The organism is Anaerotruncus sp. 80, assembly GCF_009936115.1.
Taxonomy (GTDB): Bacteria; Bacillota; Clostridia; order Peptostreptococcales; family Anaerovoracaceae; genus Senimuribacter; species Senimuribacter intestinalis.
Genome location: NZ_QWES01000001.1, coordinates 173015 through 230685 on the forward strand (window position 1 = coordinate 173015; position 57671 = coordinate 230685).

Genomic DNA, 57671 nt, shown 5'->3' on the forward strand with positions numbered 1-57671 from the left:
AATCAGGATCGAAGCCTTGCCGCAGACCGTGGTTTCAGCTACAGACAAAGCCCCTGCACGGCTTATGATAAGGTCTGACGCACCCAGATAAGTTTCCATGTCATTGATATAGGACTTCACCCGAATGTTGGGCTGTATCTCGATTTTCTTTTCTTCAGCCTTTTTCAGAATTTCATCATAGTACTGACTGCCTGTTCCAAAGATAAAGGTCACACCTTTATGACCGTTTACCGCTTCCATCAAATCAAAAGCTACTTCGTTGATTTTTTCAGCACCTTGGCTCCCGCCAAAGGAAAATATTACAAAATCATTGCTTCCAATATCAAGTTTTTCTCTTGCAGCCCGCTGATCCACATCATAAAACCGCTGACGTACCGGATTTCCTACATTCACATGTTTTTCCGGCTGATGAAAATAATGACTTGCCTCCGGAAATCCCAGGAAAATTTTATCCGCAAATTTTTCCAGCGTCTTATTTGCTACACCCGGATAAGCATTCTGCTCGTGAAGATAGCACTTTGCACCGTATTTATGCGCTGCATACATGACTGGCACGCAGACAAAGCCGCCGGTTCCTACCACAGCATCAGGCTTAAACTTCTTCATAATCCTAAGCGCCTGACCAATCCCGCGCATCGTAGAAAGTCCAGTGTCGAAAATCTTAAAAATGTTACGCCGATCAAGCCACTTTGCTGATACCAGCTCCATCGGATAGCCCGTACCCGGCACGATGTCCTTTTCAAGTCCGATGTCATTTCCAATATAGAGAATTTCTGAATCCGGTTCTTTTTCTTTTATTTTATCTGCAATGGCAATGGCAGGATAAATATGTCCGCCGGAGCCGCCGCCTGTTACAATCACTCTCATTTTTTCTCTCCTCAATCTGCCTTAACCTGTCTTAATGCATTTTTGTCTTGCCGCTCTCTTCACTGCCGCCGCTCTGTCTGGAAATGTTCAGTATAATCCCCGAGCATCCCATGAAAATCCAGAGGGCATTACCGCCGTAACTGATAAACGGCAGGGCGATACCTGTTGCCGGCATAGATGAAGTCACAACCGCAATATTTAAAACAACCTGCAGACCAATCATGATGGTGATTCCGCCCGCAAGAAGCATACCGAAACGGTCTGGCGCATTGAGGCATACGTGGAAGCACCTCCAAATCAGCACCGCATAAACAGCCAGTAAAATCAGAAGCCCTATGAGCCCCAGTTCTTCGCCGATGATAGCAATGATGAAGTCATTCTGCGGTTCAGGCAGGTACAAATTCTTTTGGATGCTCTTGCCAAGTCCCAGACCAAATAATCCGCCGGAACCGAGAGCAAGCAGAGACTGTACTACCTGAAAGCCATCGCCGAGAGCGTCTGCAAAAGGATCTGTAAAAGCTACAATTCTCTTCTTCCAATGCCGCATACCGATGTCGTCTCCGATAGCAATCAGTCCGACCACAGCCGCGCTTCCGGCGACTGCTGCACCAATCACGTATCTCCACTGCAGTCCTGCAAGAAACATGATTCCCGCAATAATACCGCACACCGTGATAGCCGTAGAAAGGTTCGGCTGCTTGATAATCAGACCGCCAAAGACCCCCATTAGTATCAGCAGCGGTAAAACACCTTTACTAAAAGACAATATCAGCTTTGTATCGCTTGCCAGAAATGACGCCGTAAAAATAATCACGGCAACCTTTGCAATTTCTCCCGGCATAATGGTGAAGCCGATGTAAAGGGCTCTCGTCGCACCGCCTTCCTCTCTGCCCAGTGGAGTCAATACCAGAAGCAGAAGGATAAAGCTGGCAAGAAGAATCAGGATAGAAAGCCGCCTGAAAAGGTGGTAATCCAAATAGGAGCAGACCGCCATAATCACAAATCCACTGAGGGCAAAGATACCCTGCCTGATCAGGTAATCATAAGGAGAGCCTGACTCGTTGATAGATTTATAATAGCTGGCGCTGAAAACCATAACTACCCCAAAGATGACTAAAATTGTCACCATAGCAATAATTACAAAATCGCTCGCTCTTAAGTTTTTCCTGCTCCATAAGTTTAATTTCATTATCTGTCTAACCCGCTGACACACTGCTTAAAGTGGTCTCCCCTTTGTTCAAAATTATCATACATATCCCAGCTTGCACAAGCAGGGGAAAGCAGCACCGTATCTCCCGGCTCTGCCATCTGCGCCGCCATGCGCACACATTCGTCCATATTCTTGCAGCTTACAAAGTCGGTAAATCCCGCCTTTTCCGCCGCTTCTTTAATCATATGTGCATCTCTACCAAGAAGAATTAACTGTTTTATGCTGCCGTCAAATTCCTTCACCAGTTCTGTAAAATCCTGTCCCTTGGCATCGCCGCCTGCAATGAGCAGGATATCCTTTTTGATAGCCCTGATTGCTGTCACTGCCGCATCCACATTGGTTCCCTTGGAATCGTTATAGTATTTTACGCCGTCTACCTCACCGCAGTATTCCAGTCTGTGGGCAACACCGCCAAAGCTTTTGATAGTATCTGCAATCACCTTAGGTTCAATCCCCGCAAAATAGCAAATCGCTGCTGCCGCCAGCGCATTTTCCAAATTGTGACTGCCGATGATTAAAAGATCATCAACTGCGCATATTTCTATTATATCTCCATTTTTCGTTTTCATGACAATCTGCCCGTCTTTGACAAATGCGCCAAAAGGCAGTTCTTCTTTTCTGCTGAAAGGCACGATATTTGCCTTGCAGTCCTTTGCCAACGCATAACAGGCTTTGTCATCGTAATTGATGACCAGATAACCGTCTTCTCTCTGGTTTTCAAAGATCTTCGCTTTCGCTTTTCCATAAGCTTCCATGGTATGATGACGATTTAAATGATCCGGGGTCAGATTCAAAATTGCCGACACCACTGGCTTAAAGTACCTGGTGGTTTCCAGTTGAAAACTGCTGGTTTCCGTTACCAGCCATGCGTCCTCCTCTGCGTCCATAGAAGCAGAAATCACAGCCACACCGATATTGCCGACCACGTAGGTTTTTCTCTTCGCCGCCTTGAAAATTTCGCCAACTAGCGTGGTTGTGGTAGTCTTCCCATTGGTTCCTGTGATCGCAGCATACCGACCGTGTCCGATTCGATAAGCAATTTCAAGTTCTCCTATGATTTCCACACCGGCTTCCTGTGCTTCCTTGATAAAAGCAAGCTCAGGGCTCACACCCGGGCTTAAAATCAGCATATCGAACTGCCCCATGTCAGCCGGCACCCTGTCAAAGTAACAGGTTACCCCTCTGCCCCTGAGGAAGGCAAGAAGCTGTCCATCTATCTTTTCTTCCTTTTTTGAATCCTGAATGGAAACTTCTGCGGAAAGGCGAAGCATTGCCTGTGCTGCAGCAATTCCTGATTTTCCCAGACCTACGATTAAAACTTTTTTATTTCGAATGTTGTTTAAATTTCCACTCATCGTCTTACCTCTTACCCTAACATTTTTCTTTCCTGTTTAATCTTTCCATTTTCAAATCATATATACACTGTCAAATACGTGCGATTAGATATTTGCAACAAGATACGCGATGCCGCAGCAAACCAGTGCAATAAACCAGAACATAGCAACTACGTATTTTTCTTTCATGCCGCACATTTCGAAGTGGTGGTGCAGCGGGGCCATTTTGAAAAAGCGTTTGCCGCCGGTCATTTTAAAATATCCCACCTGAATGATAACAGACAGTGCTTCCAGTACATAAATCAATCCTGCAACCGGCAAAAGAAATTCCACTTTCATAATAATCGCTGCAGACGCCAGCGCACCGCCAAGGGCCATAGAACCGGTATCTCCCATGAACAGCTTTGCAGGGTATCTGTTGAACACCAGAAAACCTAAACATGCGCCGGTCAGCGCTGTACAGAAAATCGCTGCGCTATTATGCCCAAACTCCATGCCGACGATGGCAAAGAAGAATGCTACCAGCGCTGTAACGCCAGAAGATAAGCCGTCCAGTCCATCAGTCAGATTCACCGCATTTGCCATAGCAACAACGACAAAGATGACAAAAGGAATGTATAGCGCGCCAAAATCAATATACTTGTCGATGAACGGAATCCATACCTCAGTTCCGTAACCAGAATAATTTGCCATATATACGGCCAGTGCCCCTGCAAAAAGAATTTGCAGCACCAGCTTCTGCCATGCACGAAGTCCCAGATTATGTTTTTTTGCAACCTTGATGTAATCATCAAAGAAGCCGATTAATCCAAAGAGCAGTGTCACCGCTAACATAACGAAAGTGTCCGTGGACACATACCCACCGATAAAAGTCATTAAAACCAGTGCCGCAAAGATAGCGATGCCGCCCATGGTAGGCGTTCCTTCCTTAGAAAGATGAGACTGCGGGCCCTCTTCCCTGATAAACTGCTGAAACTGTTTATGTTTGAGAATAGGAATTTCCAGTGAGGTCAATATCGTGCCCGCAATCATTCCTAAAGCTGCTAAAAATACGAGTTGAAAAATCTGCATGTGTGTTACTCCTGTTCCTTCAAAATTTTATCCACAATCTCCTCCATGCCCATGGCTCTGGAACCTTTTACCAGAACGGTATCTCCCGGTTTAAAGAGTCCCATAGCTTCCTCATAGAATTGATTCTTTGTATTATAGAAATACACCTTCGTATCCATCCCTGCGTGGTTTGCCCCCAAAGCTATATCTCCTGCTTTCTCTCCTACAGCAATCAAAAGATCGATATTTTTTTCTGCGGCGTAAACACCGATTTCCTGATGATAAACAGCAGAGTTTTCTCCCAGTTCATTCATGCCGCCTAAAATAGCGATTTTACGGTTTCCCTTAGCGCTGACTAAAGTGTTCAAGGCTGACTTCATGGAGTCAGGCGCCGCATTGTAGGTGTCATCAATCACCTTAATTCCTCTGGCTTCCCTGATGGAAAGCCTCTTTCCAGTCAGTTCCATAGCTACAAGGCCTCTTGCTGCTTCCTCGATAGAAACACCCAGCTTTCTGCATGCCGCAACGGCAAGGCTTGCGTTAAGCGCATTATGCGCGCCTGGAACCTGCAGAGAAATCCTGTACGTCTGTCCTTCCGCCGCCAAAGTAAAAGCAATGCCCTCCGTCCCGAAATCTTCTATATCCTTTACAGTATAGTCTCCCTGATCTTCTTCCAGAGAAACCTTAATCACATCATAGTCACCCCTAAATTCTGCTTTCTGCAGCATATCGCAGGAGCTGTTTACAACCAGAGTATTTTCTTTCCCGAAGTAATCGGTAATCTCCATCTTGGCGGAGAAAATGCCTTCTCTGCTGCCCAAATTCTCGATGTGAGAAATCCCCACATTGGTAATAATGCCGATGTCAGGTCTAATGATGTCTACAAGGCGATGGATTTCACCAAAGTGATCCATTCCTATTTCCAAAACCGCAGCTTCCATTGTATCATCAAAGGAAAAAATCGTCAGTGGAACGCCGATATCATTATTGAAATTTCCTACTGTGGCACCGGTACAATACTTTTGTTTTAAGATAGCATGCACCATATCTCTGGTACTGGTTTTGCCCACACTGCCAGTAACAGCAACCGTTTTCAGCTGCAATCTCTCAAGATACCAGGCAGCTAGCCGCTGCAATGCTTTTGTGGTATCGGAAACCAGAACTGCGCTGATGCCCTCGGGCACTGCATCTTCTCTTGCAGTAAGCACCGCCGTGCAACCCTTTTCTTTTACCTGTGGTATAAATTTATGAGCATCATGTACCTCTCCCACAATGGGGACGAATAAGTCTCCTGCTTTTGCCGTGCGGGAGTCTGTGCAAACTGCAAAAATCTCTTCTTTGCTCTGTCCAGAAATAATCTTTCCGTCCGTCGCCTTTTCAATTTCTCCTAAAGTTATCGTGTTCATGTTTCACCTTTTCTATTGACGCCAGAACTTCCTCACGATCGTCAAAATGTATTTTATCTTCTCCAATAATCTGATAGTTTTCGTGTCCTTTACCTGCAATGATGGCTATTTCACCATCCTGCAAATGCTCCGCCGCATAACGAATCGCCGCTCTTCTGTCTGCAATCACCGTAAAACAGCTTCTCTGTTCTGCAAGAACTCTGGTAATATCGCTGATAATTACCTCCGGCTCTTCTTTTCTCGGGTTGTCGGAAGTGACCACTGAGAAATCTGCAAGGGCAGCTGCCGCTTTCGCCATGTCTGTTCGTCTGTTTTTGTCTCTCTGCCCACCGCAGCCAAAAACCACAGTCAGACGCTTCGGGTGATAATCCCGCAAAGACTTCAGTAAATTTTCAAGGGCTACGCCGTTATGTGCATAGTCCACCATGATGACTTTACCGGGACCTGCCGCAAACATTTCCTGTCTGCCCGGCACCAAGATTTCACGCAGTGCCGTACGAATGCTTTCCTTGCCTATCTTCATCCTGCTGCAAACCGCCGCTGCTGCCATAGCATTGTAACAAGAAAATTTCCCGGGTAATCCCACAACCAAGTCTATATTATAATCGCCTGTAATCTCAAATTCCACTCCTAATTTTCCGGGAATTTTGACATAATCCAAGTTCTTTGCCTTAAAACCGCAGTGCTTCTCCATTCCATAAGTAACAATCTTGCAAGCACTGTCCTCTACCATTCGCTGTGCATATGGGTTATCTGCATTTATCACCGCTTCCTTACAGGTCTGAAACAACTGCGCCTTGCAACCCGCATATTCAGCAAAATCCCGATGTTCACCGCGCCCGATATGATCTTCTGACAGATTAGTAAACACGGCATAGTCAAAATACAGTCCGTGTACTCTCTTAAGCTTCAGCGCCTGAGACGACACCTCCATCACACAAGCGGTACAGCCACAGTCTGCCATCTTTCTAAGGTACGCCTGCAGCTCCACCGATTCCGGCGTCGTATGGGTGCTTTCAATGATTTCTTCTCCTGTATCCGTATGCACCGTTCCAATCAGCCCGCATTTTTGTCCTGCTCTTTTCAGTATTGCCTGTATCATAAAAGTCGTCGTCGTTTTTCCCTTAGTACCGGTTACCCCGATAAGACAGAGCTTTCGGGCAGGATAGCCATAAAACGCGCCTGCCATTTCCGCCATCAGCTGTCTGCTGTCTGTAGTTCTGACAACCGTAATATCATCTGACAAGCTAAGAGCTTTCTGGCAGACCACTGCCCTCGCCCCTCGCTTAACTGCTTCCTCTGCATAGTCGTGGCCATCATCTTCCGCACCTTCAATGCAGACAAAGACGCAGCCCTCTATGACTTTATCACAATGGTAGAAAATTCCTGTAACTGCAAGTTCCAAAGAACCTTGCATACACTCATAATCTGCATTTTGCAGCAGTTCAAAAAGTTTCAGTTCAAATCTCCCCGATTCTTTGCTTTCAGTCTATTCTCTATATAAGTATACCTTTCCGCCTTTCTTTATCTTCTTACCTGCCTTCGGATACTGCTCTACGACTGTAAAGTCTTCGTTCTCAGATTCCTTCGGTATTGCCTGGTATTCCAAATCATATTTTCCTAAAACGCCGATAGCCGCACTGTAGCTCTTGCCTTTTACATTCGGTACATAGACGTATTCGGACTTAAGCGCTTTTTCTTCTTCCTCGGTGTACTTCGGATTGACGCCTAAATAAGGAAGTGCATTTTCCATGAATTCCTTGGCAATCGGTGCTGCTGTGGTACTTCCGAACTGAATGCCTTTCGGGCTGTCTACAACAACCAGAATGACAAACTGAGGGTCATCCATCGGCGCCATACCAATAAAGGAAGAATAAGTATCTTCTGAATAGCCTCCTGTAGCCGATGGCTTATCTGCTGTACCTGTCTTGCCGCCGATACGATAACCTGCAACTTTTGCCTTACCGCCGCCACCCTCGGATACGACATACTCCATAATTTCCTTCATTTCATCTGCTGTTTTGGAGGAAATAACTTTGCGGACCTCTTTCGTTTCGAAGGTCTTCACCGTATCCCCGTTGGAATCGGTCAATTCTTTTACCACTCTGGGCTGCATGAGCACACCATCGTTTCCGATAGCACAGACCGCCGAAACCAGCTGTATCGGTGTTACCGCAACTCCCTGCCCATAGGAGATGGTTGCAAGTTCAACTGGTCCGATTAAATCTTCCGGCTGTACCTGCGCTGTCGCCTCTCCTGGCAAATCAATATGAGTCAAAGAAACGCTGGTAATTCCAAACATTTCCAAATAATCATAGTACTTCTCTTTGCCCAGCTTCATCGCCATCTGGATCTGTACTGGGTTGCAGGAATTTCCTACAGCCTCTTTCAAAGTTTCAGTTCCATGAGGTACACTGCTCCAGCAGTGGAGCGTAACATGCGTGCCGGGCACTTCGTAACCTACGTTACATTGATACTTAGTGGTAAGCGATGTTACACCTTCTTCCAGTGCAGATGATGTGGTAAGCAGTTTAAAGGTTGAACCCGGCTCATAAGTGTCACTGATGATAGGATTTCTCCACATCTGGTTCAGGTAAGTGCCTTGTTCTTCCGTTGTCATCTTGTCAAATTTTTTCTGTTCGCTTTTCTTAACAGGCGTCAAAGGTTCATTAGGATCAAAGCCTGGATTGGTCGCCATGGCGAGAACGTCGCCAGTTGCAGGATCCATGACAAGACACATAATTCTGCTGGCGTTGGTTTCCTTCATACCGTTTGCCACAGCATTTTCTGCATAGTGCTGCAGCACCTCGTCTATGGTAAGAACCACGTTAAGCCCGTCTTCTGCCTGATAGTATTTTTCTTCTCCATAAGCCAGAGAATTTCCGTTAAGATCAGTATTCTTAATCCATCTGCCAGCTACGCCACTGAGATATTCATCATACTGAAATTCTACGCCGCTGCGGCCTTCGTTATCATCGTTGACACTGCCCAGAAGCTGAGAAGCAAAATCCCCCAGAGGGTAATAGCGTTTTGCGTTTTCAGCAAGTTCAATTCCGTAAATTTCCAGTTCTCTGATTTTATCCGCTGTTTCTTTATCCAAATACTTGGCAATTTTAATCAGCGCCTGTTGTTTCGTGATTTTCTCTTCGACTTCAGCAGCTTCCATATCTAAAACCATGGCAAGCTTACCGCTTATCTCTTTGATTTCTTTGTCAGTAGTGTAGGCTTTTTTCACATCGGAAGGTCTTGCCCAGACAGTATAGCATGCAGCGCTGGTAGCCAGCTTCTCTCCGTTGCGGTCAAGAATAGAGCCGCGTTTGGCTTCAATTGGAATATCGCTGGTCTGCTGATCAATTGCCATACCACTGTATTCTTCCGCCTTTACTACCTGAATCCATGCCAGACGAAAAGACAGCAGCAAGATCAATATACTGATGATGCCAAAGGTGATAATCACTCTCTTTTTATTTTTTCCGCTAACTCTCGCCATATTCCTTTATAACTCCTGTCTGATATTTTCTCCATAGATAGCAAAAAGAGCCAGACGTTCTAGATTATTCAATTGTCCGGCTGCATTCTATGAAATTATTCCCAAAAATAGTATACGGTTTCTCCGTTAGTTGTATGCCTGTTCTTTGATTGCCATAGCAAAATTTTCTGATGGTCTGTCATCCTCCGTCACATAAACACACTCCCCATCTGTCGGATATACCATACCGAGCTTCCCTTTGGCAACTTTTTCTATATGTTCTACATTATTGGCACTTTTAATTTTGATGTTGAGAGTATCAATTTCTCCCTGGATTGCCTCATTGGATGAAACCAGACTGTTGTTCTCTACCTTCAGTTCAGCAGAGTATGCGGTCACTACGACCATCACAATACAAATCAGTCCAATCATCAATGCCCCTGTTAATATTCTTCTTTTGTCTTGATTTCTCATTAGTATTCCCCATCAAATTTTTTCGCAGACCCTAAGCTTTGCGCTTCTGGATCTCGGATTTATCTCTAGTTCTTCCTTGCTGGGAAGAATTGGTTTCTTAGTAATTTTGTCAATATCTGCTTTTTTTCCGCAAACGCATACTGGAAACTCTGCAGGACAAGTGCACGGATTGGCCCTTTGCGCAATAGTTTCTTTGACAATGCGATCCTCCAGCGAATGGAAGGAAATCACACAAAGCCTGCCGCCCGGCGCCAAAACATCACAAAACTCTGAAATTGCGTCCTTTAGCTGTCCCAGTTCATCATTTACCTCAATGCGAATTGCCTGAAAAGTTCTCTTTGCAGGATGAGGACCTTCTCTTCTTGCTTTTGCTGGAATGGCGCTTTTAATCAACTCCACCAACCGACCGGTTGTTTCGATAGGCCCGTCCTTTCTTCCATTTACGATAAAACTCGCAATGCGAGAGGCCCACTTTTCTTCGCCGTATCCGGAAATGATACGTCTCAGTTCTTTCTGATCATAGCTGTTCACTACATCGTAGGCAGTAAAATTATCGTCCTGACTCATCCGCATATCCAGCGGTGCATCATGCATGTAAGAAAAACCTCTTTGGGAATTGTCCAGTTGGAAGGATGATACCCCTAAATCTAACAATGCGCCATCAATGTTAGCAATCCCAAATTCCTGCAATACCTGTCTGATGTCTGAATAGTTGGTTTGCACAAAGAGTTTTTTACACGGATAGCCGGAAAGTCTGAGCTGGGAAGCTGCCAGCGCGTCTCTGTCACGGTCAATCCCGATTAAGAGTCCGTCCTTTGACAGCCTGCGGCAAATTTCGGAGGCATGTCCGCCGCCGCCAAGAGTGCCATCCACGTAAACGCCATCAGGTTTGATATTCAGATTTTCAATACATTCTTCCAACAGAACTGAAGTGTGTTTAAACTCCATCTTATCCCCTAAAATCTATACTGCGCCAAGGACTCTGCAAATTCTTCAGAATCCATTTTGTTTTCGTTATCCGGTGCGTCCCAGACTTCTTTACTCCAGACCTCAATCTTTCGCATAGCGCCCATTGTCACCAGTTCCTTATCGATGCCTGCGTATTCTTTTAGTTCCGCCGGTATAACGATTCTCCCCTGTTTATCAAATTCGCAGTCAACCGCATTTGCACAGAAGTGACGAATAAATGCTCTAACCTTTGGATCCGATTCAGGCAGCGCCTCAATCTTATCCATCTGCTTGTCCCATTCATTCATAGAGTAGATGTAAAGGCACTTGTCCATACCCTTAGTCAGTACGCACCTGCCTCCCAGCTGATCCCTGTGTTTGGAAGGAACAATCATTCTGTTCTTGGCGTCTATTGAGTTGTTAAAAGTCCCCATGAACATGGATTTTCCTCCAGTTTTATACAAATACGATATACTACTACGATTTTACACACCCCATTTTACACCACTTCCCTCCACTTTTCAAGATTTGTTCCCCACTTTTTTGAATTTCTCCCCCATTTTTTTGATTTTTTCACCTTTCAATTCACGAAAAAAAACAGCTTAACTACATCTTGTACTACCCATTTTCTTTGCACCTAAATGTTGCCTTTCGCATAGGATATATTAAACTTACATAGCGACAGCTATGCCTTCGGCGAATCTTCTCCGAAGTCGTTTAAAATATAAAGTGAGGTAATGAAATATGAACAATGAATCTCTGGTATACCTGAACAAGGTTTTCACCGATCTTGAGATAAAATCCTGTCCTTTGATGACTCAGGTTTGCACAACACCTGAAACCTTCGAGCAGCAGCTGTCTGTCTTTGATCCACAGGAAGAAACTTGCGGCTGCAGCGACTGTTCCTGCGGCGACTGCTCCTGCTGCCATAACTGCGGATGTTCTTGCGGATGTTCCTGTGGATGCGCTTCCGATCTTGATTGCTCCGATTTGAATTTTGTTGTTGACAGCACCGAAGTTATCATCAGTGATTTCGACCTATCGTGCCCATCTTCTATTGAACCCTGCAACGTCACAGTAGACGGCATTCCTGTAGATATGCTGGAAGTGTTCAACGAAAGATACATGGCAGCAACCAATGATTTAATGAGCCGAATCGGCGACTGCTCCTGCATGGAAAGCGGAAATTCAACCAAAGGATATCTGCTGATTTCCGGCGTAGGCGGTTTCCACGCAAAGCTTTCCATCATTCTGCGAGGCAGCGTTTTCAGCGGTGGATGCTGCAAAAAGTTTAAATTAGTTTTTACCACAAGAAACAACATTTGCTTCAATATCCCAGGACAGTCAACTTTCGCTACGTCCCAGCTGTGCCTGCCTTGCACAACTGGCGGAATTGCCCCGATTATCAATTTCTCCTTCTCCGCAAACGGCACCCTTTTGAATCCTATGATTACTGCCTGCCAGACAAACGGAAACTGCAACCTGTCTGTCACCGGCTGCCTAGTAACAGAACCTATCGCAAGCGTACAGGTTACAAGACAGACTTTATTCAGACTGGATGCAGAGGCGCTTCCTGTACCTTGTGATGATATCGAAAAATGCAGACAGAGTATAGGCGAATGCGGTCTTGCTGACGATGACAGCAACGCATTTTCTCTGAGACACAGATGTTGTGATGACGGTAGGCGTACAGAGCAGGAAGCCGACAGCTGCAGTTGTGGTTGTGGCTGCACTACTGCTTCCAGAGAAAACCGCACCACTTCTATCGCCTGTCAGTTCAACGGTCGTAACGGCTGTAATTTCTAATTTGCTAATATGAAAACAATTCGCCAGCGCCTTCGCGCTGGCGGTTTTGTGCCGACATTTTGAACCTAGCACTACAGCACCTTTGTACCGGCACTTTTATGTCGGTATTTTGGATATTGAAAATCTATGTATATTCTTTCCAGTTTTCAGTTTTTCAGCAAACGGTTTTCAAAATCATAGACTTTCCATGTAAAAAAGAAGACTCTACCATACATGTTCGGGCAAAATTCCCTTTATGATACAGAGAAATCGGGATATAATAGATATCATAAAGAAAAGCTTGCAAAACGGAGGTAGCCGGCATGAAGAAGAAACTGCTGACAATAGTTGTAAGCCTCGTAGCATTGGCTGTGTTTATTCGGTCGCCTCTGTCAAATTATCCGGTAAGTCTGGCGGTTATGAAAATCTACAGCGAAATCCATGCGCGTGACAGCATCATGGAAGAAAAGGGAATCAAGCTTCATATTCCCGGCGGCAGTGCCGCGAAAGAGAAGAATTGGTATCCCTTTGTGATGACTTTCAATGCCGATGCAGGATTCCAGCGATTTACGGGAGAGTCGAACCTGAAGCTGACCATCCTGTACAACTTTCCGGCTTTTAATCTTTGGAAAGGCTGCAGCATGGTCTATGATTCAGCTTCGCCGTATTACAACGGGTTTTACGGCGCTTATCTGGTTTGCCGCGGAGAAGACGAAACCGTGCCTTACGGCTTCCTGCCTGACGGAAGCCTGGACCCTGAAGCTGCTGCACAAGTGCCCCGGTTTGACTTTCAGAAACTGGTTTTGCAGGATTTTGGCATCAAAACAGATACGCTGGTCTTTGACTGGAAAATAGAAAAAATCCGGACGAAGGTAGCTTATCTTGGAATTGATGGCTGGACGCAGACAGATGCAAGGCTGACGGTCAACGGGATGCAGCACCAAAAAGAAGATTTCCGCAGATCCTATCTGCAGTATGGTCCGCCGGGATACCCTTTGCCGGATATCCCGCCAGAAGCAGACTTTGCGCCGGTGGATATGATAGGCAGATTGTACGGCAGGTACTTTGCAGAATGGGACACGTCAATTTTCTTTTACGTGCTTGCTTCCAATCAAGAAGTACTGGAAAACTGTGACAGGAATATTTTATCCCGCAGCATTCTGCAGTGAATTTATCACACACAACGAGGAGAAACGAAGATGAATACTATAAAAATCAACGGTATATATCGCCACTTCAAAGGCGACTACTATTTACTGGTTGGCACGGCCAACCACTCAGAGACTGGGGAGACCTATGCGGTTTATCGAAAACTATACGAAGACTGCGGGCTCTGGATTCGACCTTTAGACATGTTTCTGGAAGAAGTCGATCATGAAAAATATCCTGATGTGAAGCAGAAATATCGATTTCAGCTTCAGGAGATAAGCAGCGTAAGAGACGAAAATAACCGTTAAAACGCCAGTGCTTTCGCCTGCGCTTTTCCGCAAATACTGTCCCCCAAAAATAATTCCCATATGAAACGCTGGGCTTTCTTTCTATAAAAAAGAGCGTGCCGACGAATTATCGTCAGCACGCTCCTTTTTATCTTCGACTGAACATCATATCTTTCTTTCGAATTGGGTTTTTCCCATATCGAAGTCGCTTAATCAGTTTGACAATCAGCACAAGAATCAGTGCTATAATAGCTATAACCAGTATTGCTGCTGCAATCATCATTCTGAAAAACTTATTAGGCTTCTTGAAAATATCCTCCAGAGTCTTACTGTCCTCAAGCACTTTTCTCCCCTCAGGCGCCCCATACTTTTCAGCAATGTCCTGGGGATCCATAGAGTCCAGATAGGATGCCAACGCATACCACTCTTTCAGCTCACTTCCATTTTTATCGTAAATAATGTGATCTTCAAAATCAGTGATTTCCACTCCATTTTTATCTTTTGGCACAACCGACAAAAGACCGTAAGACATAGAGTTAACCGTGCCCAGCATTTGCGCCGAATAAAGGTCAGCAACCACCCGGTACAACTTGTCGGACTCGGGCTCAGTGGTATTTCCTTCTTCGTCCAGCACTTTAATATCAAAGGCTCTGTTTAAAATCAGTCTATTCGGATTATACGTGTAGGTCAGACCGCTGAAATAAAGTCTTGCAGGACTCATGATTTCAGAAACGGATATATCGATTTCAGCCGCCAGTTTCAGTTCATCCCCTGTCAAATACACGCTGACCAGCGGATAGCCTGCAACACCATCTTTTCCCGTGCCTAAAGACAGCGCGTTGAATGCGTCAGCTACAGTAACTCTTCCTCTCGAAAAAGAGCCTCTGATAACACCAGCCGGTGCCACCGCAACATCTACTGGTACATAATTGTTACCCTCCGTCCTGCGCACACCATACACATAAGAATCGGCAATGAGATTGCCCAAAGCATCCTCTCCCTGCTCCTGTCCAAAAACGTCAATCCCCGTAAAATCTACTGGATTGCTGACTAAAGTTTGATCCCAGCTATAACCGTAGAGGTTGAAATATTTCCTGTCTGCCAGTTTCTTGAATTTGTTTACTGCATCTGCAGTTTTCTTACTATCCTTAATTTTATTATCAAGAGGTATCAGTTCATAGTCATCAAGTTGGTAGTCGTCTCCCTTTTTCACAAAGGTCACGGCACCCAATTTTTCGTTGTACTGTCCGCAGGAAGCGATTACTGTATCACCCTTTATAATTGGCTGCGAAAACTCAGTGTGACTGTGTCCACTGATAATCAAATCAATGCCATCTACTGATTCTGCCAGAATTTCATCCTCGGAAGCTTCCGGATTTGCTGAGGTACCGCTGTGGGAAATGCATACAATCAGATCAGCCTCCTCCTTGCTCTCTATCTGCTCTACGACAGCCCGCGCGGTTTCCACAGGATCCTTAAAATAAGTACCGCTTTCCGGCGCATAGCTTGCCGATTCCTTTCCGAAAATACCGAAAACAGCTACTTTGACACCGCCGCGAACAAAGACCTGATACGTCTGATTGACCCCATATTCATTCATGGCATTTTGAAGATTTTCTCCATCAGCGCGCAAAGCTTCTTCCCCAAGGGTTTTCTCCCAGTCTATGTTAGAAATCACCAGCGCCGGCACTTTATCTTTGGAAGTCTTTGCCGTGCGGAGCATTTTTGCAAGACCTTTTGAACGATAGTCAAACTCATGATTACCAAAGGTGGTCGCATCATATCCCACAGCTCCCATCATCCGAAGTTCACTTGCCTCTTGTTTGAAAATGGTCTGAAAAGGTGTGCCCATAGAAAAATCTCCCGCATCAAAAACGAAAGTCTGGGCATTTTCTTTCTTTTTCCCATCGATAACAGTCTTGATCTTCGCAAATTTTTCAAGATGGGAATGCATGTCGTGGGAAAATACGATGGAAATCGCATCATTTCCCACTGTGTCCGCCAAAGCTGTCGACGGAACAATCATCATCAGGGTCATACAAAGGACCAGTGCTTTTGCCAGTATTTTTTTCATCATATTGCCTCATATTCTCTGTTTACCGGATTTTATCCGATTTTTTGTCTATTTTATCACAGTTTGTCGAATTGTGCCACCAGTAGTTCTTTCTTCTCTTTAGAAAGCTTCTTGATAGCAGCCTCTCTGCGCATAGCCTCTTCCTTGGTTTCAAATTCTTCAAAGTATACCAGGGTCACTGGGCGCCTTCCTCTTGTGTACTTAGCGCCCTTTCCGCTGTTATGAGCTTTTTCTCTGCGTTTAAGATTTGTAGTGTAACCCGTATACAGGCTGCCGTCGCTGCACCGCACCATATAGGTATAATTCATAAATCCACCTCGTACTCTCTACACAGTATATCACAAAATAACAAAAAAGACCTGGTATATTTTCCTCCAACTTTCAGACAATAGAAACAACTAATACGCTATTGAAAATTCTATTGTATAGGAGGATTTATGACTGATTACCCACTTCTGATTGCTCTTTTTTCTGTTCCGTTTCTTCTGGGCAGGCTGCGCACCTTCCGGAAAGGTCTCGTTACAAGCCTGTTTATACTGCTACTCTTTCTGGGAAATGGCAGTCTTTTGACGCTTATCGTTCCTATCAGCAGCGCTGTATTTCTTTTTTTCATGGAAAGAAAAAGGGCAGTCCCTGCAAGAGAGCAATCTGCCTTTGTAAAAAATCCTTTTTCCTTTATGATGACTATATTTCTCATTTCTATGGCAATTTTCTGCGCTTTTGGAGATGCGTTCTATCACTATGGCTTGTTTCTGTCACTAGATGAAAAAATCCTTGCCTTGGGAAAACAGTGTGCAAGCTTTGGTCTTCTGTTAGGTCCTCTTGTTCTTGGAAATCGGTGTGACCGCAAAGGACCTTTCAGCGCCGCAGTTTTTCTCTCCCTGTCGGCAGAGCTTTCCATCCTTTTCGCCGGAACCGCTCAAAGCAGCGCTTTGCTCTTTGTCATCGGAAATTTTCTTCTATCTTTTTCTATTTCCGGCTTTTTCGTGCTCATGCCTTTGCTTTTTTCTGCATTCTACGGACAAGAGAATTTTCTTCGCATGTATCCCGTCTCAGCGGCAAGCGCCGCCCTTTGCTGGGGAGTTTTTAGATATTTCTACATCAGTGACTGGTCAAAATCAGTAAGTCCGGCGTCCTTCCTTTTGAGTCTTTTGATTCTCATTGTCGTCTCTTCCTTTTGCGTCTTTCACGCCTGGAAAAGAAGACTGGTTTTAGTACAGCCGATTTAGACCTGCCTGTCCTTTTTTATCAGAAGGACCTCTTCAGCAAATTCAGCTTTTTCCTGCCATTTTTCTGGCGATACATTGTTTTCAGCCAGCCTGTTCTTCACGTAAAGTCTAAACAGGGCATACAGCACAGAGCAAATCGGAATGAAGATAATCATGCCGGCAACACCCATCAGGTTTCCACCTACAGTAATAGCAACCAGAACCCAAATCGACGGAAGGCCAATGGAACCGCCTACTACGTGCGGATAAATCAAATTTCCTTCTATTTGCTGCAGCACCAAAAACATAGCTAAAAAAATCAGAGCTTTCAGCGGGCTTACCATGAGAATCAGAAGCACACCGATTGCACAGCCGATAAACGCTCCCACCATAGGAATGAGTGCTGTAAATGCAATCAGTACAGAAATCAGCATAGCATACGGCAGCCCGAAAATTGTCATCGTCACAAAAAACATTAGACCCAAAATGCAGGCTTCCAGGCACTGTCCGGAAATGAATTTTGAAAAAGTCTTACTGGACAGGCCCAGTACATAAAGAACCTTGTCTGCAGTCTGCTCTTTCAAAAACGCATAGAGAATCTGCCTGCCCTGTCCTGCCAGTTTTTCTTTTGCCATAAGAATATATACCGCAAAGACAAAGCCAATGAAAAAGCTAACAAGCGCCCCGATGATATTGCTCACGGTGCTGATTCCGCTGTTTATCATAGTTGTTGCGGCATCTTGAATCAGTACAGAAACCTTTTGCACAATTTCACCCCAGTCAACCGCTAGCTGCTCTGAAATATTCTGTACCACACGAAAGTAGCCCATATTTGCACTAATCCATTCCTGTACTGTATTAAACGCTACTGGCAGCTGCTCTGCAATACTCATCATGGTTTCCGAAAGCTGCGGAATGATGATATACATGGCAACTACAATAATGCCAAGAACCAGCGTCAGCGTCACCAGAAAAGAAACTGCTCTGCTGCCCTTTTTCTTTCTGCTTTCACCACGAAAAAGTCTGTTCTCAATCTTTGTCATAGGCACGTTAAGCACAAATGCAATACAAGCACCCAATATAAACGGAAATGTAACGTCAAGAACACTGCCCAAAGATTCCATTACAAGTCCAATATTTTTCACACCCAAATAAAACAAAATGCACGCAAATGCAATGAGTATGGTCGTTTTTATGTTTTTCTTATTCCAGTCCAAATTTTATTCACCCTCGTTTCGTTCCTGGCTTATTAACCTTGTTCACAGCCTCATACACAATATAATATATTTTAGCACAGAGGCAGGGAATCAGTAAAGGGGTTCTGCGCCAACTTCGATACTATTTTCCCAAGATTTTGAGTTCCTTCTGCTTCAAAGCAGCCCGCAGGGCGCACAAGAAAAAAGCAGCCGTTCTGACAGGCGGTTCTTCCCGTCACCAAAAGGCTGCTTTCTTTCATTTTTCCGCAAGCGGCGCGATGCTATCTTACCAGCTCGTAGCCCGCATCCTTTACCACTGCTTCAAAAGCATCCATGGAAATTTCCTTTTCGCTTTCTACGCTGGCAATACCGGATTCCAGATTAACCTCAGCCGTAACACCTTCCATTGCGTTAAGAGCATCAGCCATGTGTTTCTGGCAATGCTGACACATCATGCCTTTAATCATCAGTTCATATTTCATTTTTTCTTTCCTCCTTATTTCCTCAGCACCTGTGCAAGAAGCAGCCGGTGCGGATAATCGTTTTACTTTAAAATTTCTAAGACGCAGTGCATTGAGCACTACACATACACTGGACAGGCTCATGGCAGCCGCCCCAATCATCGGCGACAGTTTCAGACCGAACATCGGATACCAAATTCCTGCCGCAACAGGAATACCGATAACGTTATAGAAAAATGCCCAGAACAGATTTTCTTTGATGTTTCGAATGACCGCTTTGGAAAGCTTTACGGCAGTCACTGCATCCAAAAGATCATTTCTCATCAGCACAGCGTCCGCACTTTCAATAGCAACGTCGGTTCCCGCACCGATAGCGATACCGATATCTGCTTTGGCAAGCGCTGGTGCATCGTTGATACCGTCACCAATCATGGCAACCTTATGACCTTCAGCCTGCAGTCCTGCAATATGCTTTTCTTTGTCGCTAGGCAAAACCTCTGCAATAACCTTTGGAATCTGCAGCCTTTTTCGTAAGGCTTCCGCCGTCCGTTTATTATCTCCCGTCAGCATGACCACATCAATCTTCATCTCTGCAAAAGCATCTATCGCCGCTTTACTGCTTTCCTTTTCCACATCGGCGACAGCAATGATACCGATTACTTTCTTTTCTTCAGCAAAGATCAGCGGCGTTTTTCCTTGGTCAGAAAGAACGCCCAGTTTGTCTTCAATACCCTCTGTTGAAATTCCAGACTCTTTCATCAGTGCAGCATTTCCCGCAAAGTATTTCTTTCCGTCGATGACAGCCTTTACGCCTCTTCCAAATACCGCCTCAAAGCCTTCGGCCGCTTCCTGCTGCACCTGTCTTTCTTTTGCATACTCCATCACAGCTTCCGCCAGTGGATGTTCGCTTCCTGCCTCTAAAGTCGCTGCAATTTTTGTAAGTTCTTCCTCGCTCATACCAAAGGTAGCAATATCCGTTACCTTTGGTTTTCCCTCTGTAATGGTGCCTGTTTTATCCATAACAACAGTATCAATACTGTGCGCCGTTTCCAGCGCCTGACCGGATTTGATGAGAATGCCGTTTTCGGCGCCTTTTCCAGTTCCAACCATGATGGCAACCGGCGTTGCAAGACCCAGTGCGCACGGGCAGGAAATCACCAGAATAGAAATGCCGATAGATAGCGCAAACTCAAAGCCATACCCTGCAATCATCCATATAACTGCAGCAATGATAGCGATAGCAATAACTGTCGGTACAAAAACTCCTGCGATTTTATCCGCCATTCTGGCGATAGGCGCTTTGCTGGCGCTGGCCTCTTCAACTAAACGAATAATCTGGCTGATGGTGGTATCTTCCCCCACTTTGTCACAGCGCACTTTGATAAAACCGGTTTTGTTGATTGTCGCAGAAACTGCTCTGTCACCAGGCTGCTTTTCTACCGGAATGCTCTCGCCTGTAATAGCAGACTCATCAACACTGGTTGTTCCACTGATAATTTCACCGTCTGCAGCGATGCTTTCGCCCGGTCTTATGACCAGAATATCTCCTTGCATCAGTGCACTGGTTTCAATACTGATTTCTTTTCCGTCCCTCTCTACTGTAGCTGTTTTCGGTGCCAGATTCATCAGCTTTTCGATAGCTTGACTGGTCTTTCCTTTGGAACGGGTTTCCATATATTTCCCTACTGTAATCAAGGTCAGAATCATGGCTGCAGATTCAAAATAAATATCCCCTGCATAGTGATGTACCAGCGCCATATCTGCCGTCTCAAAGCCGTGAACAATACGAAAGATTGCAAAGGTTCCGTAAAGAATCGCTGCCGAAGCCCCCATAGCAATGAGACTGTCCATGTTGGGGCTTCCTCTGAAAAGACTTGGAAATCCCTTGAGAAAGTATTTCCGGTTCAAAAACACGATCGGTATGAGAAACAGCACCTGTGCCAGTATATTGGTCAAAGGATGCTCCATATCCATATGATGACCTGTCAGCATTGGCCCCATGGAAAAACACATCATGGGTATCAGAAGCGCCACCGACCAAATTAATCTTTGCTTCATCTGTTTGGTTTCATCAAGCGCAGCCTTAGATGCACTGCCATTACTGCCCCCGCGGGCTGCGCCGTTTCCTGCACCGCCCTCAGCACTTTTCCCTCCATCGTCAACAAATGCGCCATAGCCGGCTTTTTCAACTGCTGTAATAATTCCTTCCGTATCCAGTTGGTTTTCATCGTATTCGACCTGCATAGTGCCTGTCAAAAGATTAACGCTGACCTCCTGACTGCCCGCAAGCTTCGTCACAGTCTTTTCTACTCTGGATGAGCATGCCGAGCAGGTCATTCCCGTCACTCTAAATTTTTCTTTCATAACTATTACCTCATCAGTTTATGCAGGGTATCGCAAAGCTCGTCGACCATCTTGCTGCCGCCCTGCTTCACATCTTCCACTACACACGATTTAATATGTGCAGAAAGCAAAACTTTATTAAAAGAATTGATTGCAGCGCTGACGGAAGCTACCTGATTGACAATGTCAATACAGTATCTGTCTTCCTCTACCATCTTTCTGATTCCACGAATCTGTCCCTCTATCCGTGCTAATCTATTGATTAAATCCTTTAATTCTGCTTCTTCTCTGTGTTTGACACGCTCAGAGCAAGCAGAGCATGATTTTTCGCTCATAATGCGCCTCCTGTTTTCTCGTGATACATATAGTATACCCCTGTAGGGTATATTAAATCAAGTATTTTTTCTCGCCTGTGCATATATTTCGTAAAAATCCTCTAACTATGCACGCAGGTGTGCATAGAATTAGAAAAAAGCAAAAAAATATGCACTTTTGAGCTGTTTCACGCTGATTCATCTACTGAATCTGCGATATTTCATTCCCAAAAATGCATATATTTCTTGTATAGTCCGAAAATATGCACATTCTCCGAGAAAATTATGCATATTTTTAAAGAAAATGGCGATTCTATGTACACCTTAGAGTCACCCACCGGCAGCAATGCATCGGTTTACTTTCCGAACACCAATCATAGCTTCCACATTGGTTCCCGCCTCTACCTCTGTATAGAAGCAGTAGGTTTCCTCCGCACGGCTGTCTTCTGGCACCGGTGCAGGCAGCTTTGCCATATAAATGGTAATTTCACCTCCAAGGGGTGCTTCCTTCTGGTAACGAAGGTTCACCGATGTAACCTCTTTTTCCTGAATATCAGGAATAAGTCCCCAAAGCATGTCAGGATAGTAAGTGTTGTTCATGTGCAGATTGATATCCACATCGCTGTAAGCCACCTGCTTCGTACCGACTTTTTCAAATTTCAAATCCTTCGGCAGGCGAAACCTGTCTTTCAGCCCCATCTCGTGAGGTTCTTCCATCTCATAATTGCTAAGATCCACCTCAGAGGCTTTGCAAAGCTTTCCAGTCTCATGATTGACAACTGCCCAGACGCTATAGCCCTTTGCCACGATTTCACCTTTGCAGACCATGACAAAACATCTGATAAAGGTTGCACCCTTTTCCGGGCAGCGCCAAGTCTGTACCGTAATCTCATCGTACTTTTCCGTCTGTTTGTAAATTTCAATGGAAATTCGCGTCAGGATAAAAGCCTTGCCGTCCACAAACAGCTCGTAATAAGTCGGTTTGCGGTCGCGCATTTGATGGTCTGCAGTCTCAATCATATACCGCTGTACCAGAGACGGCCGCAGATGATTATTAATATCCACATCATGACTGGTGATTACATAATTGTCCGTGTATCTCATTTCCACCCTTCTTTCTATTCAGTCTGAAAGGTATTATAACATAATTTTTTTTATCCCACAATCTTGTAATATTCTCTCGCCGTCACCATGTACACCAGAGCGTAAATCCCTGCAAAAATCAGGAAAGTCACCAGAGTGCAGATTGCAAAGAGCCCCACATTGGTCATAGCAAATACTAAAAGCAACTTAGTAATCATCTTAAATGCCGCAGCAATATGAATGCCTGCCATGACAAGAGGCACGAAGAACACCATCAGCACCTGTTTACGAATGGTCGCTTTTACTTCCTTCTTGCTCATGCCTACCTTCTGCATAATCTCAAATTTCTCTTTATCATAGTAGCCCTCGGAAATCTGTTTATAGTAGATGATGAGCGCTGCCGCAAATGTGAATACAATCCCCAGGAAGATGCCCAGAAACAGAAAGCCGCCAACCATCTCTACATAATCACCTGTTTCTTCTTCTTGCGTGGCAACCCTAAGCATTTCGTAGTGCAAACCAAGCTCACTGTCATCTTCTCTAAGCGCCTGTGCATAGTTGGCATTCAGCTGTTCATCGCAGTCAGTATAAATGTTCAGGTGGGTATAGAGGTAACAGCTGTTTTCGTATCCACCATTTACCACTGTAAGAAGATTCTGCAGTGCTTCGTCATCTGCCAGAATTAAATAGCTGACATCGGTCATACCATTTTCTATCTCTGCCAGCTCCAGAAAACCGTCTACTTTCTCTTTCAGATGAAACTGTATGTTTCCCACTTTGAAATCCTCAGAAACATCAGACAGAGTTGTATACATAGCAACTTCGTTTCCGGTAAGTCCTAGTTTTTTGCCTGTCAACCTAGTATATGAATCCTCTGTCATAGCTGCAAAGCTTACCATGTCTTTTATATTCTCCTGTGTTCCCCTTTCAAAAATGTAGTTTTCTTCGCTTCTTATTGCAACAAAGGGAAGGAACTGATACGCCCTAATATTTTCGATTTTTACACCCATGCTGTCAGCACGATTTTTTGCGGCATTTTCAAGTTTTCCCATATCATCGTTTATTTTTGCCGTGCACTCCTGAATATTAATATCTCCCGGAGCCATCTTGTCAACAGTATCATTCATACCGAAAAACAGGCTGACCGTGCCAGATACCATGACAAGCACCATAGTAGACAAAATGCAGATGTTTGCAAGTCCCACCGCATTTTGCTTCATTCTGTAAATCAATCCGGAAACTGCCGTAAAATTGCCCGACTTATAGTAAAACTTTTTATTCTTACGCAGTGCCTTTAAAATGACGATACTTCCCGCAGTGAAAAGACAATAGGTGCCGATTACAACAAGCACCACCGCCACAAAGAAAAGCATTAACGCCTTCAGCGGATTTTCTGTAGTAATTGCAATGTAATATCCTGCCCCCAGGCATAAAAATCCTACCAGAGCCAATGCGCCTTTTGCCTTCGGTTCTTTCTCCCCTACATTTCCTCCGTGAAGAAGTTCAATCGGCTTTGCAAGGCGAATACTCATCTGGTTTGCCAGTGTCGTCAGCACAAAAAGCGCACCAAAGAGAATCGCACTGTAGATGATGGCATCTTTAGAAATCTCAATTCCAAAAGGTGGTTCTGCGCCAAAGACCCAGTTTAGAAACAAGTGTACCAGCTTGCTGAACAGAATTCCACTGAACATGCCGCAGATATAGGATGACATCGAAATCAGCATCCCTTCTATCACCAGAATTCTGCCGATGTGTCGCTTTTCCATACCGAGAATATTGTAAAGACCGATTTCCTTTTTTCTCCGTTTCATAAGGAAGCTGTTGGTATAGAACAGGAAGATAAAGGAAAATATTGCCATAACTCCTACGCCCAGTCCCATAATCATGCTGAGACTGGCAGACATAGTCGATATTCCCTCATTCATGGCAAGAAAACAAATGATATAAAACATCCCCGTAATTCCTGCTGAAGCCAAAAAATACGGCAGATAAAACTTTCGATTATTTTTAATATTGGTCAGCGCAAGCTTCCATGAAAAATTTTTAGCCACGTTTACCACCACCTGACTGCAAAACCGTCAGTGTGTCCGAAATCTTTGCGAACATCTCATCTTCGGTCATATTTGCTCTGTAAATCTGATGGAACACTTCACCGTCTTTAATAAAGAGCACTCTGCTGGCGTGACTTGCCGCTTTGGTACTGTGGGTCACCATCAGAATCGTCTGTCCCGCTTCATTGATCTCACCAAAAAGTTTGAGCAGACTGTCGGATGCAGCAGAGTCCAGCGCCCCTGTCGGTTCATCTGCCAAAATCAGCTGCGGACTTGTAATCAACGCTCTTGCAACCGCCGCTCTCTGCTTCTGTCCGCCAGATACTTCATAAGGATATTTCTTCAGGATATCTTTAATTGCCAGATGTTCCGCAATAGGAGCAAGCTTCTTTGCCATTTCTTTATAATTTTTCTTCGCCAGCACCAGAGGCAGGAAAATATTGTCCTGCAGTGAAAAGGTATCCAGCAGATTGAAATCCTGAAACACAAATCCAAGATTATCACGGCGAAATGCGGAAATTTCCCGCTCAGAAATCGTTACGATATTTCTGCCGGCAAGGAGCACCTCGCCGCTGGTCGGCTTATCCAGCGCCGCTAAAATGTTGAGCAACGTGGTTTTACCGGAACCTGATTCCCCCATAATTGCCACATATTCACCCTCTTCAACAGAAAAAGACACATTGGAAAGTGCCTGCACCTGATTTCCTCCAAAGCGGGTCGTATAGATTTTCTTCAAATTTTTAACTTCTAAAATGGTCATTTTTTGAACCCCTTTCTATGAACATGGCTCTATGATAGCAAAAAAGGGAACATAAGTCCTATACATTCCCTTACAATCCTTTATTCAAATCTTACATTTTCGTAAGTCCCAAGCCCCAGCTTCACCTTCGTGCCCTTGCCCACCTGCGATTCGATGGTCATAGTGTGTCCCAGCTTATTCATAATCATCCTGCAAAGATAAAGCCCTATACCCGTTGACTTCTTATCCTTGCGTTCAGTATAGCCAGTATATCCTTTATCAAATATCCGCGGCAGATCTTCCTCCTGGATACCGATTCCCGTATCCTCAATCACAAGCGTACAAGGCAGCACCTTGTCCATATAAATAGAAATTTTTCCGGACGGTGTATATTTCAGCGCATTGGAAAGCACCTGCTCCAGCACAAAGGAAAGCCACTTTTCATCGGAAATCGTCTTTGCATCGACTCCCTGATAATCCAGAGATATCTTTTTCTTAATAAAGATTGTAGAATATTTTTTTACTACTTCACGGATAATCCTGTCAAGATCTTGCCGTTCAATGCGAAAGTCCGTGCTATCCGCACCCAGCCGCAAATACTGCAGCACCATCTCCACGTACTGTTCCACCTTAAACAGTTCCATAACAAGCTGATCTCTGCACACTCCAGGCATTTCACTCTGCAGCAGTAAATCCATAGCAGCAATCGGCGTTTTAATCTGGTGCGCCCACAGCGTATAGTACTCAATCATATCGCTCATAGCCTTGTCTCTTTCCGACACCGCCGCCGAAGTCGTTGCATACAGGGATTTGATAATTTTCAGATATTCTTCTTCAATGGCATTGGCAGGCATTGGCAGCTGCTCCGGTCCAAACTGGATTCTCGCCCTGATATCCTGCAAAACTTCCTGCCTCTGCCGAAATCTTGCATAGCTGTAAATCATGAACACTAAGGCAAAAAACAGGCAAAGCACAATCGCATAGATGAGGGCGTCATACGGCATCCCAAAGAGAAATGCCACCAGACAAAATATCCCCAGATACACCAAAAACAGCAGCGCCGTCTTACATTTGCTTCTAATATATTTTCCAATCATAATTATTCTACCAGATATCCCATACCTTTCTTCGTCTTAATAAAATCATTCAGTCCGCTGGCTTCCAGCTTTCTGCGAAGTCTTGCCACATTGACGGTAAGTGTGTTCTCATCTACAAAGCTGTCGGTCTCCCAAAGCCGCTCCATCATATCATCTCTGCTGACGACATTTCCTTTTCGCTCCAGCAGAATCTGCAAAATGCGAAACTCGTTTTTGGTCAAGTCGATCTTTTCTCCCTCATAGGTTAAGCTTGCATCCCCCATATTCAGTACCGCGCCCATGTGAGTCAAAACAGGGCTTTGCACACCGAAATCATAGGTTCTGCGAAGCAGCGCCTGCACCTTTGCAGTCAGCACCGCAAGGTCGAAAGGTTTTGCAATAAAATCATCTCCACCCATATTCATAGCCATGACGATATTTATATTATCTGATGCCGAGGAAATAAAGATGATTGGAACCTTGGAAACCGCCCTAATCTGGGTGCACCAATAATAGCCGTTAAAAAAGGGCAGCCCGATATCAAGCAGAACCAAATCCGGTTCAAAGCTTTCGAATTCTCCCATCACATCCTTAAAATTTTCCACACAGTGGGCGCTGCAATTCCATGTTTCTATATGATGGGCGATAGATTTTGCAATCACCACGTCGTCTTCTACAATGAGTATTTTGTGCATGTTCTCTTCCCCCTTTTTTGATTCTATTTTACCATTCTTCTTTTTTCTTTGCAAGAAAAGGAAACGCACGGGGGAGCAGTGTACGGACGCCCTGCTACGCTTCTCTTAAAAGACGGGCACAGGGTATATCTTTAACCCAAATCTCGATTTTCTGTAAAAAAGTCGATTTTAGGTTAAGACGCCGCGCTGAAATGGCGGTCGAAATGACGCCGGTCATCAAAAAGATAGTATAAACAAACCCGCCAATTGATGGTATAATACTTCCATAGAATGCTTTTAGAAAAAGATTGAGGTGATATTTTATGACACAAATCAGACTTGGAAAAACAGAAATTATTACAAATAAAAACGGATTCGGCGCACTGCCGATTCAGAGAATTTCTTATGAAGAAGCTGATGCTTTGATTATGAAGGCTTACGAGGCAGGTATCACTTTCTTTGATACTGCCAGATTTTATACTGACAGTGAAGCTAAACTGGGAAAAGCGCTGAGCGAGCGGGGACTTCGTCAGAAAGTCTACATCGCCAGCAAAACCATGTGCAATAGCACTGAAGAATTTTGGTCGCAGCTTGAAACCACCCTCACTAATCTGCAGACCGATTATCTGGATCTCTATCAGTTTCACAATCCCGCTTTCTGTCCAAAACCTGGCGATGGCACAGGGCTTTACGAGGCAATGTTGGAGGCTAAAGCCCAAGGGAAAGTTCGCCACATCGGCATTACCAATCACAGACTGGCTGTGGCTCACGAAGCCATCGAATCCGGGCTTTACGAAACACTGCAGTTTCCGTTCAGTTACCTTGCCAGCAAAGAAGAAGTCCAGCTGGTAGAAAAATGCAAAGAAGCGGATATGGGATTTATCGCTATGAAAGCTATGGGCGGCGGGCTGATTACCCGCGCAGACGCCTCTTATGCGTTCTGTGCGCAGTACGAAAATGTACTTCCAATCTGGGGTGTACAAAGGCGGGAGGAACTGCAACAGTTTCTGGACTGTGAGAAAAATCCGCCGCAGATGGATGCTGCCATGAAGGATTTTATTGCGCAGGAGCGAGCAGAACTTGCAGGTGATTTCTGCCGCGGCTGCGGCTACTGCATGCCTTGTCCTGCAGGCATTAAAATCAACGACTGCGCCCGTATGTCACTGATGATTCGCCGCGCGCCGACAGGTATCTACATGGATCAAGCTCATCAGGAGGATATGGAACAGATTGCAGAGTGTCTTCACTGCAATCAGTGTAAAGAACGCTGTCCTTACGGACTGGATACACCGGCATTACTTGAAAAGAATCTAAAGGATTATCGGGAGCAATTGAAGAAATAATTACAAAAATGACCGCATGCTATCAAATTATGCTAGCTGCGGTCATTTTCTGTATTTAGTTCTCTTTGCAGATATTTTAAGGTCGTTTCTGGCAGCAACTGCGCAAGTTCTTTGCTTTCTGCGCCTTCGCTCTTCAAAAGTGCTCTGACTCTGCTGGCACTGATGGCCTCTCCACCCGCGGTCAGGCGAGGAATTTCTTCCACGCTGATTCCTGCTTTAGGCAGTCTTTTTTTCAGAGTTTCATTGTAGATTTCTGTCACCGGAGAAAAAGGCTCTGTCCCCAGAAAACGCACCGATACGCCCAGCGCCGGAGCGATATATTCTGCGAACAGCTCTGCATCTATGGCAGCATGTGCAAAAGCCAGATTTTCTTCCTTCGTAAAATAACTGGGAAAAGTCAGGCTAGATACCGCATAGCGGCCGCCGGGTATTACGGTCACATTCCTTAAATCTGCTGTTCCTGCCTTTACCATGGCAAAACGATCCGCAAAGGAAAACTGCGAAACATCTTCTTCTACTACTAAAAGAAATACATGGCTGCAGGCTGAGGCAGCTTTCTCCACCAGATAACGATGCCCCCTCGTAAACGGATTACAGTTCATCACCAGCGCACCGACAAAAAATGCATCGTCGAAGGCAGCGGATGCCTCTTGTCTGTAAGTTTTCAATTTTTCTACATACTGCGCAATCCCTGCCTCGCCCCATTCCAGCAACGCCGCATAGGGTCTTGCCGTTGCTGCAAGGCGAAATCCAAGACCAGTAAACTGCATTACTTTTTCTGGTTTGGTGAAAAGATACAGGCTGCGGAGCCCCTGCTCTGCGGCTTTCTGCGCCAGATGGGTTATCACCTTAGCAGTTAAATCTTCACCTTGAAATTCAGGATGGACAGCGATACCCTGAATCATATCACCCTTGAGACTGCCGCAGGCGACCAGCCTGTCATGGAAAAATATCCCAGCAGTATAGTCCACCGCTTGGGGCAGTGTAAGTCCGCAAAGGGAAAGCAGGCTTTCCGCCTGTTCTATGTTGACGGTTTCAATATAAAACATGGTTCTCATTCCGTTCCATTTTTGTGAATTTTGCAGAAAACTGTCAGCTCATTGCCGGTCGACAGCTTTCGCAATAGGAAAGTTATGCAATCCCACTTTTGAGTAGGGCATTTGCACAACCTTTGGGGATCGCATGCGACCAGGTTGTGCAGATTCATCTAAAGCAGGAGGGTTTGCACAACTGCGGACTAATCTGCGCTGAGAAAGCTGTGCAGAGTTGTGCAGATTAGACTGTTTACAGACAACTTTGCAAAACCCAAAACAGTCTTTTGCCGTAAAAGTTGTGCAGACAGTTCTTTTATAGAAGGATTTGCACAACCGCCAAGTAAGTGACGGTGAAAAAGTTGTGCAAGCAAACCCTATTACCACTTCTAATGCACAACTTTTGGGAATCGCATGCGACCGGATTGTGCAGATTTGTCTAAATCAGGAGGGTTTGCACAACTGCGGACTAATCCGCACTGCGGAAGTTGTACAAATCGAATTATATCTAACACATTTGCGAAAGCCCGTCTCCGCAAACAAATTCTGCGACTTCTATTTCACCGGCACGTTGTAAATAGTATCCAGCAGCGTTCCATCTCGATATAAAACCTTCGCTACTTCCTTGTTTCCAAGTGTCGGTTTCTTTGCTTTTCCGTTTTGCTTTTCAGCTGCATCCCGTAATTCTCTGATATCTACTACTGGAAGTCCTGCCGCTGCAAATTTTTCAGAAAGCTCTGGACGCAGCGGATTTACTGCGATGCCACGCTGGGTTACCAGCACATCGACTGTGGAGCCCGGTGTGGATTTGCAGAGAACCTCGTCCACTACGATTGGCAGACGGGCACGGGAAAGAGGCGCAACAATCATGGACATCTTTGCGCCGGCAGCTGTGTCACTGTGGCCGCCGCTGCCGCCCATGATATAGCCATTGGAATCGGTATGAACGTTGACATTAAAATTAGTGTCGATTTCAGTTGCGCCTAAAATTACCACATCCAAGCTGTCAACAGCGCTGCTAGCAGCAGAAGGACTTGCATAGTGAGATGCGCTCACCTCCCTATGATTTGGATTGGTTCTGATGGACTCCACCGCACCAAGGTCAAAGCACTGCACATCCAGCAGAGCTTTGAAGCAACCGCTTTTCATCATATCTACCATGTAACTAGTGATTCCCCCAAGACCGTAGCTGCCTTTGATACCGCGGGCAAGCATGATGTCCTGCAGGTATTTTGCAGCTGCAAGGGAGGCACCGCCTGCACCGGTCTGGAAAGAAAATCCATCGACCAGAAGACCGGATGCTTCAATGGCTCTTGCCGCGTAATCGGCAATCACAAGCCCTACCGGGTCTTTTGTGATTTTGGTTGTGCCAGAGACGATGCCTGATGGCTCTCCAATCTTGTCGACACAAACCACATAATCGATGTAATCCTCCGCAATGGAAAAATCCGTCAAAGGATAGTCTACCAGATTATCTGTAATTACCACAGAAGTTTTCGCATACATCGCATCCGCAAAAGCATATCCCAAGGAACCGCAGGCGGATTTTCCGTACTTACCTGTGCAGTTGCCCATAGGGTCTGCGGTCGGCGCCGCGATAAATGCCACGTCGATAGGCGACACACCGCTGATAATGTCAGAAGGTCTGCCTCCGTGGGTTCTGAAAATCACCGGCTTATCCAAGATCCCTTCGCTGACAGCCCTGCCCACAACGCCGCCCATATAGTCTGTTTCAATGCCGGTAATTACACCGTCTCTAATGTATTCGATAAAAGGCGCATGGGTATCAAAAATCGAGCTGATGTTGACATTCAAATCCCGGATGCCAAGCTCACTGATGACATCCAGCACCATCACTGCTACCATGTCGCCATTGCGCAGGTGATGATGAAAGGAAATCGTCATGCCGTCAGAAAGTCCCGAAAGTTTAATCGCCTCTTTCAAATCTTTTACTAATTTTGTTTTCATTTTACAGGACCTCCCTTCATTGCCTCTGCCGCCGCAAGGACCTGTCTTGCCCTAGCTACAATCGGTGCATCAATCATCTTGCCCCGCAGAGATACCACGCCTTTACCCTCGGCTTTTCCCTTTTCGATTGCCTCAAAGACATCACGGGCGTAGCGGATTTCTTCCTCTGTCGGACTAAAAATCTCATTGATAAAGCGCACGTGGCGCGGTGAAATAGAGGACTTTCCAGAAAATCCAAGGCTCTTTGCAAATTTCGCGTCGGCAATGAGACCTTCGTAATCTTCCACATCAGTCCAAGGTGTATCGTAAACGTCGATTCCTGCAGCCCGTGCCGCCATAACCATACGAGAGCGAGCATATAAAATTTCTGTTCCTTCCTTGGTACGCTTGCACTGTAAATCTGCAGTCAAGTCTTCTCCTCCAAGGAAAATCGCCGCAACTCTGGAATCTGCCGTTGCAATTTCAAAAGATTTTTCCACACCCAAAGCTGTTTCAATCAACGGAATCAGCTTAATTGTGCCAACTTCCATACCGCTGGTCTTTTCCACCTTGGCGATTGCGTCAGAGATGGTCTTTACATCATCTGCGCTGCTGACCTTGGTCGGCATAATCATGTCCGGCTTGACAGGTACGATGGCTGCAAGATCCTTTTCCCAGTAAGGACTGTCGATTGGATTGATTCTAACGATGACTTCTTTTGTAAAATCAAGAGAACGGATTGCGTTTCTCACCAAAATTCTTGCAGAATCCTTTTCGGTCTGGGCAACTGCGTCCTCAAGGTCCAAAATCACGCTGTCAGAGCCGAGAAAATCTGCATTGAGCAGCATATTTGCACTGTTTCCCGGAAAAAATAGCATACTTCTTCTCATTTACTGCTCTCCTTTCCCGCGGCATATTGCCGTTTCAACTCTTGCACGAATCGTGCAGTCCACCGCACCTCTGTCACTGGCGGTGACCTTTACGTCGGTTTCTCCCAGTTCCTCCAGGGTCTGTCTGATGACTGCCTCGATTTCAGCGCCAAACTGCTCGTAAACCACAGATGTTACTGAAAGCACAACGCCGCTGCCAGAAGGCAAGGGTGCAATTTCTACATAAATATCGCTGGATTCAAGGGTTCCAGCGCACGCATTTGTTTTAATCATAGCGATACCTCATCAAAAATCATATATAACATGGTGCAAAACGCCAGCAAATCCGCACTGCCGCCAGGACTTAAATTTCGCTGGACACATGCGCGGTCAAACTCTCTCACCATGTCTAAACTTTTTTCACTCTTCCAATCTGCCTTTCGCAAAATCTCACCTGCTTTCTTCTGCATAAAAGCGAGACCTTCGGCGCCGCCTCTGTAGACCGCATTGCTGTCTTCTGTTCTTTGTATCAACGCCAGCAAGGTTTTTACCAGTGCTGTTTCCTGTGCTATGCCTTCACAGAGGGCGCTTCTGAGAACAGGCAGTCCTACCTGAAATGCAGTAGCAAAGCCGGAGGCAGCCTCCGCCCGCACGCCGCCGCAGGCGGCGCGCCCACGGGCATACAGCCCGTGGGTTGCTGCGGCAGTATCCTGCCGCAGCAGGGCGGCTGAAAGCTGGGCGCAAAGCGCCTGTAATTCAGCTTCTTTTAGGCCTGCCTGCGCCTTTGGCACCTGAACTGCAGTATGCGTTCCCTTTGTTACTTTAGCTAAAAGCATGCCAAGCGCACAGCACAAAATCCCCATAGAGAAAATAGCTCCTTTGTGGGTATTGACCCCTTTTGTCGCCGCATACATGGCGGTTTCTCCACATCTGCCGATACGGCGTAATACAGGAACCAACTGCGCCGGACTTTTTTTGTATCCGTCAATGCCGGCTTTGGCACAGGCTGTAAAGCAAGGAAACAGCGCTGCGCTGCTTGCCAGAAACAGCGGATAGTCCATGTCGTCATGGGCTCCGCTGTTTTCTCTGTCTACAAGTCCCGGCTTTGGTGTCACCGCCGCTTCAATTCGCAGGGCGGTCACCGCCAGTTCTCCAATTTGTTCTGCTGTAAGCAGCGATAGAGCCGACTGCCCCCTCGCTTCCCGCAGGTCTACGCCGCTAATTAGTTCTGTGATCAGTCCGTCTTCTATCACATTACGCATTTTTTGCTGACAGTTGTGCAAGGATTCTCTGCATTTCATTGTACACAATCATGTATCCTTCGTCTACGCCCATGCCTGGTTTTGCCAGAATCTGATCAGGCTGGGTTGCCATAGCCAGGTTGACGCAAACCTGCGCAGAGCGGTCTGTTTCGTTGCAGGTGCCGCCCTGGTACGCGCCGATTCCTTTTTCTTTGCAGTAGATAACTGCTTCTACGATATTGTTGATTCCGCCAAGGTCTGGGGTCTTAATCTGTACCATGTGACCTGCCTTGTTATCAGCGAAATATTTGATGTCTTCTAAAGTGTTGCACCATTCGTCTGCCACCAGTTCTACGTCGATTCCGCGGCGATCAACCTCTGCAGTCAGCGCTGCCAGCGCTTTCATCTGGGCTTCTCTTTCTTCAGCGTCCATCGGACCTTCGATACGCAGTTTGAATGGTTTTGCTGCCTCTACTAAAGTAGCGATATAGTCTGCCATCACTTCGTAATTGTTGACACCGAATGCCATACCGATGGTACCGTACACGTCGATATGCAGCACCGGCAGATAGTCCTCATCATGACGGAGAGCGATAATTCTGTCTCTCAGCCATTTTACATATTCCAGTAAAATGCTGCCGTCTTTTCCCAGTTTTGTATCTACGTTGTTAATCAGAGCGTGAGGTAGAACGTCAGCACCCTTCATAATCATCTTATCGGAGTTATCGTAACGGTTATCGCCGGACTGAGTGAAGATTGGAATCTGGCGATATTCCGGCGTGAGACCGTATTCGTCTGCGATAACTTCACACATCAGCAGCTTCTTTGCCTTTGCCACTGCGTCCAGCACCGCCTGGGTCACACCGTAGCGAATGGCAGTGTGCAGACGCTTGCCATCCACTTCTACGGCTTCTACTTCCGCTGCCAAAGTGCGGAAAGAATCCAGTTCTTTCCCTTCCAGCACTGGCGCTACATGTTCCATGATAACAGGAATAAAGTCTTCTGCAAGGAACAGCGGATCTCTTCCGCCTGCTCCGCTGTACTGTACAGCTGCACAGTCACCGTAGGCAACCTGACCATCTTCCAAAACCACCATAACAGAAATGGATTCACCAGCCTGTCTTACTGCCTTAAAGCCGTCAGTTACCGGCTCTCCGATATATGCAGAACCATCAGATTTTGCACCTTTTTTAATCGCTCTCTGGTCGTCAAAGAAGAATCCGGTTCTTCCGCCAGAACAAATTATTTTTTTAATTTTCATTTCAATTCCCTCGTCTATATTTCAAACTACCATTTACACAATTTTCTGCGCTGACATATTTCCAAAAAAACTGCATTTTTGTCAGTCTTTTTGCGATTTTTACCGCAAAAACATGAATTTTTCTGTCTGAACACTGACAAACCAGACAAAATCCAAAGAAAATGTCAGTTTTGTCAGCATTTTTCCCAAAACTGCTGACAGATTAGACAAAAAACCGATTTTTTGTCAGTTTTGTCAACGTTCGCCCGTTTTTTCGCCTAGCATCACCAGCGCCCACCAACGGCTCTCGATTATTTCCAAGGTCTGCCGACCAGTTTTCCTTTACTGATGGAGTAAACATCGTCGATTACCATCTGGAAGGAAGCATCTCTCTTTTCTGCCTGTGCACGTTCTTCAATTTTTTCTCTGTTGAAATCGATCAACTCTTTGGAAAGCGGCACATTGGCAGCATTTAAGATACGAATTGCGCCGTCATTGTCCCTTGCCGGCAGCATTTTTCCTGCGTTTAGTTTGCTCGGTGCAAACGGAATATCTAAAACACCTGCCTGGAATGCTCTAACAGTGCCCACTGCCAAATCGCCTTCGCCCAGTTCAAAGCACTTATCTACAATACAGCGGGTTTCTGCGGAAATAATCATCATTTCATTTACAACATGGCTGGTGTTGGAAAGCTGCTGGTCGCAGAGCATGTTGATCATCTGTTTAGTGCAGCGCAGTCCCTGTGCGTTTGCTTCCTTGGTCGGAACGCCGATTGCTTCGTGCGGTGTCTTTACGATAACTTTTGTTGCCTTTGACAGCGCTGCGATGGCGCTGCCCCAGGAAATAACGGAAAACGCCTGAGCTTCGTCCTGCGGGAAACCGCCCATCCACTGATGTAAAACAGTCGTTACTTCTACATCATTATAACCGTATCTCTTAAGGTATTCTTCAGTCAGACTGCCAAGGGAACGGATGGCTGCAACGTCCTGCACCAGATTGCCGCACTGACCGTAGCCGACTGTTATGTTCTTTACCCCCTGTTCAGCAGCCAGCAAACTCTCGATGATGGCTACAGAATGGGAAATGCAAGGCGGAACCAGAGTACCGGTAAGTGGTCCGTATGGCTCTCTGTTAATGCTGACGCCAGCTTCTTCATAAATACCGGTCAGTCTGTCGCAGTACTGCCAGTCCCTGATGGTTTTTTCCAGGCTGACATTTTTTGCATAAGGAATATTATAGGAAATACCGCCGCCTTCATAGCTTGTGAAACCGCCAGCGTAGGAGATTTCCGTCAGAAGTCTTGCGTCAGGTGTACCGTGACGCACCTGTACCGGTGTGTTCAGTTCATTGATAATGGAGCGGCATGCATCTACACCGTGGTTTACGATGGGAAGACCGTTGAGCATGGACTTGCTCTCTCTAACCGATTCCTGAATGCCCACTTCCGCTTCTTTGTAGCGATTCTGTCTCGTATAGCTGTCTACTGTAGTCGGCAGCAGGTCTGCGCCACCCTTGTCCTGCAGATAAGTCAAGAGGTCGATATGCTCCTGCACTAGAGCAACACCAGCTCTCGGCTGCACTAAAGTCTTGCCCTCTTTCTTTGCCTTTACCAGCTTCTTTCCAAAGTTTTTGTTTTCCGGCAGGCTCTGATGAAATTCTACTGCCTTCTCAAAATTTACATCTGCGCCGGTCGGCCACTGGGTCAAAATTTCTTTCTGAATTCCATAGAATTCATCGTTTGTCAGTTTCTTATTTTTCAATTCCATAGGATATCAACTCCTTTTTCATGATTCTTAGTGCTGTATCCGGCGCATGTTTGGCGAGAAGGCCCATGGCCGATAAAATATATGCTTTGTCCAGCAGGATTTCCGCCTGCCTCGGTTTTAAGGATGCGGCTTCTGCCACATCGTAAAGCACCCCTCTTGCGATTTTCTCTATATTCTTTGCGTGAATGAGAGATCCGCCCGTGATGACCGCTTTTTCTACAGCTGTCAGATCTTTACCTTCCTGCAGCCATGTTTCACCAACCGGCGTATAAACTTTTTCCACGCGTCCTGCGTGGCGGGTCATGCCCACCTTGACTGCCAAAGATGCCAGCGCAAAATCCAGCGCCGCAAGTTCTTCATTTTCAGGCAGTGTATCTGTTTTATCTGTAATCAGAGTAAGCAGCTGCTGCGCCCTCTCTGCAGACAACCCCGAAAGCCGGGAAACTGCGCCTATTCCGGCAGCTTCTACAATGCCTGCTGCACTGTAGCGCATGCCGATATCCCCTTCCACGGTTCGCTTTGCATAAGGCTCAGGCAATCCTTTGATGACCGTATTGACACCGCTTGGCTCGCCCAGACTCATGGAGTAAACGTCTGTGGTAGCGCCGCCTACATCTACGGCAACCAAATCTCCCAGTCCTGGCTCCTTATCTGTGCCCTTTGCCAATAGCTCCATAGCGGAAAGTACCGCCGCCGGTGTCGGCATCATAATGCCCGAAATCAGCTGACTGGCTTTAGAAAGTCCTTTTGCCTTGATGATTCTGTCAAGGAAAATTTCCCGAATGCAGTTTTGTGCCGGCTCGATGTTCAGTTCCCCAAACCGCGGCATCACGTTTTCTGTTACGATTACCTGCTTTCCGGCTTCCTCCAAAATCTTTCTGCAAGCACCTGCTGCATTGCGATTGCCCGCAACGACGATTGGAAATTCTGCGGAAATTCCTGCCAGCATCTGTGCATTTTCTATAATGGTGTCCTTATTGCCGCCGTCAGTACCTCCTGTCAAGAGGAAAATATCAGGTTTCAGATTTTCGATTTCTTCTGCGTCCTCTTCGGTCAGCTGATAGGAATAAACCTTCATGACCTTCGCCCCTGCCCCAAGCGATGCCATCTTTGCTGCCTCGGCAGTCAATTCCGGCACCAATCCGCAGCTGATCATTTTCAGACCGCCAGCGGCACTGGAGCAAGCATACCTTGCATCAAAATCCACCGGACCGATTTTTTCCTCTAAAAGTGCCAGCGCATTTGCCAGTCCTTCATTGATATCGGTTTTTACAGTGGTGTAGCTTGCCGCTGTTGCGCAAAGCCGCTCTTCTGCAAGGTCCACGGCAGTTACCTTAGTATAGGTGCTGCCGAAATCTATTAATAGTATGTTCTTCATGACTTCACCGACCCATTACAGCCCCAAGTCCTCCTTCAGACACGAAATGGTGTCTTCCGGTGCTGTTCCCGGTCCAAATACCCGGTTAAAGCCCATTTTCTTAAATCTTGCTTCCACTTCGTCAAAAGGCTGCTTGCCGACTACGATATTGCCGCCTACATAGAGCAGAATATCAGAAAGACCTGCTTCGCTGCACTTTTCTCTAAGACCGCGGCAATCAAGCTCACCGTGACCGTAAAGGGAAGATACCATGATAGCATCTGCATCAGTTTCTACTGCTGCAGCAATGTATTCTTCCTGGGATACCATGACGCCCAAATTAGTCACATCAAACCCCGCTTCTTCAAAGGCGTGATTCAATATCTGGATCCCTACTGCATGAACATCTGCGCCAATGACGCCGATGACTAACTTCTTTTTGTTTTCTTCCATGATTCACCTCGAAATTCAAAATCGATAAATGTATTACATCTTTATAGTACATTGTTATATCTCATTTGTCTACAACCAGATTGTTTTTTTTTGGCACTTCTTATTCAATATGCATTTTGTGAAAAATTTGCACGAAAAAACAGACCCTATTCGGGTCTGCGTCATAGTCATTTCACTATAAATTTTGTGACTTTATATATGCCTCTATTGCATGAAAGAAAACTTCCGCCTCGTCTACCTGACGCTTTACATCTTCCTTTTCAATCACAAAGAAATCCCCATAATCACTCTCTGTTCTTAAAGAAAATGCGCTCTTAATAATATTAGAGAGCTGCTTTTCAAATACACCCGTCTTTATATATCTCATTTGAAAATTGGAAATCACTCCTGAATGTTGCGGAAATCCAACCCATCTAAAGCAAGTACTGCACGTGCTGCATGAAAAATTACATAATAAGAACGATTTGCTGCAGTATCATACATCCCCATTTCCAGAGTTCGCCTAGCGTCAGTCAAATACCGTTCAGCCTTTGACAATCTGTATAAGCATAAGTCCTTTTGCTCCTCACTATACAATACTGATTCCCTCCTTTATTACATTCTGAAAAAAAGGCAAAGAATCAGAATAGCGATGAAAGGTTTCTGTATCCTGCAGCTTAATCGAAAGCAGTACGCCATACTGCAAGTCAAGTTCCGAAGACAAGTCACTGACTTCTCTCCTGTAAGCTGCCAGCTCATTTTTTGAAAGATCCACAAGTGCCAGAATATCCAAATCTGACTCTTCATCATTATCCCCTCTAGCATAAGAACCATAAAGCCAAATATGATTTAGTTTGTTCCCAAAAATATGGCACAGTGCGCTGCGAAGCTCTTCTAAAATATGATTCAGTTCCAGGATTCTCACTTGCACCACCTCCTTGCTTATTTATCCCTATTATACTATTTCCATTATAGAAAATCCATACAAAATTATAAAGAGCTGCAGGCATCTTTTACCTGCAGCTACTTTAATTCTTATAACAACTCTTCCGTTACCTTTTTCAACTCTTCTCTAATTGCGATGTGCTGCGGACATGCTTCCTCACATTTACCGCAACCGATACATTCCTTCGCCTGTTTCAGACCGTGACCGGAAACCAGCCAGCTTTCCTGATGCTGCGCCATGGCTTTGTCCCGATAAAGGGTCAGGTAGTTCATGGCAGTAAAGGATCCGGAGATGCCAATCTGTATCGGGCAGACCTTTGCGCAATAATTACAGACAGTACACGGAATCATCGGTATCCTCGCCAGTTCCTCCTGCGCATTTTTCAGCGTTTCTCTCTGCTCTGCAGTAAGTCCTGTAAATTCCCTCATGTAGGACAGATTATCTTCCATCTGCGCTACATTGCTCATGCCGGAAAGTACTGTCATCACCCCGTCTAAATCAGCCGCAAAGCGAACTGCCCACGAAGCAACCGATGAATCCGGTTCTGCTTCTTTAAAAATCTTAACGACAGATTCCGGCGGTGTTGCCAACATGCCCCCTTTTACTGGTTCCATAACGATAACCGGCTTGCCGTGTTTTTTTGCCACTTCGTAACAGCCTCTGGACTGTACAGTCGGATTTTCCCAATCCGCATAGTTGATCTGCAGCTGCACAAACTCCATCTCCGGATGGGCTGTCAGAATCTCTTCCAGTTCCTCCGGGGTAGAATGAAAAGAAAATCCGACATGCTTAATCAGTCCCGCCTTTTTCTTTTCCTGCACCCAGTTCCACATATCATACTCGTCGAAATAACGGCTTCTGCCCTCTCCCAAATTGTGCAGCAAATAAAAATCGAAATATCCTGCGCCTGTCTGTTTCAAAGAAACCTCAAACTGTTCATAGGCTTCTTCCTTGGTCTTGCAATTAATCCATGCTGCATTCTTTGTGGCTAGCTGAAAGCTTTCCCGTGGATATCTTTCAACCAGCGCCTTGCGAATCGCATCTTCCGAACCAGCATAAGCCCAGGCTGTATCAAAATATGTAAATCCCGCTTCCATAAACAAATCGACCATTTTACTGGTTTCCTCTACATCGATGACGCCGTCCTTCTGCGGCAGTCTCATCAATCCGAATCCCAGCTTCTTAATGTCTTTCCCAAGGTCATTCATCACATTTCCTCCTTTTTGTTGAATTAAAGTGCGTACGCTTTGAAAATCTCTGGCAGACAGGTCTCGCAAAATTCTTCTGTGCGCGCTCTCAGACTGTAGCTGCCGTCACTTACACTCCAGCAGAACATCTGCCCGTAAAGTATATCCGCCAAAGTATGGGTTAAAACTTCTGCCGGCGTATCTTTTGCCAGATTTCCTTCTTCTACCCCTGCCTGAATCAATCGGCTGATCGAATCCAGATCAAACTTGAGCTTTCCACGGGGACCTGTCTCCTCCGAAGAAGAAATATCAGACAAACTTCTGATCCACTCCTGAGAAAGCTTATATCCGCTGTCTTCAATACATGCCGAAAAATGCACCATATAATAGATGATTTTTTCTATGAAAGTATCCTGCAGGCTCATGGCCTTATCCAAAACCTCGCTGAAAGCACCATATCCAAGCGCAAATACAATATCCTCTTTCTTCTTAAAATAAGTATAAAAGGTGCCCTTCGAAACACCTGCCAGTGCAGTGATCTCGTCAACTGTCGCCTGAGAAAGTCCTTTCTCTGCGATAATTTTGCTGCCTGCATCCAGCAGTTTTTTCTTTGTTGCAAGGGCAGCAATCTGTCTGCTCGTCATAAGCGTGCCTCCTTTTTCTTTATTATACTGTATAATTGACTATCAGTCAATGACTTATAGTCAATTTTAAAAAAACTGCACTGCTTGATATTTCCTCATCAAACAGCGCAGCTTATCTCTTGCAGCATATGTTTATTTCCTATCCTGCTCCCACAGTTTATCTGCCACCGGCGCCCAGTTCTTTGCATATTCTGTGCACTTTCCACAAAGATGCTCACAGGATTCCGGCGCTTCTAAATCCGTAGATTTTGCTCCGGTCTTCTTTACTAATTCCTGCAGAATTCCTGGGTTTTCCAGCATAGGGCAAGGCCGCAGATGATTGTCATTAAACGGCTGTCCATCACGATATGCAAGAAATAGCGGCTGACGCAAACAATCAAGAAGTGACTTTTCTTTGATATTAGCGCCGGAGTAGTGAATAAATACACAAGGTTCCACGTCTCCGTTGGCATTGATATGGCAATACCTTTCCCCTGCCGCAATGCAGCCATGTACAAACTCTCCATCGTTTTGAAAGTCAATCGCAAATATCTCTTTACCACCTGTAATACCGCGGATTTCCCTGATTTTATCGTGCATATAAACTCTCTGTTCCGGTGTCAAAAGCAGTTCTGTACTCGCATTGACACCCACCGGCATATAATGGAAATACCATGCAAAAACACAGCCTTTATCGATAAGCATATCCAGGAATTCATCACTGGTTACAGTCAAATAGTTCTTGCTCGTATAGCAAATCGACACACCGAAAGGAATTCTCTTTTCATGCATCAAATCCATCGCCGCCAAGGCTTTCTGGAAATGGCCTTCTCCTCTTCTCCCGTCGTTGCTTTCTTCAAAACCCTCAATGCTAACCGATACAAAGAAATTACCTACTCGAAGAAGGTCGTCACAGAATGCTTCATCAATCAGTGTACCGTTGGTAAACGCATGAAATGCACAATCGCTGTGTTTTTCGCACAGACGGATAATTTCCTTTTTCTTAATCAGCGGTTCGCCGCCGGTGAACAGAAAAGCGTGAATACCCAATTCTTTACCTTCTGTGATAATTCTATCCATATCCTCAAAAGAAAGGTTCATTTTATCGCCATATTCCGCAGCCCAACAACCGGTACAGTGCATATTGCACGCTGTTGTAGGGTCCATCAGAATAATCCATGGAATATTGCACTGGTATCTTTCAGACATTTTCAGAGAAGTCTTGTAACCACGAAAACCAGACTCATATCCGGCATTTAAAGCAAAGGTCTTCAAAATATGCGGATCCACATTGCGCAAAATATTTTGTGTATAATGGGTCCACTTGCTATTCGGGTCTTTTGCCAGCTTTCTCAAAAGTTCATAGGAAGAACCTTCCCATGCGTCTCCTAAAATTTTCTCCAGCATATTAATCATAGGAAGCATAACTTCGGTCAAATCCTTTTCCTGTCCCTTGTTGATAATCGACTCCAAGCCTTTTTCGAAGGCTTTTCTTTCCATGATATGTTTTACATCCTTTACCAAAATATTCCACCTCCAGTTTATTCGTCTCTATGAAGATATATTTCCTTTTTTTCGTAACATATTATACTGCACTTTTCAAAAATTAGAACTAGACAATTTCCTGGATTTGACTAATCAAAAGCTGCACCAAAATGGTGCAGCCCGTATTTTCTGCATGTCTCCTAACTCAGAGGGCATCGTTCTTACTCACCTTCCCGTTTCCAGTGGCTGGTCTAAAACCATCGAACAAGAATTCCCCCATTACAGTGGCGGTACCGTGCAGGATTCTCACCTGCTTCCATCTTAGCGCCCAATCCAATCGGGAGAACATGATTTAATAAATATCTTTTTTTACATACCGCAAATAGCCGGCTCCAATCCCAAGCAGCCCAATTACCATCCCGATTGCGACCAGTGTCCCATCGAGACTGCCCGCTGTCACGATATCCGCTCCTTCGCAGTAGGCGAAAGGCGTCACATATTTTAAAAACGCCGCCACTTCCGCAATGTTGGCAATGAGATTCAGAAAATACATCATAAAAGCGATGCCAAGTCCGGCGCCCACGCTGCCTTTACGTGTGAAAGCAGAAATCCCGAAGCAAATCCCCGCCAGCTCCAGTTGCAGCAGATAATACGCAAGATGCAGCAAATTGATTTCCCTCCAGGGAATCGCTTCACCTACCGCCGCTATAGCACACACAGAAATCCCATAAACCAGCAGATTTATCGCCGTCACCTGCACCAATACCGCAAGGAGTTTTTCCGTCACGACCCGCCTGCGGCTAATCGGATGGGGCAGCAGGAATTCAGCCGTTCCATCTTTTTCTTCCTTGCTCAAAATGCCAGCCGCGCACAGACAGGCATAGAATGCGCCGCCAAGCCCCAGCACATTCCCACATTCAATAGCATAAAATCCGGTCAGCATGCCGAAGTTCAGACGGTCCATTCCAAAAGCGTCGGAAAAAGAGCCCATGGAAGCAAACACATCGCCAACACTCTCCATCTGTCCTTTCATCTCCGGAAAGAGGAAGATGCAAACTGCCAGAAGAAAAGAAATGGCAGCAGTCCAAATCAAAAACGAAACGCGTCCCTGTCTCAACTCATGTCTAACCAATATCACAGCGCCTCACCATCCTTTTCATAATAGTGAAGAAATACCTCTTCCAAATCCGGCTCAGATACGGCGAGATCCGCAATCTGTCCATCCGCAAGCCTTCTCAGCAACTTGTTCATATCGCCGCTGTAAAGAAAGCTGGTCTGCCCCGCAATCTCTTTCCGGTCACGAATTCCGCAAAGTCCGTCAAGATTTACGCTGCCGCAAACCGCAACACGCCTGGCGCTGGTGCGAGAAAGCGCCTCTACACGATCGCAGGCAATGATCTTCCCTTCACGAATGATTGCGGCACGGCTGCAGTTTCGCTGCACCTCTGACAAAATATGACTGGACAAAAAAATAGTCGTTCCATCTGCATTGCGCTCCCGAAGGATTTCAAAAAATTCTTTCTGCATCAGTGGGTCAAGACCGCTGGTCGGTTCGTCCAGAATTAAAATTTCCGGCTGATGCTGCAGCGCGCAGACAATGGCGACTTTTTTCCTGTTACCAAAAGAGAGTTCCTCCACTTTTCGTTTCTCAGAAAGTTGTAATCTTTCACAAAGCCGCACAGCTTCCTTTCTGCAGTCCTTTTTTCGCAAGTCCGCAGACAGCTTCAAGATATCTTTCACCCGCATTCCGCGATAAAAAATTGCTTCCGACGGAAGATATCCAGTCCTGGCAAGAATCTGCTCTCTTTCTTCGCAAGCAGCAAGTCCGCTCACCCAGGCGTCTCCTCCGGTCTTTTTTATGAGCCCCATCATCGTGCGGATTGTCGTAGATTTCCCTGCGCCGTTGGGACCGATGAATCCAAAGAATTCTCCTTCGGAAACGGTCAGACTGACGCCGGAGATCCCCCGGTTTTTTCCATAATATTTAGTCAAATTTTCTAACTTGATTGCATCCATCTCGTCACTCCTTCCGAAGATAAATACTTTTCCAAAATGCGATCAGTCTGGTAAAATCCTTTTCCATTTCTGCGGTATTCACAGGTCCTCGCTGCACCATCTCCCACAGATATCCTTCCGACGCCCAGTACATCTCCCTGTACATCATGGGAATATCCAGTCCTGGCACAAACTGCGCCGGATCAAAGTTGATACGGGCACGATCCGCTTTCAGGTTAAAATACCGGTGATAGCTTTCAGAAACAGCTGCGCAGATTTCCGGGTCCTTTTCGTAAAATGCTTTGATGGTAAAATTCGCCATGTCCGGATACTGACTGATCAGTTCCATTTTTGCCCGCATGCCCCGTTCCATGCTCTCAAACAGCCCCTGCTGGCTGTAGCATTCGCATTCGGTCAAATAAGCAATGGTCTTCTTTGCACAAGTATCCCACAAAAACAGATATAATTCCTTCTTGTTGTGAAAATAGTGGAACAGCAGCGATTTGCTGATTCCCGCTGCCTCTGCGATTTCACGCATAGGACTGTTATGATAGGTATTCTGCGAAAAAACCTTGTAACCTGCATTGATGATTGCTTGCTGTTTTTCTTCCGGCAAAGAAAAAAATTTTTCGTTCACGGTAACTCCTCCATTCCCGACCGACTTTATTCTATTATAAAGCCGTTGACCGATTTTGAGAAGGGTGCAATTCCTTCTATCCAGTTTCCTGGTATTTTCCTACGGCAGGTTTTGCATATGATTGTGCATATGTCGCCACTTCATCACTAATTTGCACAACTTCCACTCCTGCTGGTTGTGCAAATCCTACTGCCCACGCTGCCTCTTGCACAACTTTTGCGCTCCGTAACGCGAAAAAACATTTTTTTCATCAAAAAAGTTGTGCAAAACGAGTCATTTTTATCTTGCTTTGCACAACATACATAATATTAAACGCCACGATTTTCGTAAAAGTTGTGCAAATTACTTTTTTCAAGCTTTCCCTGCACAACCGAACCAACAAAAAGTTGTGTAGAAACAATTTTTATCGCATCATCTGCACAACCGCAATCTGAAAACGCGTATCTCCCGCAATACATTCTTCTGACCCTGCGATTAAATATCACAGATAACGCAATCACATGCTCCGCTTCTTGTTCATCACCCGTTTAATCTGATCTACCACGTGGAGAAAAGACCCCTTGTCCACCTTATAACTATAGGAAACCAGTTCCCCGCCCCGCTCGCAAAAGCTGCGCAAAAACTGCTTTTCCTTAGACGCGATAAAGGTTTCATAGCCTTCCGGCACGATGACTACATCGTTCTCAGCAAAGAACTGTTCCTCTTTTCCAAAGAACCCCGCAAGCTGCGTCGCCATCCCTTCACTCCAGCTGCCCAGCCCCTGGCAGTTATTTCTGACTACACCCGCGAATGCGTCGCTGGCGCAGAAAATGCCCACCTTCTGCGTATCTCCAATTTTAGCCAGACGGACAATAGTATGCACCGACGGCGTCATGGCAACCATCGCAAGCGGTTTATTGCTTCTGAGGTAGGATTCCACCTCTGTAAAATGGGTGGACGTAGTTAAAATCAAATCGTAATCCGCATTGAGACTTTCCGCCGCTTCCTTGATTCTGTCAAGATCAAAGGCTGCCGTCTCAGCATAGCCAATCTGGGAAAGCTGTCCCTCAATCATCTGTAGCGTCTCAGGATTACAGTCCACCAAAGCAACCTTCACCACATCGTACTTTTCCGCAAGACCTCTCAGCTTCAGATTTAAGTAGATTTCCATTTCCCTTGGCGTAAACCCCAGACTTTCCAGTCTGGTGAAGAGTTGGTCGATTGCTATCATGGCTTTTTCCTTGCGGCTGGCAAAATCCTCTTTCTGATCTATGACAAAAGAACCGCTGCCCTGCACCATTTCTACAAAACCCTGTTCTTCCAGATATTCATAAGCGTGCTTAATGGTGCCGCACGCTACGCCGATTTCTCCGGAAAGATCCCGCACCGTTGGCAATTTAAACCCCGCAGCCAGCTTCCCGTCTTTAATTGCATCGGAAATTCGCTCCGCAATTTGCTTGTAAATCGGCTTCTGACCTGCCGTGTCCAGTTTAAAATCCACAAACATAGCTATTTCTCCACGGCAAGATATGCTTTCCTGCCATCTTCATACAGATTATTTCCCTGACTATCGATGATCACAACTGCCGGAAGGTTTTCCACTTCCAAACGGCGCACCGCCTCTGCGCCCAAATCTTCATAGCAGACTACTTCCGCTTTTTTGATGCACTTGGCAAGGAGCGCTCCAGCACCGCCGATGGCGCCAAAGTATACCGCACCGTTTCGTTTCATGGCCTCGATTACCTCTGGCGAACGCTTGCCTTTTCCAATCATGCCCTTAAGGCCCAAATCCAAAAGCGCCGGTGCATATGCGTCCATACGGTAGCTGGTCGTTGGTCCCGCAGAACCGATTACCTGGCCCGGTTTTGCCGGTGCAGGTCCTACATAGTAAATAATGCTGTCCTTCACATCAATGGGAAGCGCCTTTCCCTCTGCCAAAAGTTCGCAAAGCCGCTTGTGCGCAGCATCTCTTCCCGTATAAATCACGCCACTAATCAGTACATTATCTCCTGCGCGCAGGTCTTTTGTCTTATCTGCCGTCAGCGGCATCGTAATTTTCTTCTCCATATCTTTCCGCCTCTCCTTCTATAATACTGCACTCTTATGTCTGGTTACATGGCAGTTGATATTGACTGCGCACGGAAGCCCTGCAATATGGGTTGGCAAGGTCTCGATGTTGACTGCAAGCGCCGTGGTTTTTCCGCCAAAGCCCTGCGGTCCAATGCCAAGTGCATTGATTTTCTCCAGCATTTCTTTTTCAAGGTCTTCATAGAACGGATTTGCATTTCTCTCATCTGCCGGACGCATAAGGGCTTTCTTCGCAAGAAATGCTGCTTTATCAAAGGTTCCGCCAATGCCGACTCCTACCACGATAGGCGGACATGGATTAGGGCCTGCATCCTCTACCACCTTCAGGATAAATTCTTTTACACCGGCAAGACCGTCAGACGGCTTCAGCATTTTAATCTGGCTCATGTTTTCACTGCCAAAGCCCTTTGGCGCAACGGTAATTTTTAAGGCGTTGCCTGGCACGATGTCATAGTAAATCACCGCCGGCGTATTGTCTCCTGTATTGACTCTATCGATGGGATCCTTGACGCAGGATTTGCGCAGAAAACCTTCCGTATAGCCCTGGCGCACGCCTTCGTCTACAGCGTCCTTCAAATTTCCGTCGATGTGCACCTCCTGCCCAATCTCAAGAAAAACGCATGCAAGACCGGTGTCCTGACAGATTGGCACTTCGTCTATATCTGCAATCTGATAGTTCTCTTCGATTTTATCTAAAATATTTTTTGCAATGTCAAAAGGCTCACAGGCTTTGCATCCTGCAATAGCACCTTTGATATCCTCCGGCAGATGGCAGTTTGCCTCGATACAAAGGTCTCTGACCGTCTGTGTAATCTGTTCTGCTTTGATTTCTCTCATGATATGTTCCTTCCTTAAATGTGCAGCTTAATTCTGTTCAAATCGCCGGTTTCAACATCCCAGCGCTCGCCTACAAGACCGATAATCAGATACATCTCCTGCATGGAGTCATAAAAGATTTCTTTCAGCAGGCGGAAGTTTTCAATCTCACCGGTAGAACGGACGTGGATTCTAGGGCCCGTGCAAGGGTGTACCAGCTCGCCGATTTTCACGTGATCCTCGTCAAAAAAGCTGACGGAAAGATCCTGCGCGATGTATTCGTTGACTGCATTTTTCAGCGCATCGATGTCGATATCCGGTTTTTCCTTAAATCCCAAAGAAAAGCCCCTCTTGATATCTCCATGATAGCACTTCTGGAAAAGTTCCTGGGGCATGCAGTGCTCCACAAGGTCTTCTGCGGTATGCGCCATCTTACGATAACGAACGGACTTGTGCACAGTCTCCGCAATATCCTGAGGAAGCGGTCCAAATAAGTTCGGTCTGGTAATGATAATCTGCTCCCCTACACCGATTAAAAGCTGTGCGTTGGTTTTCAGGAAAGGAAACAGTAGTTCAAAGTGCTCGATGATAACTCTGCGTCCCTTCTTGATGGCTTTTTCGGTCGCTTCTGCCAGTTCGTGCATTTGTGTAAATGCAGACTCAAAGCGCACATCCATGTGATAAGTATGAGGTGCATAAAACCCTTCGTCTTCATCTACATCTAAAATCGGCAGTGGTCTTACATTGACGCCGCTGTCATCGTTGCAGAGGTCCAGACCCGGAAACATGCCCTTAATCAGCATGCTCTTTCCGGCGCCTGCCTCGCCGATAATTCCAATGAGTTTATCTTCTGGATCCAAATACTGCTGCGCAATCTGCATCCCCAGCTCCAGCATACGCCTGTTTCCTCGGGGTGCAAAAAACACGCTATATAAATGAGGAGAATTGACCATATAATTTCTTTGTTTCGGCATTTTTCCAACCTACTTTCTTTACGTATTCATTGTCATCATTGTATCACATTTTTTATGATACATCTACTATTTTGTATCAGATACAATTTTGGTGCAATTTTGCTGAAATATTTGCTTTGCAATAGATTCTGATTTATACAGACGCATATAAGACGGATACTAAAACAGCGGCCTTCATCTGCCGCTGCTCTATGTCCTGTAATTCAACCCTCTATAATACCTTTTAACCTTTAATATCCTGTTTGATGCTGGTTGTGGATATATCTGGTGTCCTTTCCAGATAAACAACTTCTGCACCCTCTTCCTTAAGGAAATCAAATTTTCCTTCCCAATCATCTCCAATAACAAATGTGTCCACATGATATTCATGGATATCCGAGCGTTTTTGCTCCCAACTAGTTTCCGGAATGACAAGATCCACATAACGGATTGCTTCCAAAAGCTGCTTTCTCCGCTCATAGCTAAAATAGCACTTCTTCTGCTTTTCATTCCAATTAAACTCGTCGGTAGAAAGAGCCACAATCAAATAGTCTCCATACTCCTTAGCTCTGCGAAGCAGATTAATATGCCCATAATGGAGCAAATCAAATGTACCGTAGGTAATTACTCTTCTCATATTTTCTCCCTTACTTAACTTGTACTCTTCCTTAGGAGGATATCCGCCAAACGTGCAGATGCTTTTCCGTCGTTTAAAAGATTATACTCCTGATTAAATTGTTTCACTGTAGAATCGTGCTTATCAAAATCTATTGCATGAATTGCGTCCGCAAGCTGCTTCTCTGTCTTTACAATTGGCCCCGGCAAATCAGATGTCTCAAGATAAAACCCTCTTATTTCATCACGGTATTCCTCCATATCATACATATAAAACAGCATAGGCCGTCCCAGTATAGCATAGTCAAAGAATACGCTGGAATAATCCGTAACAAGAAGATCTGCAGCAATATATAAATCATTGATATCATCATAGGAAGAGACATTATAGATAAAGCCCTCATATGCATGAAAATCGAAATAATCCGCAACCAGATAATGCGCTCTGAACAAAACGATATATTCTTCTTCCAGCTGTTTTTTTAAATAGTCGAAATCTACCGGATTTTCGTACACATACCCCGCCTGTGCATCGTGCTGATTATCCCTCCAGGTGGGCGCATAGAGTATAATCTTTTTGTCGCATCCGGAAAGACCCAATCTCTCTTTTATTGCCTGCACATCATCGCCAGTGAATGTATTCAAAAAATCATTTCTGGGATAGCCGATTTTAAGAATCGCTTCCTCTTTTCCAAACTCTTTAAGATTCCATGCAGAACTAAATTTTTCTGTGACAAATTGACATGGTGACAACAGATAATCCAGTCGTTTCGTATCTGTTTTATACTTGCTGCGGATTTCTCTGACCGAATTCATTGCATTATCTGAAACAGTAATATCATAGCCCAGCCGTTTCAGAGGTGTTCCATGCCAGCACTGTACATATACCTGCTTCTTTGACGGCAGCCAGTGATCCAGCGCGCGGAAGTTAAAAATCCAATATCCTGCTCGGTGCAGATATTTCTCACATTCTGCACTCGGATTTTTTACAACTTCAGTATTAGGATTTTGTCCCAGCCACAGATAGTCCTCCGGATTTTCAAAAAGCCAGATAAATCGAAAGTCAGAAAAACGAGAATCCTTAATTAAGTACTCATAAACAGCCTTTGGACTGCAGGCGTAACTTTTACCATTGTATGCGCCAAAAATTATCATTTTTTCGTCAGCTGCGGTGCCGATTCCTCTGAATCGATAAATAATTCCCCGTATTCCGTAAAGAGTGCTCCTCATCAGAATCCGCAAAACAGTTGATTTTTTTGCTATTTTTTTTAATGTAGGTATCATCTTCAAAAGAGCCTCCTATTCAGTAAGCAGTGTTTCAATGAATCCACACAATTTCTCTGTGCAGTCGTCCAGACCAACTTCAATATACTTTTCCCGAAATTCCGCAACGGCACCCCCGTTATAAGGATTACGGAGTTTATCCGCCAGCTGTTTTTCTGATATGCAGACATATTCTCCAATTGCCTCTTGACTGAGATCTACATTAAGACCTACATTTTTATCATATTTTTCAAGATCCGGCTGATAAATATATAAATCACGGTCAAGGATCGCAGCTTCAAAAGCTATCGCCGAATAGTCAGTGATTACCTTATCGCAAATTCTAAGCCATTCCATAGACGAATACTTCTGATCCACAATGACACCTCTTTCCTCTGCCCAGCTGTAATCTCCCTGATCCAGAAAATGCTTTTTCAAAACCAAATTAAAGGTGTTAAAATCGAATTGGGAAATCAGTTTCTCCAGCTCGAGCTCCGAATTTTTACGGAAAGTCGGCACATAAAGCACGCTTTGTTTTTCTCTGACTGCAGGATAATCTACTTCCAGCCTTTCTCTTGCCACTGTATCCTTTCTTCTGATAAAGTCAATTCTTGGAAGGCCGTAATAAACCAAATTTATTTCCGATGTTCTGAAAGCCTCTGCAAAATATTTTCCTGTAATTTTGCCAGGTGCAAGAATGTAATCATAATTTCTGTGCATTCTCATAGCCTCTGCAACGGCTTTGCTGTGACCATCAGGACTTTCAACATTCTGCCAGCCGAATTTCTTAATTGCACCAAGGGCGTGCCACATCTGAACTACCTTCTGACCCCTCTTTTTGGGCAGTACCGACACCAAAATACAGTAGCCATCAAGAATAACCACTTTAGCTGATGCTAGATGATACATCTGTTTCATTAGTTCCAGACCATAGCTGACTGCTCCGGCTGCAGATTTTTTCAATGTTTTTGTAAGCACAACGGTTTCTATGTTCTGTTGACGCAGACAGTCTGTCAGAAGCTTTATATCCAGTGTAGACTCATCTGACTGACGGCTGATAATAGCAACTTTGTTTTTCAGCCTAAAAGGCCTGAAAAACAAATTGATAAAACGCAGAACTGCTGTTGCCCCATATATGAGAAATTCAGACATCAATTTCTCCCTGCTTTCCCTAATTATTTTTATTTGCTGCAGCATGCTGATCTCTCATTTTATACAGAGCCCTCATGACTGAAGCGATTGGATAAAATTTCCTAAAGTGTCTGTATGCACCCGGATCTTCTGAATTCTTTACGAAACAGATATCCGCCTGGTTCATGCATTCCTTCAGTTTTGATTTCGGGAGTCTTCCCATGATATATTCTTCTATCAGTACCTTTTCGCTGACAAAGGTAACACCGGTGTTTTCAACTTTACTGTTCATATCTACCGGCTTACCGAAAATCATGTAGTCGGCAAACATACCAGGAAGGTTGACGTTGCATCTTGTAACCGCATAACCGGACGCACCAAAACGCATGTTTACTTCAACGAAGTAGACCTTTCCATCGGCGGTTTCGATTAAGTCGATATCATATAAACCATCGAATTTCAGAGTACCTACAAAATCGATAAGCTTATCAATCAAAGGCTGCATGGTTTCACACGAAAGGATTCTCCCAGTAACGGCAACGCCTCTGTGCTCATTCTGACCGCCCTCTTCAGCACCGAAGAAACCAGGGCCATTAGCACCCGCCTTAGTGCTGACTCCAAGAATAGAGTATTCCTTCTTAATGTCCACAAAATCTTCTACCAGCATTTCGATATCTTTCTTCGCAGAAAACTCTTTCAAGGTATCAATGAGTTCCCGCTCACTGTAGCACACCCGCATCCTGCTCTTTGAGCTGTTTCTGCTGACGTTCGGCTTGATAAAACAAGGATACGTAACCGTCTCCGGAACGTAGAATTTACCTCCTACGGTTCTGATTACACAACTGTTTAATACTGGTAAGCCTGCTGCAAGGGCCAGTTCCTTCTGTACTCCTTTGCTCATCAGCCGATTAATTTCTCCCTCTTTATTATCCGCATTCGGAAGAAAATAGAACTGACTCAGCTCTTCCAGATATTCATCTGCAACAGAAGCCACCAAATCGTCAGCCGGTATCAAAAGCATCTTGCGGGCAGGATCTGCTAAATCCTTCAGCATGTTTACAATATTAATACTCTTTCTTCTGGATACGCACATATGATATGCCTTGATATATTTACTGTAAGCATCCGGTTTGAGCATTTTCATCAGATTTCTCAGCTTCGGCCTCACCTGGAAAATTCGCAATATCTCTACTTCATACCCCGCTTCACCCAAAGATCTTGCCATACACAGATTAGAGCAGTAGTTACGACCTGCAACAATCACACGAGGTTTTTCTGAGTTCACGTTTCGTCTATTTGTTTTTTTGGTCTGTGGAAATCCTAAGAGAATCTGTTTCAGAGGGCGAAGCTGTGCCGCCATTCCTCGTTTCATCTGTCCCAGTGACCGTCTAATTTTTTTCAGTCTCTGTTTAATCTTTTTTTTGCGTGCAGTCTTTGTAATTTTCCTGATGAAAAGTTGTCCCGGTGCAGGGTCCTCATCAGAATAGAGAAGCGGAATATCCGCCTCTGCAATGCAGGTATTAAGTTCCCTCTTTGTCATAAATCCATGAATATAATCATCCCACGCCACTTTTTCGTAGATAAAGCTCCTACCATAAGCTGTTACCTTTTCCTCTTCCGGCATATGTTCCTGTCCGATAGCCTCTTTTACAAACAGTGCCGGAAGATTTACTCCGCTCATGAAATAAGAGTAGTTAGGACCTCCACTCCGCAAATTCACTTCATTAAAGTAAATCTTATCGCCGACAACATTGAACTCCAGATCAAACATACCGATATAGTGATACGATTTCATCATCTCAATAATCTGCGTCTGAATCTCTCCAAGCTCTGCAAAAGGAGCTACTTTTCCTGCCAGAGTAACGCCTTTTTCATATTGTGCCACATTGGTTTTCCGGATGATTGCCGGAATAATAATCTGCTGATCCAGACAGACGCCAGACAGGTCAATTTCATTTTCAATATTGAGAAACTCCTGTACTAAAATCGAACGATTCGCAAATTTACGCTGCAGCTTATTGAGATGGCCTCTGAGCTCCTGCTTATCATTACAGAGTTTCATTTCTCTTTTATAGCCGGTAATACTTTCGATAGGCTTTACAAAGCAGGGATAAACCAGATCCTCCGGGATCACAATATCATTTGCCAAAGAAATAATCCACTCCTTCGGTGTAAGCAGTCCGGCCTTTCTTGCAAGATTTCCCTGAACAGTTTTGTTCATATGATCCACCATAGCGCCGGCCTTTCCACCTACGATAGAAGGCATCACAAAGATATCTTTCAGTTTATCTCTATTCATGTCCATCACAGAAGCAGTATAATCATCTGCTGGGAACAGCACCGGTCTTACTTTTTCCCCTGAATACTGAAACAGCGCTTCTAATAGTTCCGTGTCTTCTCCATCTTTTACTTTTTGGGATACGACTTCAATAGACCTACGGACATACTTACTGCAGCAGGCGATGTCTGAAAGTCCCGGTTTATGAGCATTGGCGACTAAATCCACCATATACCCGGCAGCGCCCAGAGAACGAATTACGGCAAGACCCGTTGAGTAATTTCTGGAAAGAACAACAACCAGAGGCTTTTTCCCTTCATACTCTTTTTGTACCTTTTGTCGCTCCTTTTCTTTCAGAAGCGCTCGATATCTGTCATCCTGCTCATCTGTAGGAATCAAGCAGAAATTATATTTCTGGTATTGCTTATAACTGATACCCAACCTGTTTCTTGCATCCTTAATCTGCTTCTCCGCATATTCTCTTTTCCAGCCAGCCGTTTCCATTGCAAAGGCGAGACAGGCCTCTTTTTGCTCTTTATCCCGTTCTCTGCGGCGAAGTATCTTCGCATATTCCTCTGCCTGCTCCTTCTCGGAGTACTTCCAGAAATCATATTTGTCGTAATCTGCCAGAGAGATTCCCAGTCTATTACGGGCATCTTTAATCTGTTCTCTGGCATACGCTCTTTCCCAGCCGGATTCTATCAGAATATGATTCAAATATTCATCTTTAATCTGTTTTTTTCGTTCCCGCTCAGTGACTTCTTCCAAAAAAATCCTTTCCGGATTTGCATCCTCATTATCGCAGATAATCTTAATATCTGCCTGTTCCATGCACAAATCCAGTTCAGCTTTTGTCATAAAGCCGTGAAGATAATCCTCCCAGGCAACCTTTTCATAGATATATGTTTTACCAAATTCAGCTAGAACTGCCTCCTGTGGTGTATGCCGCTCACCACATATTTCCTTTACAAAAATTTCCGGAAGATTTACGCCACTTTTATAGTAAATATAATTAGTACCGCCGCTTCGCAGATTGTTCTCATTAAAGTAGATTTTGTCACCGACAATATTGAATCCCAGGTCGAACATACCAAAATAGTGAAATTCACGCAAAAATGCTAGGATTTTCTCTTTGAAGTTTCCCAGTTTTTCTACTGGAAAGGTTTTTCCTGCCAGCGGAACCCCTACATCATGCTTCCCGATTAGTCTTTTCCAGATAATACCCGGCAACACAACTCTCTGATCCATGCACACGCCTTCCAGGTCAATTTCTTCATCAATTTCAAGAAATTCCTGTATCAGAATAGAACGATTGGCAAAGTTTTCTCTCAGCTTCTGTAAATGCGCACCAAGTTCCTCTTTACTATCGCATTTTGCCATCTCCTGCTTGTATCCCAAGCTGCTTTCTAAAGGCTTGCAGTAGCAAGGGTACACCATGTCTTCAGGAATTGTTATGTTCGCATCTCTTAAGGAAATCACCCATTCCTTCGGAATTAGAATGCCCACCTTTCTGGCAAGCTCTCCTTGTACACTTTTGTCCATGTAATGCTTCAGACTTCCCTGACCGCCGCCTACAATACCCGGCATAACGAAGATATCCGAAAGAACCCCTCTATGCAGGTCCATAACTGACGCAGTATAGTCATCTGTCGGAAACAGAACTGGTTTTTCTGGATATCTGTTGGCATAACCGAGAAGGGCTTCGACCAGCGCAGTATCTTCCTCATCCTTCACTTTCTTCGTCAATACTTCAACGGCTTCATGAACATATTTACTTTCTGCAATCAGTCGAGAAGCGTTTTCTTTATATGCACTGGCAATTAAATCCACCGTATATCCTGAAGATCCAAGGGATCTGATTACACTGAGACCAGTAGAATAATTTCTTGAAAGTACTACAACTAATGGTTTTTTATCATTCATTGTTTTCCCTCTTCCTCTTAAGAGATTTTTATAAATATCTTTCCACTACATGATGCATTCCCCTATGCTCCTGAAGATAGAACGGCAACTGTAAAACATTAGGTGCAGGAGATGTATTTCCTTCTATGAGTACTGGTCCACTCTCTGTAACAGCAATGTCCCAGCCCACATAACCAACACCTTCCACGATTCTGCCCGCCTTATCAATTAACGCTTTTACCTCATCCCAGTAAGGTACCTGAAACCCCTTAATTATTTCACCTGTAGCGGGATGCGTTTCATAGATTTTTCCCGACAAATCAATGGCATCCGTCATAACTTTACCGCTTTCCAAATCAATCAAGGCAAGAACGCCTCCATTATGGAAGTTATCCACTACTGCATCCCCTCCTGCCATTCTGAAAGCAGCATAAAGGATGTGCACTTCGTCATCTTTAAAAACAGATACCACACGAAGCGTATTCACTGCTCGTTTTGAAAATCTACTCATATCCGGATGCTGAATCAGATATCCCTCAACGATGCCTACAGGAAGCGTCTTTATCCGATCATAGCTGGTTTCTACGCTGTCTTCAGAGATGTCAAAGACCTGAACCCCAGATCCGCAGCTTGCCGACAGCGGCTTATAAATCACTTTTTTTTCATTTTTAAACTTCTCTGTGAATTCCTCCAAGGACACATCTTTATTGTATGTCCATACTCTTCCCAAGCAGTCACCGAATACCTCATTGAATTCATTCTTATTTCTAAAGCAGGCAACATTTTCCTTGTTCGTATTATATTTTTTCCTAAGTGCATTTGCGTCGCCCTTTGTAAAATAAGTTTTCTGGGTTTCTTCGTCAGTCTCCCAAAACCTGTATGCTACATAATCTTTATATTCTGCGCCGCATTTAGCCTTTGACTCCTCCATTTTTTCTTTTGCTACTTCGTAGCTCCATCCGGTATTTTCCATTACCGTATGAAGGAATTTTTCATTTTTTTCAGCTTTTCTCTTTCTCTGTGCCTCTTTCCTCTGGTATTCACTTTCCTGCTCGTTTATAGGAATTTTATAAAACTCATACCGATTATAATCCTTATAGGTAATGCCTAACCTCTGTCTAGCGTCTTCAATTTGTGCTACAGTCTTCTCACGGCTCCAGCCCGTCTTACTCATAACAGATAATATATTTTCCTCTTTTCTCTTTTGTTTTTTTAACGCTTTATCTGCAGATTTCGACGAATCTGCCTTTTTTCTAAAAAAGCTAAACATATGATATCCTCCTTTTTCCTGACTTTCATTCAGCGCTATATTGAAATTTACTATTTTACAGCCCTTCTATCTCTAATTC

General features: G+C 45.0%; 53 protein-coding genes and 1 riboswitch (2 of these 54 running past the window's edge). Of the genes, 5 read left to right on the forward strand and 48 right to left on the reverse strand.

Going from position 1 to position 57671, the window contains the following annotated elements:
* From murG to mraZ, 10 genes are all read right to left on the reverse strand, one after another.
* Positions 1 to 867: the 5' portion of an undecaprenyldiphospho-muramoylpentapeptide beta-N-acetylglucosaminyltransferase gene (gene murG, locus D1155_RS00810; RefSeq protein ID WP_160200512.1), read on the reverse strand. It extends 240 nt beyond the left edge of the window; only the first 867 of its 1107 coding nucleotides appear in the window; its start codon is at positions 865 to 867; the stop codon falls past the left edge of the window.
* Positions 868 to 898: 31 nt separating this feature from the next.
* A complete protein-coding gene (locus D1155_RS00815; RefSeq protein ID WP_243150972.1) occupies positions 899 to 1996 on the reverse strand; it encodes an FtsW/RodA/SpoVE family cell cycle protein in 1098 nt (365 codons plus the stop codon).
* A 59-nt stretch (positions 1997 to 2055) separates the two neighbouring features.
* The gene (murD, locus tag D1155_RS00820; protein ID WP_160200514.1) at positions 2056 to 3432 is read right to left on the reverse strand and encodes a UDP-N-acetylmuramoyl-L-alanine--D-glutamate ligase; all 1377 of its coding nucleotides are present in this window, start codon (positions 3430 to 3432) and stop codon (positions 2056 to 2058) included.
* A gap of 84 nt (positions 3433 to 3516) precedes the next feature.
* A complete protein-coding gene (gene mraY / locus D1155_RS00825; protein WP_160200515.1) occupies positions 3517 to 4482 on the reverse strand; it encodes a phospho-N-acetylmuramoyl-pentapeptide-transferase in 966 nt (321 codons plus the stop codon).
* A gap of 5 nt (positions 4483 to 4487) precedes the next feature.
* Positions 4488 to 5867, reverse strand: a complete 1380-nt coding sequence (gene murF, locus D1155_RS00830; protein ID WP_160200516.1) for a UDP-N-acetylmuramoyl-tripeptide--D-alanyl-D-alanine ligase — start codon at positions 5865 to 5867, stop codon at positions 4488 to 4490.
* Positions 5839 to 7326: a UDP-N-acetylmuramoyl-L-alanyl-D-glutamate--2,6-diaminopimelate ligase gene (locus D1155_RS00835; RefSeq protein WP_306770897.1), complete on the reverse strand. Its 1488-nt coding sequence runs from the start codon at positions 7324 to 7326 to the stop codon at positions 5839 to 5841. Before D1155_RS00835 ends, murF begins: the two co-directional genes overlap by 29 nt.
* A 30-nt stretch (positions 7327 to 7356) precedes the next feature.
* Positions 7357 to 9357 (reverse strand): penicillin-binding transpeptidase domain-containing protein, encoded by a 2001-nt coding sequence (locus tag D1155_RS00840; RefSeq protein ID WP_160200518.1) that lies wholly within the window; start codon positions 9355 to 9357, stop codon positions 7357 to 7359.
* Between the two features lie 126 nt (positions 9358 to 9483).
* A complete protein-coding gene (locus tag D1155_RS00845) occupies positions 9484 to 9810 on the reverse strand; it encodes a cell division protein FtsL (protein WP_160200519.1) in 327 nt (108 codons plus the stop codon).
* A gap of 12 nt (positions 9811 to 9822) precedes the next feature.
* Entirely contained in the window at positions 9823 to 10758 is a 936-nt protein-coding gene (rsmH, locus tag D1155_RS00850) for a 16S rRNA (cytosine(1402)-N(4))-methyltransferase RsmH (RefSeq protein ID WP_160200520.1), read from the reverse strand.
* An 8-nt stretch (positions 10759 to 10766) separates the two neighbouring features.
* Positions 10767 to 11198 (reverse strand): division/cell wall cluster transcriptional repressor MraZ, encoded by a 432-nt coding sequence (gene mraZ / locus D1155_RS00855; protein WP_160200521.1) that lies wholly within the window; start codon positions 11196 to 11198, stop codon positions 10767 to 10769.
* 304 nt (positions 11199 to 11502) lie between these two features.
* Between mraZ and D1155_RS15540 the strand changes: the two genes are divergently transcribed.
* From D1155_RS15540 to D1155_RS00870, 3 genes are all read left to right on the forward strand, one after another.
* Positions 11503 to 12564: a hypothetical protein gene (locus D1155_RS15540; protein ID WP_201759495.1), complete on the forward strand. Its 1062-nt coding sequence runs from the start codon at positions 11503 to 11505 to the stop codon at positions 12562 to 12564.
* A 302-nt stretch (positions 12565 to 12866) separates the two neighbouring features.
* Positions 12867 to 13712, forward strand: coding sequence for a hypothetical protein (locus D1155_RS00865; RefSeq protein ID WP_160200522.1), 846 nt, complete (start codon positions 12867 to 12869; stop codon positions 13710 to 13712).
* Between the two features lie 30 nt (positions 13713 to 13742).
* On the forward strand, positions 13743 to 14000 hold the full coding sequence (locus D1155_RS00870) for a DUF1653 domain-containing protein (protein ID WP_160200523.1): 258 nt from the start codon (positions 13743 to 13745) through the stop codon (positions 13998 to 14000).
* A gap of 127 nt (positions 14001 to 14127) precedes the next feature.
* On the opposite strand, the gene D1155_RS00875 is transcribed toward D1155_RS00870, so the two are convergent.
* A complete protein-coding gene (locus D1155_RS00875) occupies positions 14128 to 16056 on the reverse strand; it encodes a 5'-nucleotidase C-terminal domain-containing protein (RefSeq protein WP_160200524.1) in 1929 nt (642 codons plus the stop codon).
* Positions 16057 to 16109: 53 nt separating this feature from the next.
* Positions 16110 to 16361 (reverse strand): GIY-YIG nuclease family protein, encoded by a 252-nt coding sequence (locus tag D1155_RS00880; protein WP_160200525.1) that lies wholly within the window; start codon positions 16359 to 16361, stop codon positions 16110 to 16112.
* A 129-nt stretch (positions 16362 to 16490) separates the two neighbouring features.
* On the opposite strand from D1155_RS00880, the gene D1155_RS00885 reads away from it, so the two are divergent.
* Positions 16491 to 17282 carry a hypothetical protein gene (locus D1155_RS00885; protein ID WP_160200526.1) on the forward strand — a complete coding sequence of 264 codons (792 nt, stop codon included), beginning with the start codon at positions 16491 to 16493 and terminating at the stop codon, positions 17280 to 17282.
* Here D1155_RS00885 and D1155_RS00890 read toward each other — a convergent pair.
* The 8 genes from D1155_RS00890 to D1155_RS00925 form a co-directional block, all read right to left on the reverse strand.
* The gene (locus tag D1155_RS00890) at positions 17279 to 18406 is read right to left on the reverse strand and encodes an AI-2E family transporter (RefSeq protein WP_160200527.1); all 1128 of its coding nucleotides are present in this window, start codon (positions 18404 to 18406) and stop codon (positions 17279 to 17281) included. The two genes, D1155_RS00885 and D1155_RS00890, sit on opposite strands and share 4 nt — an antisense overlap.
* Before the next feature lie 332 nt (positions 18407 to 18738).
* On the reverse strand, positions 18739 to 21282 hold the full coding sequence (locus D1155_RS00895; RefSeq protein WP_160200528.1) for a heavy metal translocating P-type ATPase: 2544 nt from the start codon (positions 21280 to 21282) through the stop codon (positions 18739 to 18741).
* 5 nt (positions 21283 to 21287) lie between these two features.
* Entirely contained in the window at positions 21288 to 21596 is a 309-nt protein-coding gene (locus D1155_RS00900; RefSeq protein ID WP_160200529.1) for a metal-sensing transcriptional repressor, read from the reverse strand.
* A gap of 309 nt (positions 21597 to 21905) precedes the next feature.
* The gene (locus D1155_RS00905; RefSeq protein ID WP_160200530.1) at positions 21906 to 22679 is read right to left on the reverse strand and encodes an acyl-ACP thioesterase domain-containing protein; all 774 of its coding nucleotides are present in this window, start codon (positions 22677 to 22679) and stop codon (positions 21906 to 21908) included.
* 50 nt (positions 22680 to 22729) lie between these two features.
* Entirely contained in the window at positions 22730 to 24709 is a 1980-nt protein-coding gene (locus D1155_RS00910) for an FtsX-like permease family protein (RefSeq protein WP_160200531.1), read from the reverse strand.
* Positions 24702 to 25469 carry an ABC transporter ATP-binding protein gene (locus D1155_RS00915; RefSeq protein WP_160200532.1) on the reverse strand — a complete coding sequence of 256 codons (768 nt, stop codon included), beginning with the start codon at positions 25467 to 25469 and terminating at the stop codon, positions 24702 to 24704. Before D1155_RS00915 ends, D1155_RS00910 begins: the two co-directional genes overlap by 8 nt.
* A gap of 80 nt (positions 25470 to 25549) precedes the next feature.
* Positions 25550 to 26545 carry a sensor histidine kinase gene (locus D1155_RS00920; protein WP_160200533.1) on the reverse strand — a complete coding sequence of 332 codons (996 nt, stop codon included), beginning with the start codon at positions 26543 to 26545 and terminating at the stop codon, positions 25550 to 25552.
* 2 nt (positions 26546 to 26547) lie between these two features.
* Complete coding sequence (locus tag D1155_RS00925; RefSeq protein ID WP_160200534.1) at positions 26548 to 27219, reverse strand: response regulator transcription factor; 672 nt, start codon at positions 27217 to 27219, stop codon at positions 26548 to 26550.
* A gap of 302 nt (positions 27220 to 27521) precedes the next feature.
* Here D1155_RS00925 and D1155_RS00930 point away from each other — a divergent pair, with 302 nt between their 5' ends.
* Positions 27522 to 28541 (forward strand): aldo/keto reductase, encoded by a 1020-nt coding sequence (locus tag D1155_RS00930; protein WP_160200535.1) that lies wholly within the window; start codon positions 27522 to 27524, stop codon positions 28539 to 28541.
* Positions 28542 to 28573: 32 nt separating this feature from the next.
* Here the strand turns inward: D1155_RS00930 and citC are convergent, their stop codons facing one another.
* The 28 genes from citC to D1155_RS01065 form a co-directional block, all read right to left on the reverse strand.
* Positions 28574 to 29590, reverse strand: coding sequence for a [citrate (pro-3S)-lyase] ligase (gene citC / locus D1155_RS00935; protein ID WP_160200536.1), 1017 nt, complete (start codon positions 29588 to 29590; stop codon positions 28574 to 28576).
* 537 nt (positions 29591 to 30127) lie between these two features.
* Positions 30128 to 31540 (reverse strand): citrate lyase subunit alpha, encoded by a 1413-nt coding sequence (citF, locus tag D1155_RS00940; protein WP_160200537.1) that lies wholly within the window; start codon positions 31538 to 31540, stop codon positions 30128 to 30130.
* Positions 31537 to 32409 carry a CoA ester lyase gene (locus tag D1155_RS00945; protein WP_201759496.1) on the reverse strand — a complete coding sequence of 291 codons (873 nt, stop codon included), beginning with the start codon at positions 32407 to 32409 and terminating at the stop codon, positions 31537 to 31539. The genes citF and D1155_RS00945 overlap by 4 nt, the downstream gene beginning before the upstream one ends.
* A complete protein-coding gene (citD, locus tag D1155_RS15545; RefSeq protein WP_201759497.1) occupies positions 32410 to 32682 on the reverse strand; it encodes a citrate lyase acyl carrier protein in 273 nt (90 codons plus the stop codon).
* Complete coding sequence (locus D1155_RS00950; RefSeq protein WP_160200538.1) at positions 32679 to 33650, reverse strand: triphosphoribosyl-dephospho-CoA synthase; 972 nt, start codon at positions 33648 to 33650, stop codon at positions 32679 to 32681. Before D1155_RS00950 ends, citD begins: the two co-directional genes overlap by 4 nt.
* Positions 33643 to 34890 carry a methylaspartate ammonia-lyase gene (locus D1155_RS00955; protein ID WP_160200539.1) on the reverse strand — a complete coding sequence of 416 codons (1248 nt, stop codon included), beginning with the start codon at positions 34888 to 34890 and terminating at the stop codon, positions 33643 to 33645. Before D1155_RS00955 ends, D1155_RS00950 begins: the two co-directional genes overlap by 8 nt.
* A gap of 290 nt (positions 34891 to 35180) precedes the next feature.
* Entirely contained in the window at positions 35181 to 36635 is a 1455-nt protein-coding gene (locus D1155_RS00960) for a methylaspartate mutase subunit E (protein WP_160200540.1), read from the reverse strand.
* Positions 36619 to 38013 carry a methylaspartate mutase accessory protein GlmL gene (gene glmL / locus D1155_RS00965; RefSeq protein WP_160200541.1) on the reverse strand — a complete coding sequence of 465 codons (1395 nt, stop codon included), beginning with the start codon at positions 38011 to 38013 and terminating at the stop codon, positions 36619 to 36621. Before glmL ends, D1155_RS00960 begins: the two co-directional genes overlap by 17 nt.
* A gap of 15 nt (positions 38014 to 38028) precedes the next feature.
* The gene (gene glmS, locus D1155_RS00970; protein ID WP_160200542.1) at positions 38029 to 38445 is read right to left on the reverse strand and encodes a methylaspartate mutase subunit S; all 417 of its coding nucleotides are present in this window, start codon (positions 38443 to 38445) and stop codon (positions 38029 to 38031) included.
* A 175-nt stretch (positions 38446 to 38620) separates the two neighbouring features.
* Positions 38621 to 38812, reverse strand: a complete 192-nt coding sequence (locus D1155_RS00975; protein WP_160200543.1) for a HEPN domain-containing protein — start codon at positions 38810 to 38812, stop codon at positions 38621 to 38623.
* A 14-nt stretch (positions 38813 to 38826) separates the two neighbouring features.
* Positions 38827 to 39021 carry a HEPN domain-containing protein gene (locus D1155_RS00980; protein ID WP_160200544.1) on the reverse strand — a complete coding sequence of 65 codons (195 nt, stop codon included), beginning with the start codon at positions 39019 to 39021 and terminating at the stop codon, positions 38827 to 38829.
* A complete protein-coding gene (locus tag D1155_RS00985; protein ID WP_160200545.1) occupies positions 39014 to 39349 on the reverse strand; it encodes a nucleotidyltransferase domain-containing protein in 336 nt (111 codons plus the stop codon). The genes D1155_RS00980 and D1155_RS00985 overlap by 8 nt, the downstream gene beginning before the upstream one ends.
* Positions 39350 to 39459: 110 nt before the next feature.
* Complete coding sequence (locus D1155_RS00990) at positions 39460 to 40578, reverse strand: aldo/keto reductase (protein ID WP_160200546.1); 1119 nt, start codon at positions 40576 to 40578, stop codon at positions 39460 to 39462.
* A gap of 23 nt (positions 40579 to 40601) precedes the next feature.
* Entirely contained in the window at positions 40602 to 41201 is a 600-nt protein-coding gene (locus D1155_RS00995) for a TetR/AcrR family transcriptional regulator (RefSeq protein ID WP_160200547.1), read from the reverse strand.
* 132 nt (positions 41202 to 41333) lie between these two features.
* Entirely contained in the window at positions 41334 to 42704 is a 1371-nt protein-coding gene (locus tag D1155_RS01000; RefSeq protein ID WP_330588332.1) for a radical SAM protein, read from the reverse strand.
* A 133-nt stretch (positions 42705 to 42837) separates the two neighbouring features.
* Positions 42838 to 43031: riboswitch (cobalamin riboswitch) on the reverse strand.
* The gene (locus D1155_RS01005; protein WP_160200548.1) at positions 43018 to 43803 is read right to left on the reverse strand and encodes an ABC transporter permease subunit; all 786 of its coding nucleotides are present in this window, start codon (positions 43801 to 43803) and stop codon (positions 43018 to 43020) included. (Overlaps the previous riboswitch by 14 nt.)
* The gene (locus tag D1155_RS01010) at positions 43800 to 44681 is read right to left on the reverse strand and encodes an ABC transporter ATP-binding protein (RefSeq protein WP_160200549.1); all 882 of its coding nucleotides are present in this window, start codon (positions 44679 to 44681) and stop codon (positions 43800 to 43802) included. Before D1155_RS01010 ends, D1155_RS01005 begins: the two co-directional genes overlap by 4 nt.
* 4 nt (positions 44682 to 44685) lie before the next feature.
* On the reverse strand, positions 44686 to 45297 hold the full coding sequence (locus tag D1155_RS01015; protein WP_160200550.1) for a TetR/AcrR family transcriptional regulator: 612 nt from the start codon (positions 45295 to 45297) through the stop codon (positions 44686 to 44688).
* Positions 45298 to 45793: 496 nt separating this feature from the next.
* The gene (locus D1155_RS01020; RefSeq protein WP_160200551.1) at positions 45794 to 46783 is read right to left on the reverse strand and encodes a GntR family transcriptional regulator; all 990 of its coding nucleotides are present in this window, start codon (positions 46781 to 46783) and stop codon (positions 45794 to 45796) included.
* Positions 46784 to 46785: 2 nt separating this feature from the next.
* A complete protein-coding gene (locus D1155_RS01025) occupies positions 46786 to 47343 on the reverse strand; it encodes a Fe-S-containing hydro-lyase (RefSeq protein WP_160200552.1) in 558 nt (185 codons plus the stop codon).
* An 18-nt stretch (positions 47344 to 47361) separates the two neighbouring features.
* A complete protein-coding gene (locus tag D1155_RS01030) occupies positions 47362 to 48201 on the reverse strand; it encodes a fumarate hydratase (protein WP_160200553.1) in 840 nt (279 codons plus the stop codon).
* A gap of 14 nt (positions 48202 to 48215) precedes the next feature.
* Positions 48216 to 49076, reverse strand: coding sequence for an alanine-tRNA synthetase second additional domain-containing protein (locus D1155_RS01035; protein WP_243150974.1), 861 nt, complete (start codon positions 49074 to 49076; stop codon positions 48216 to 48218).
* A gap of 301 nt (positions 49077 to 49377) precedes the next feature.
* Entirely contained in the window at positions 49378 to 49770 is a 393-nt protein-coding gene (tagD, locus tag D1155_RS01040) for a glycerol-3-phosphate cytidylyltransferase (protein WP_160200555.1), read from the reverse strand.
* 14 nt (positions 49771 to 49784) lie between these two features.
* Positions 49785 to 51032, reverse strand: coding sequence for a CDP-glycerol glycerophosphotransferase family protein (locus D1155_RS01045; protein WP_160200556.1), 1248 nt, complete (start codon positions 51030 to 51032; stop codon positions 49785 to 49787).
* A gap of 15 nt (positions 51033 to 51047) precedes the next feature.
* Positions 51048 to 52163 (reverse strand): CDP-glycerol glycerophosphotransferase family protein, encoded by a 1116-nt coding sequence (locus D1155_RS01050; RefSeq protein ID WP_160200557.1) that lies wholly within the window; start codon positions 52161 to 52163, stop codon positions 51048 to 51050.
* A gap of 19 nt (positions 52164 to 52182) precedes the next feature.
* Entirely contained in the window at positions 52183 to 56343 is a 4161-nt protein-coding gene (locus tag D1155_RS01055) for an ATP-grasp domain-containing protein (RefSeq protein ID WP_160200558.1), read from the reverse strand.
* 28 nt (positions 56344 to 56371) lie between these two features.
* On the reverse strand, positions 56372 to 57592 hold the full coding sequence (locus D1155_RS01060) for a sugar-transfer associated ATP-grasp domain-containing protein (protein WP_160200559.1): 1221 nt from the start codon (positions 57590 to 57592) through the stop codon (positions 56372 to 56374).
* Positions 57593 to 57642: 50 nt separating this feature from the next.
* Positions 57643 to 57671 carry the final stretch of an ATP-grasp domain-containing protein gene (locus D1155_RS01065; protein WP_160200560.1) on the reverse strand. Its footprint extends 2449 nt past the window's final position, so the window shows 29 of its 2478 coding nt (coding positions 2450–2478); its start codon lies beyond the right edge, outside the window; the stop codon is at positions 57643 to 57645.

Coding starts and splice junctions, on each gene's coding strand:
- glmL (WP_160200541.1), bottom strand. CDS start 38,013: ATGAAGAACATACTATTAATAGATTTCGGCAGCACCTATACTAAGGTA.
- D1155_RS00845 (WP_160200519.1), bottom strand. CDS start 9,810: ATGAGAAATCAAGACAAAAGAAGAATATTAACAGGGGCATTGATGATT.
- murF (WP_160200516.1), bottom strand. CDS start 5,867: ATGAACACGATAACTTTAGGAGAAATTGAAAAGGCGACGGACGGAAAG.
- D1155_RS01010 (WP_160200549.1), bottom strand. CDS start 44,681: ATGGATGCAATCAAGTTAGAAAATTTGACTAAATATTATGGAAAAAAC.
- D1155_RS00840 (WP_160200518.1), bottom strand. CDS start 9,357: ATGGCGAGAGTTAGCGGAAAAAATAAAAAGAGAGTGATTATCACCTTT.
- D1155_RS01030 (WP_160200553.1), bottom strand. CDS start 48,201: ATGAGAGAAATCAAAGCAGAACAGATTACACAGACGGTCAGAGACCTT.
- D1155_RS00975 (WP_160200543.1), bottom strand. CDS start 38,812: ATGAGATATATAAAGACGGGTGTATTTGAAAAGCAGCTCTCTAATATT.
- D1155_RS00865 (WP_160200522.1), top strand. CDS start 12,867: ATGAAGAAGAAACTGCTGACAATAGTTGTAAGCCTCGTAGCATTGGCT.
- citD (WP_201759497.1), bottom strand. CDS start 32,682: ATGATTAAAACAAATGCGTGCGCTGGAACCCTTGAATCCAGCGATATT.
- D1155_RS01025 (WP_160200552.1), bottom strand. CDS start 47,343: ATGGAGAAGAAAATTACGATGCCGCTGACGGCAGATAAGACAAAAGAC.
- D1155_RS00945 (WP_201759496.1), bottom strand. CDS start 32,409: ATGAGAAGAAGTATGCTATTTTTTCCGGGAAACAGTGCAAATATGCTG.
- D1155_RS00920 (WP_160200533.1), bottom strand. CDS start 26,545: ATGATTGGAAAATATATTAGAAGCAAATGTAAGACGGCGCTGCTGTTT.
- mraZ (WP_160200521.1), bottom strand. CDS start 11,198: ATGTTCATGGGGACTTTTAACAACTCAATAGACGCCAAGAACAGAATG.
- D1155_RS15540 (WP_201759495.1), top strand. CDS start 11,503: ATGAACAATGAATCTCTGGTATACCTGAACAAGGTTTTCACCGATCTT.
- D1155_RS00995 (WP_160200547.1), bottom strand. CDS start 41,201: ATGACGAGCAGACAGATTGCTGCCCTTGCAACAAAGAAAAAACTGCTG.
- D1155_RS01045 (WP_160200556.1), bottom strand. CDS start 51,032: ATGATACCTACATTAAAAAAAATAGCAAAAAAATCAACTGTTTTGCGG.
- D1155_RS00955 (WP_160200539.1), bottom strand. CDS start 34,890: ATGAAAATTAAAAAAATAATTTGTTCTGGCGGAAGAACCGGATTCTTC.
- D1155_RS00960 (WP_160200540.1), bottom strand. CDS start 36,635: ATGGAATTGAAAAATAAGAAACTGACAAACGATGAATTCTATGGAATT.
- D1155_RS01050 (WP_160200557.1), bottom strand. CDS start 52,163: ATGTCTGAATTTCTCATATATGGGGCAACAGCAGTTCTGCGTTTTATC.
- citC (WP_160200536.1), bottom strand. CDS start 29,590: ATGTTTTATATTGAAACCGTCAACATAGAACAGGCGGAAAGCCTGCTT.
- D1155_RS01060 (WP_160200559.1), bottom strand. CDS start 57,592: ATGTTTAGCTTTTTTAGAAAAAAGGCAGATTCGTCGAAATCTGCAGAT.
- glmS (WP_160200542.1), bottom strand. CDS start 38,445: ATGGAAGAAAACAAAAAGAAGTTAGTCATCGGCGTCATTGGCGCAGAT.
- D1155_RS00905 (WP_160200530.1), bottom strand. CDS start 22,679: ATGAGATACACGGACAATTATGTAATCACCAGTCATGATGTGGATATT.
- D1155_RS01055 (WP_160200558.1), bottom strand. CDS start 56,343: ATGAATGATAAAAAACCATTAGTTGTAGTACTTTCAAGAAATTATTCT.
- murD (WP_160200514.1), bottom strand. CDS start 3,432: ATGAGTGGAAATTTAAACAACATTCGAAATAAAAAAGTTTTAATCGTA.
- D1155_RS00885 (WP_160200526.1), top strand. CDS start 16,491: ATGACTGATTACCCACTTCTGATTGCTCTTTTTTCTGTTCCGTTTCTT.
- D1155_RS00900 (WP_160200529.1), bottom strand. CDS start 21,596: ATGAGCGAAAAATCATGCTCTGCTTGCTCTGAGCGTGTCAAACACAGA.
- D1155_RS00950 (WP_160200538.1), bottom strand. CDS start 33,650: ATGCGTAATGTGATAGAAGACGGACTGATCACAGAACTAATTAGCGGC.
- D1155_RS00915 (WP_160200532.1), bottom strand. CDS start 25,469: ATGACCATTTTAGAAGTTAAAAATTTGAAGAAAATCTATACGACCCGC.
- D1155_RS00870 (WP_160200523.1), top strand. CDS start 13,743: ATGAATACTATAAAAATCAACGGTATATATCGCCACTTCAAAGGCGAC.
- D1155_RS00930 (WP_160200535.1), top strand. CDS start 27,522: ATGACACAAATCAGACTTGGAAAAACAGAAATTATTACAAATAAAAAC.
- D1155_RS00875 (WP_160200524.1), bottom strand. CDS start 16,056: ATGATGAAAAAAATACTGGCAAAAGCACTGGTCCTTTGTATGACCCTG.
- rsmH (WP_160200520.1), bottom strand. CDS start 10,758: ATGGAGTTTAAACACACTTCAGTTCTGTTGGAAGAATGTATTGAAAAT.
- D1155_RS00880 (WP_160200525.1), bottom strand. CDS start 16,361: ATGAATTATACCTATATGGTGCGGTGCAGCGACGGCAGCCTGTATACG.
- D1155_RS00895 (WP_160200528.1), bottom strand. CDS start 21,282: ATGAAAGAAAAATTTAGAGTGACGGGAATGACCTGCTCGGCATGCTCA.
- mraY (WP_160200515.1), bottom strand. CDS start 4,482: ATGCAGATTTTTCAACTCGTATTTTTAGCAGCTTTAGGAATGATTGCG.
- D1155_RS00990 (WP_160200546.1), bottom strand. CDS start 40,578: ATGAATGACCTTGGGAAAGACATTAAGAAGCTGGGATTCGGATTGATG.
- D1155_RS01035 (WP_243150974.1), bottom strand. CDS start 49,076: ATGCTGGAGCTGGGGATGCAGATTGCGCAGCAGTATTTGGATCCAGAA.
- D1155_RS00815 (WP_243150972.1), bottom strand. CDS start 1,996: ATGGTGACAATTTTAGTCATCTTTGGGGTAGTTATGGTTTTCAGCGCC.
- citF (WP_160200537.1), bottom strand. CDS start 31,540: ATGAAAACAAAATTAGTAAAAGATTTGAAAGAGGCGATTAAACTTTCG.
- D1155_RS00925 (WP_160200534.1), bottom strand. CDS start 27,219: ATGCACAAAATACTCATTGTAGAAGACGACGTGGTGATTGCAAAATCT.
- tagD (WP_160200555.1), bottom strand. CDS start 49,770: ATGAGAAGAGTAATTACCTACGGTACATTTGATTTGCTCCATTATGGG.
- D1155_RS01020 (WP_160200551.1), bottom strand. CDS start 46,783: ATGTTTGTGGATTTTAAACTGGACACGGCAGGTCAGAAGCCGATTTAC.